Raw genomic sequence first — 41232 nt, 5'->3', positions numbered from 1 at the left:
TCTGCGTCAGCCCGCTCGCCTCGAACTCTTCTACCAACTGCTTCCACTCATCCGGATTGGGTCGTCGCATGCCGGAGTGAACCGGCGGGTCCACCCCAGTTCAGGACGTCGGCCGTCGGTCGCTTACGAGCAGCTTGTCACGCAGCGACATGGTCTTCTCTCCTGAAAGGCACTTGGCCATGAACGGACACCCGCCGTACTTGGTGCAGGCGGGGCCGAAGTTCGCGGGCACATCGGCAGCTCGGGCGGCTTGCGCGTGCGCCTTCATTGCTTCGACCTGGGGCTCGACCTTGGTCCGCCACTCGCGCGCGACGTGCCCGACAGGTACGGAGGCGACGACGGACACCGCAAGGTGCTGGCCCCGGGTCTGGTAGTAGAGGTGCTCCAGCTCCAGTTCGCGCAGGCCCGGGAATCGCTCGACCTGGCTGAGTGCCCACGCGGCATAGCCGACCATTTGCAGGCCGGGTTCCGTGTTGGCGTCGGCGAGCTGCTCGGGCGTCGCGGCGTTTCTCGCGACGTTGCTCGTGAACTTGTGGTCGGTGATTCGCAGGACGCCGTCGGAGGCGAGCTGTCGAGCATCCACGAGGTCGATGAAGCCGGTGAACGGGATGCCACCCGCCGTCAGTGGCGGGGCACCGTCGAGGGGCTGTTCGACGAGTAGGTCGGGGCCGGGCGTGGGCAGCAGGTGCGCCCCCGACTTCGCGAACACCCCGAGCACGTCTTCGCCCGTCGACAAGTAGTGCTCAAGCTGGGCGTGTCCTTCGGTGCCGACCTACTGCGCCCCCGTGGTGGGCTCGGGTAACCGCAACACCTTGGCGAAGTACCAAGCACGGGGGCACAGCTTGTGTCTCTTGAGCTGGGACACGCTCAGTCGCTGGATGACCCCGGCAATGACAGAGGGGCCACGAGGAGGGGTTTCAACGGTGAGATGCACCCCACGTAAATGAGTGCGCTTTCCGAAGAGAGTTCGCAGTCTGCAACGACACAGGTGGTATCGCCCACTGTTTTGAAATAGTGGAAACCACTTGCATTCACCCGAGCCAGGGCGAAACCCTGAAGCAGTGGATCTCTGGCCCCATTGCAAAGAATTGGGGCTGCGAAGCGGGGGCTGGGTTGTTTGCCGTGCCCCGGAAATATATGCTTTGCGCGAATTCCAAATTCCAAAAGGGGTGGAGACATGATGCACAGGTGGGTTACTGCCGTAGCGTTCGCAGTGATAGTCCTCTCGGGCTGTGGCGGGGTCGAACAAGACACGCCGCCGCAAGCCCCTCTCGACGACAAGAGCGCCAGTGAACTCTGCCTGCTATTCCGTGGTGTGGCGGAATCACGTGAGGCGGCATGCTCCTATGCAAAAAGGGATGCACAGGCATACTGCAGTCAATTCGGCACTGGTGCTACTCGCGTCAAAACCTGCAAAGTCGTCTGGCAGGATGAGTGGTCCTATACGGTTGACCTGTCTGCCTGTTGCCCGGGCGCCTTTCCCGGCGGGGAAGTCCAGAGCGAATAGGGATGTCTGGGGCACATCGAGTGAGAGGTAGCCAGGAGCAATCTCTTCAGATGTGCGACGCACCTGTGCTCGTCTGAATTGCTCGCGACAATTTGATGTTACCCACGACGCTCCCCATGCTTCTCGGTGGGGGCGTTCCGCAGTTCATCCGGCAGGTAGTAGACGAGTGGCCGTGTCCCGTCCCCCATCCGGCGCTGGCCTCGGGTGAAGTGCAACGCCTTGAGGGCGGCGCCGATTTCCCGGGAGATTCGCGGGTCGACCTGTGCGGGGTGGAGCGCGAAGGCTTCGACACCGACGTGGAGAATCGTCATGTCACCAGGGCGCTTGTCGGCGGGCATCTCCAGGAGCCACTTCAAGATGACTTCCTTCCGGCTGTCTCCGCAGTTCTCGGCACGGAGGGCGGCTTGCTGCTCGGCTCCCGCCGCTTCCTCGGACGTGAGCCACCACCCCCCTGTGTCAGGGAAGAAGTCGCCTCGGCTGAGATGCCGAGCTGACCACCCGAAGGGGGCGAGTGCAGGCGGTTGAAGTGCCGTACACAGACGCATTCAAGGCGCAGATGGTGAAGCGGATGGTGGGACCGAGCGCGGTGAATGCCTCGACACTGGCCCGGCAGGTGGGAGTGTCCCAACCGACGTTGTCGCAGTGGTTGCGCGCGGCGAATAGAGTAGCGGCCATGGCGGGCCTGTCGAGGAGCCACCAAAAGACTGCCTCTGGGAGTTTGGGAATTCAATGCCGCACGAGTCCTTCGGTTTTGCGGCAAGCGCCGAAGGGGCTCTTGGATGCCCATGTTGTTAGGAATGTTGTGTGATGCTATGGTTTCTGCGTGGTCGTGACTCGAAAGGAAGGAATCTCATGGCGCGTAATGGGATTGTTGCCGTGGGACTCTCAGCGATCATTCTGTTTGGGTGTGGCGGCATTGAACCGGGCGCATCGCCGCAAGATCCGGTCAGCGATGAGGGCGCCCTGGAGTCCTGTTTGCTGTATCGCGCTGAACGAGAATCATATGCGGCTGCGTGTGCTCAATCACTTCAGTACGGACGGGAAGACTGCGCGCGTCGCGGCAGTAGCGTCAAGAGCTATGGGAAATGCACCGTCGTCAGGGTGGACGAGGGGGGCGGCTACACCGTTGATAGGTCTGTTTGTTGCGTTGACTAGCTGTTCGTGCCCACGCAAAAGGAATGCTGCGGGACGCCCGCCGAAGGCGACCATTCCAAATGTGCGACTCGATTTCGCTCATCTGAGCTGGTCGCGGCCGCCTGAAGCTGCCCACGCCGCCCGCCCACTTCTCGGTGGGCGGGTTCCGACGTTCGTCCGGGAGGTGTCACTGAGTATGCTTCTGCGAGACGTCAAGCACGCTCAGTCATATGCGGCGTGCTGTTAGTTTGGACTCCAGCAGCGGTACTTGACCTGAACCACGTTCGACACGTAGGTGTTGGCGTCGAGGACACGGAACCGGATGTATTTGTCGTAGTATGTCCCGTAGGTGTAGAGCCCCCATTGGCAGTAGTCGCTATAGGTGGTCGAGTTGTTCCACCAGTGGTCGCCATACGGCCCATTCCCGAAGTCATCAATGATCGACCACTGGTAGGTATACGGCGCTACACCGTTACTGGCGCTGCCGGTGCAGGAGACCGCATAGGTTTGCGGGTTTCTTCCGCATCCCATGGTTGCCGTTGGAGGAGGGATGTCGAGGGCGGTGACGGTGTCTCCCGTGTCGATTCCCTCTTCCTCGGACGCAAGGGGCTCGCCACAGGCACCAAGCAAGACCCCTGCCGAAACTATCACCGCACCACGTAGAAAGTGCTTCACGATAGTCGGAACTGACATGAGGCGCTCCTGTGTGTTCAGGGTGGAAAGGCAGTCGTATATTAACTGACTTGCATGAGAGTCCTGGTTGCATGAGTGGCGAGTGTCCAGAATCGCTCAGATGAGGCTCCGTGCCCTCGGTGCCGACGCGATTTCGCGGGTCGCAACGCGAACAGGTCCATCCCTAGCCTTAGGGATGTTTGTTCGCGGGCCGTCGGGGTATGTGAATGGGCAGTTGGGCGTGCCCAATGACGTGATTGGAGGATACGCAATGAAGCGCAATGGCCTATTTCGACGGGGGTTCCTGCTGGCGGCCGCATTGGCGTCAACAGGGTGCAGTGATTCTCTGGATGATGGTCAAACGCCGATCAACCTCGCCCCTCCATCACTGGCTGAGGCGCAACTGTCACTCCAGCGCATCGACCAACTCTACGAATCCGACCCGGCGGCCGCATTGGACGCCACGCAGAAGCTGCGGCCGAAGCTCGATGAACTCAACAACCTGGTTGCCCGTGTCGAGATGGCACCCGCGCACTTCGTTGAATTCTACGATGTGCAGCCCGGTGGCCTCCTCGTCGTGGAGCGCGGGCCCGTTGAGGATGGGCGTTTCCTGCGCGACCAGGAGGGGGCCGACCGCTCCGCCGTCGCGCTCTATCGCCGGCTTACGGGAGGCGCCACGCCGCCGGACGCATTGGTCAGGGCCGAATCGCGCCGGGAGGCGCCCGAGGACTTCCATCTGCCTGCGTGGGATGCGGCCGTCCCGAGCCTGGACTTCTCCGAGGGATTTGCTCCGGATCCTGGTGCGCAGACGGGAGACTCTGTCACCCAGTCATGGACGAGTGACCAGGGGCCACTTTGGCGAGATTCTGCCTGCTACAAGTGGGGAGAGTTTTTCGACTGTCTGCCCAATAGAACCGGCAATGGTGCGGCCTCCCGTAACGCGAAGACGGCCTTCATCCAGGCCGCACCCTATCGGGGGAGTTTGAGGTTGCAGCTCTCCTACGACAATGTCGCGAGAGGGGCCTGGGCCGTTTTCGCAGGGGAGATGGCGTCGTACTGGTGGCATTCCGCCAGCTATTGGGCCTGCCCTGGTGGCCAAGCCTGCGGCGTGCAGGAGTACTACATCCGAAACCATCGGTGGGATGTCTTGGACGCGGACGGTGATGGATATCACCTGACCTGGGCGTTCAGGTCGAACTGCAACTGGATCTCTTGCGACACGCCTCCCTTCTGACAAATCCCTGCCGTCCGAGAAGGCTCGGCCCTGTCGCTACCGAGCCTTCTTCTTCGCTTTCGTGGACACCTCGTCGTGATATCCCGCCACGCGCATGCCGAGTGTCTTGGCCAGATTGACCACGGAGTCCAGCGGCACACGGGTGTCCTTCAGCCGGTTGTGCGCCGGGTCCAGGAACGCTCCCTGGGTCTCCGAGAAGTCCGTCCGTGTCAGCGTACAGCCCCGGAAGTTGCTTCCGGAGAGGTCCGTCCCCTTGAAGTCCGAGTCGGTCAGGTCCAGGTCGTAGAAGTTCACCTCGCGGGCCACGCAGCGCAGGAACTCCATCTTCCTCATGCTGAGCCCGACGAATGAGCAGTAGGACAGGCCTGAATCCACGAACGAGAACTCCGGGTTCGAGGCGATGTTGCTCCAGTCGATGCCGATCAGCTTGGAGCCCTCGAACCGGACCTCCCTGAGCGCGATCCGGCCGAATTGCGCGCGCGTGACGTTGCATCCCCGGACGACGCACGCTTCGAGGATGCTGTCCTTCCACCGGCTCTCCTGGAGCTGACAGTTCTCGAAGGTGCAGCGATAGAACTCCTTGTCGGCCAGTTCGGCGTTCTGGAGATCGAGGTTCGTGAAGGTCTCGTTCTCGAAGTACGTCTCTCGCAGCAGGCGCTGCGTTCCCTCGGCCCCGGCTCCGTCGGTCTCGCTCACGGTCCCAGTATCGCCTGTTCCCGCTGACTCAACGGCGACGATGAATGGGGCGATGCCTCACCGCTTCTGGCGAGAATCAGGAGTTCGAAGTTGCATCGCACGGCCCGAGTGTGCGCAACCCGAGCCCTCCTCGATGTCGCACTGCGGACGACATTCTCCTCGACATCAGGGTTGTCGGCGCCCCCGCTCATGGGGAAGTCTCCTCTCCATGGAGAAACTCATCCCCGGCCTTCATCACTTCCAGACGGAGGTCTTTCGCTCCAAGCAGGAGCTGTACTCCCGGCTCGCCGAGGCGCAGAGCCCCGAGGTGCTCTTCATCACCTGCTCGGATTCGCGAGTCCTCCCCAACGAGCTGACCGGCGCGGGGCCGGGCGAGCTCTTCATCATCCGCAACGCGGGCAACCTCGTCCCGCCACACGGCACCCCCAACAACGGCGAGGCGGCCACCATCGAGTACGCCGTGGCGGCCCTGGAAGTGCGCCACATCATCGTCTGCGGCCACACCCGCTGCGGCGCCATGCAGGGCCTTCTCCATCCCGAGCAGTTGGCCCGCCTCCCGGAGATGCGCGACTGGCTCCGCCACGCCGAGCCCACCCGCCGCATCCTCCAGGAGAGCTACAGCCACCTGACCGGCCCCTCCTTGCAGACCGCGGCCGTGATGGAGAACGTCCTCGTCCAGGTCGAGCACCTGCGCTCGCTGCCCGTCGTCGCCGAAGGGCTCGCACGCCGCCAGCTCAACCTCTATGCCTGGGTGTACCAGCTCGAGTCCGGCTCGGTTCATGCCTATGACCCGGAACTTGGGCAGTACGCCCCCGTGGTCGCCGTGGACGGCGACTCCGCGCGCGCCCGCGGTCGCTTCGGGCTCCGTCAGGTGTTCTGAGCGGGCCCTTTCTCCCGGGTGCGAATCCCCGGGTCTGATGGTTGTTCGACACGGCTGGATTGACGTTGGAGAGGCAGGGGGCTTTCGTTGCGCCAACTCTTGAGCTGGGCCGTGATGTCCGGCCTTTGTCTGGCAATGACGGCGTCGGCGTCCGAGCGGCAGCGGGAGGTGCTCGGCCGCGCGCTGTTCTTCGATACCTCCTTGAGCGCCGATGGCCGGGTCGCCTGCATGTCTTGCCATCTGCCGGAGCGCGTCTTCTCCGACAGGGATGCTCGCTCTCTCGGCGCGCATCACCGCGTGGGCACGCGAAATGCTCCCAGCCTGCTCGATGTGGCGGATGCTCGGACGTTGTTCTGGGATGGGCGGAGGACCTCCCTGGAAGCGCTCATCCTCGACCCGCTCCTGCATCCTCAAGAGCACGCGCTGAGTTCTCCCGAGGACCTGGTGGCTCGTGTCCGTCAGCGCCATGCCGCGGCCCACGCCCTGGCTTTTCCCAACGAGGAGGTCTCCACCGGGACCATCACCCGGTCCATCGCGGCCTATGTGCGCACGCTCAAGTCCGGCCCTTCTCCGTTTGAGCGCTTCCACTTCGGCAAGGATTCCGCCGCGCTCGACGAGTCCCAGCGCCGGGGCCTCAAGCTGTTCCTGGGTCGCGCCGAGTGCGGTCGCTGCCACACCGTGGGCCCCCAGGCGGCCACCTTCACGGATGGGCGCTTCCACGCGGGCGAGCCGCGCGAGGACCTCAAGTCGCGGCTGCCCACGGTGGCTCGCGAAGTGACCCGAATGTCCGAGACCGAGCGCTTCTCCGCCGTGGCCACACGAGAGGACGTGGCCGCGCTGGGGCGCTTCGTCGTGACACTTCGCCCGGAGGACATGGGGCGCTTCCGGACTCCCAGCCTGCGCAATGCCGCCCTCACGGCCCCCTACATGCACGACGGTGGTGTTCCCTCGCTGCGCGAGGCCGTGGAGCGCGAGCTGGATTCCCGCGTCGGCCGAGGCGCCCGACGACCCCCGTTCACCCCTCAAGAGCGGGCGGACCTGGTGGCTTTTGTCGAGGCGCTCACCAGCACCTCGTTCTCCGAACTCACGCACTCCGAGGTGATCCCGAACCCCAGGAGTGAGCGCGCCCTCTCTGGGGAGAGGGTGACACCCTGAAGCTTCGCCCACCGATTTCGAGGCACGTTGTCAGGCGACGTGACATGACGGCCCGTCAGGACGGTGCTCCCGTCGAATGCTCGGGCTGCCTTGGCCCTGGTCAGTCCATTCCCGGCGAGTGACCTTGTCAGGAGAACCCATGTCGCGGCACGCAGAGACCACGTTCCTGAATGTCGACCTGGACCTCAAGAGTCAGTTCGGCCTGTCCAGGTTGCTGAGCGCGCTAGGCGACTCGGTCGCCCCGGTTCACGCAGAGGACGGGTTCGCGTGCCTGGAGCTCGACGAGCAACCCGAGTCGCCCGAGGAGGCGGTGATGCGTCTGGCGACCCTCATCACCCACCTCCCCAAGGACGCGCGGGAGGAGTGGGACCGGTGCTCGGAGCGGACACTGGATATCGGCATCCAAGCTGGCGCCACGCCGCATCAGGTGCGCTACCAGCTCCCCGTGGCGGCACTCGCCCTCGCGGTGAGCATCAACGCGGAGGTCGTCATCACGGTCTACGCGTGCCCCGAGCCGTCGCCCTGACCGCCATCACCCCGGGAGCGCCGTGCGTCGCCGGTGACGCACGGCCACGAGGAGCATGCTGGCGAACGTCACCACCAGCACGGCCAGTTCCTCCAGGCTGTCGAGCGGCGCCTCGTTCTCGTTGATGAGCGCCAGGCTCAACAGGCACAGCACCAGGTGGACACTGAAGACGGGAAGCGACGCGCTCCCCAGCAGCACCAGCACCCGCGGCTTCAGCCAGTGATAGACGCGCGGTGAGCCCCGGTCCGCGAGCACCGCCAGCGCCAGGAAGTTCACCAGCCGCAGCGGCGCCAGCGTCCACTTGTCCAGGAGCACGGGCAGGCTCGTGAGCAACACGAAGGGCTCCACCTCGTACCGCGCCAGCAGGAACAGCAGGCACACCACCCACGCGCTCCCCAGCAGCACCGAGGATGGGCGTCCCAGGGACACCTTCGTCCTGGCCCGCTGGCTTCCCGTCCACACGCCCAGCACCCAGAGAAACTGCCAGGCGAACAAGTCGAACGCCCCGGACTGGTCAATCTTGACGGGCAGCCACGTGAGGTCTCCCAGCCACGTGTACAGCGTGCGCTTCAACCCGAGCTGCGCCCAGAGCCACACGAGTCCACTCAGGCACAGCACTCTCGCCCAGCCCGCCTCGCGCGCCGCGAGCAGCACGAACGGCGTCAGGAACAGCAGCACGACATACAGCGGCAGGATGTCGAGCAGTGGCGGGCAGTACAGCAGGACGAGGCTGCTCAGCAGCGCCGTGAGCGGCTCCTGGTGGTAGAAGTCGAGCAGGTTGCGGATGGCGGGCCGGTTCGCCAGCCACCCCATCGTGCCGATGACGGTGAAGGCGAAGAGCAACAGCCCGACATGGTGCGCGTAGACCTTCAGCGCGCGTCTTCGCAGGCTCGCCCACAGGCGCACGGGTGTGTCCCAGCTCTTCGCGTGCGAGCCCCCCACGAGGAAAGCCGACAGGAACACGAACCCCTCGGCCGCCGACACGAAGCCGAACGGCTGGCTGCTGTACGCGTTCAGCCGCGTGGGCAGGTGCGTCAGCGTCATCAAGACGAGAAGCAGTCCGCGCAGGGCATCCAGCTCGGGTCGGCGTGGCATGGAGACGTCGAGCGTCCGGGCGCGGAAGGGCGGGCGCCCTCGGCCCGTTACGGCGCGCCCAGCTCCTGCTCCAGGAACCCGCGCAGCGCGGCCGGTCGCCGCAGCGCGGTGTCTCGCATGAACTGGACGTCCTCACGCCAGCGCTCCATCGAGGTCGGGTACCGCCACCGCCCGATGTGCTCGGGCAGCTCGGGCTCGAGTCGCGCCGCCGCCGCGTCGAGAAACGCGACGACTCGCTCCGGCGCGAAGGTGTTCTCCAGGTGCCAGCGGAAGCGGGCGATGAATAGCCCCTTGAAGTCGGGCGACTTCAGCAGGCTCCGCAGCAGCACCACGAAGGGCTCGCCGAGGCGCTCGTCATGCAGGAGCCGTCCCAGCGAGTTGAACTCCGGCCCCGCGAAGAACGAGGCGTCCAGGTCGTACAGCAGCCAGCGCCAGCGACCGTCCCCGGCTCCCGTCGCGCCGTTCCCCGCGCGATTGCGCCAGAACTTGACGTTGTTGTCCGGCCAGTCCTCGTTGCCGAAATAGAGCTGCGCGACGTGGTAGTCGATGAAGTCCTCCACATCCATGCGCTCCACGACGTGTGCATAGTGCTCGGGGACGGAGAGGTCGTGCTCCCGCACGTACGTCAGCAGCTCCGTGTACGGGAGGCTGTCCTCCGGCTCCCCCGTGTCGAGGTCGCCGGCATTCTCCAGGATGACGAGGTCCTTCCGGTTCAGCCCATGGTGGCTCGCCAGGTAATACTCGTCATAGCGCTCGCGCAGCTCATGCAGCCCCCAGTACTCGCCATTGAGGAACACCACCGTGGGCCGACAGGCCTGGAGGGCCAGCGTCGTGTCGCGCAGCAGGCCCTGGAAGACGCAGTCCTTGAGCTTGGTGTATTGCTGGTCCTGTCCCGAGGTGCGGACCATCAGGCGCTTGAAGTCGCGCAGCGGATGGCCCGGGAAGATGTCGGCGTGGAACAGCTCGGGGCCATAGTCTTCCTTGGCATACAGCCGCAGGCTCTTCTGCGGCAGCGCCGCGCTCCCCGAGCCGTGGATGCGCACCCCCGCGTTCTGGGCAATCACAGGTGTGCCCGCTTCCTCGAACCACTCGACGTGGACCGGGCGCTCCCAATCCTTGCCATCCTGCATGTAATTGCCGGTGCCCCACCCCTCGAACCCACCAGGCGTCTCCTCGTAGACGCGGCCCGGGACATAGATTCCGCGGACGGCGTCGAAGAAGTTCTCCGCGTCCGTCACCAGTGACAGGACGGGCAGCGTGTAGGGCCGCTGGCCAATGAGATACGTGCGCGCCTGCCCCGTCTCCACCGGCGTCTCACCCGCGAACCGCTGCACTCGCACCACCGTGCCGAGCGTCACGGGCAGGGTGGGTGGCTTCCAGCGCCAATCCTCGGGCGAAACCTCGGGGTTGGTCCGGATGAGGCTGAGCGGCGCGGGCTGCCCGCTCCGATTCAACAGCGCCAGGGGGGCTGTGTAGACGGGAGAGGAGGGCCCCGGAGTCGAACCATCCAGGGTGTAGCGCGTCGTCGTGTCAGGTGACGTGGGCAGCGTGAGGAGCGCCTCGGATGCATACAGGCTCTCCGGCGACGTGAAGCTCAAGCGCTGGAAGTCGAGCCGGGTGCGGTTCTCCGTCCCGGTGTCGTGATAGGCGATGACCTCCAGGGCCTCGCTCGCGTGACTCGGCTGCCAGGGGATGCTCCACCGACCCTCTCCCTCCAGCACCGCCTCACCGAGGAGCATCGAACCCTCGTAGACCTCTACCCGGACGACGCCCGCATCGACCCGGAAGCCGCCGCGCAGGACGTGCTGCTCGTTGTCCATGGCGTCGATGGTGAGGCCGACCGGATGGGGCGCCTCCTCCACCTGCTCACCGGGCTCGTCCTCACGAGGCGTGTCCCGACAGGCACCGAGCGACAGCATGAGCAGGGCGAGCGCCCCGGAGAGCGTCCGTCTCCCGGGTGGGGTCAGGCTGCGCGGGCGCGCCAGGGCACGGCGCCCCGGGACTTCGGGAGAAAACGACTCATTCATGTTCGGGGCACGGTGGTGGGGGGCCAGGGGCGACAAGCACCACGCGGCCACTCAGCAATACTCGTGCCTCAAACTATCTCCCTGAATTCACGGAGTGGTGTCGGGAGGGCGTGGCAGTGTGCCACGCTGGGGATGGCGGATTGCCATGGCTGCTGCTCACTCGAGCGAGGGTGGGACTTGCGATGACGGAGTCGAGACCCCGGCACTGTGCGACGTGTGGGCGCGCGCTGAGCCCCCGCGAGGTGTACTACCGCTTCAACCTGGTGCTGGAGGGTGAGCAGGACCTGCTCGACTCCGGTGACGAGCCCGGAGACGGGGAGCGGGACGCCCTCGCGGAGCTGGTCCAACGGCTGGAGGAAGGGCCCGAGGACGCCCGCGAGTTGGAAGACCAGGTCCACTGGGAGCGCGCGGGCGTGGTGTGCGGAGCGTGTCGCATCGTGGTGGTGCGCATGCTCGATGCGGGCCCGGGGACGCCTCGACCGCACTGACGACGTCCCGGGCCCTACGACGAGACTTCACAAGCGTGCTTCAGCGGCCCCGGCGCGCCACGGAGAAGGCGAGGTCGTCGTGGTCCAACCACATCCCGGGCTCGCAACTGGCGTGGGAGGGATTGGTTCCGAGCACGCCCCGAATCGCCTGGAGTCCTCCGTCGGGCAGGGTGAAGGTGGTGGACAGCTCGTGTTCACCGGGGACCTCGACCTGGAGCCTCGCGACGTGTGTCCATTGAGGGGTGCGTGCGTCGGGGGCGTGAAAGAGATTCACCTCCTCCAGGAACGGCACGAAGCCAAAGACAGTCGCCGTGAGCGTCACCTGCCTGCCCGCGGTGAGGGGGCCGCCATCCTGGCTGGTGATGCGCAGGCCCTCTAGCGTCGCGGTGACGAGATAGGTGCCCTCTTCTCCATCCGGGCAGCTGCCGCCGAGCGTGTTGGGCGCATGGGGTTCCGGACCGACGCCTCCCATTCCCCGGACGAGCTGCCCGGTGTCGCACGAGGCCGTGAGCGCGGTGCATCGGGGGGCGAGGAGCGTCGAGTCGTAGTCGGCGATGCCAGGGTTGCGCACCGTCACCGTCACGGGCGCGGCCCGGTGGGCCTTGAGCGCCGTGTCGTAGGCGCGGACCTCCAGGGTGGTGGGGCCATTGAGTTCCTGTCGCGTGTCCCAGGCGAAGTCGAAGGGGCGGGTGTCGTCGCTGGCGAGGAGCACTCCGTTGACCCAGAGGTCCACGCGGCGGATGGCGACGTCATCCCAGGCCAGCACATGCACGCGCGGCGTGTCTCGGACCGTGGTTCCCGGCAGCGGGGTCAGCAGGTGCGCCCAGGGGCGGTGGTCATCGCCAGGGGAGGGCGCGAAGCGGGCCTGGAGCAGCAGGTTGGGTGAGCGCGGCCCGGCCTCCTTCACCCGTCCCGGAATGGCGGCGCCCGCGAGTGCTTCCATCACCTGCGTCGGCGTGGCGGTGGGGTGAGCCTCCAGATAGAGCGCGGCGGCGCCCGCGACGTGCGGTGTGGCCATCGACGTACCGGAGAGCACCTCGGTCGCGCTGTCGTCGGCGATGCCCGCGGAGATGATTTCGTCACCCGGCGCGAACAGGTCGATGCAGGCGCCGTAGTTGGAGAACCACGCCTTCCTGTCCGCGAGGTTGGTGGCGCCCACGGTGAGGGCTTCCGGCGTACGGGCCGGTGATCCACCGCATGCGTCGCCGCTGCGATTGCCCGCCGCCACCACCGTGGTGATGCCCGCGGCCACGGCATTGCGGACCGCGAGGTCCAGCGCCTCCGAGGGCTCCATTCCCAGACTGAGGTTTACGACAGCGGGAGACTCATGGTGGGCGGTGACCCAGTCGATGCCCTCGATGATTCCAGAGACGGTGCCCTCTCCGCCGCAGTCCAGGACGCGCACGGGATGCAGCGTCACCGCCCTGGCCACGCCCCACGTCGAACCGCCGAGCGTTCCCGCGACATGGGTGCCATGGCCGTCACAGTCCTCCGCGCCGCCGTTGGGGTCCACTCCGTCGAAGCCCGCTCCCAGGCGCCCCAGGAACTGCGTGTGCGTCGAGCGGATGCCCGTGTCGATGACATAGGCGTGGACGCCCGCGCCGCCGTGCGTGGGCTGGTAGAGGCCATCGAGGGGGAGGTCTTCCTGGTCCACGCGGTCCAGGCCCCAGGAGTCCGTCCTCGGCTCCGCGTGCAGACGCACCCAGGCGTCCTGTTCGACGAGCGCGACGCGTGCATCCGCGCGCAGTGCCGCCACGCTCGCTTCATCGAGCTCGGCCGCGAAGCCCTGGAGCGCATGGGCATACGTGCGGCTCACCTTCGCCGCGTGGGCACTGGCGACGCTCAGTACGTGCTCGCGCGCCTTCTGGGGCAGGAGCATGCCTTGGGTCGCGGGTGGCTTGAGCACGACGATGTAGTGGTGAGGGACGCGCCGTGGCCCGGTGCGCTGGGATGTGGCGGCCTGGGGCGAGAGGTCGGTCGGGTTCGTGCAGCCGCCGAGGACAAACGCTGACAGGACAAGAGACAGGGGTGTGGTGGAACGGAACTTCATGGGTGTGGGCCTGAGAGTGGGCCGACCCCTCTTCCGGGCACAGGGGGGCCCGGAGCGAGGTGGCGTCATGGTGAGCCCGCTTGGACGCCGAAGGACTTCGGGTTGATCAATCCCCGCCTCAGGTTTCTGAGCAGGCTGGGGGAAATCAGGGTGTGCTTGTCAGCGTTCCGGATTGCGCGCCGAGTGACAGCTCGCTGGCACCATCATTGCTGTTGAAAGAGGCTCACTCGATGGGAGCCTTCATGGACTCGAATCAACTGCGCCAGCTCTTCGCGAAGGCCCTGCGAGCTTCGCTGGCCTCTCCCCTGTTGCTGGCCGGTTGCGGCGGCCTGGACCTGAAGGGCTACTCGCCTCCCGTGTGTGAGGACGATTGGAAGCTCGCGATGAGTGGCCTGTCTCCGGCGACCCAGCCGGACCTGGTGCAGCTCCGCCGGAGCCAGGACACCGGGGACGGGAGCAGCAACCCGCGCCTCCATACGGTGCTGTCGTCTTCGGGCACGGCTTGCGCGACGGCGTCCCAGCCCGCGACGTGTCAGGCGGAGCTCGCCGCCCTGGCTCCTCAGGAGGGCTTTCGCTCCGTCTGCAACTTGTTCTGCGAGTCGTACTACCTGGCGACCACGGAAGGCGACACGGTGGCGGCCAAGACTTCGTTGGAGGCACTCATCGGCTTCCTGGGCGCCATCGACACGCCCCAGGAAGCCCTGCTGCGTGTCTTCGCTGACGGTTACACCCTGAGCTGCACCACCCTGGAGCGGGGGGCGGTGAAGGCGAACGGCGATGGCAGCTTCAACGTCGTCGCGACCCAGGGCTTCGCCTGCGGAGAGGGGACCCAGGAGACGCAGTTCGTCCTGGGGGTGTCGGCTTCGGGCGAGGTGGTCGAGAAGGAACGCGACGTCCTGAAGCGTGGCGACAAGGGCTGTTCAGTGGGACGTCGGCCCGCGGGACTCCAGTCGGAAGGCTTCGTCGAGTGCGCGGATGCCGTGGGGCGGCACCTGGCCCTCATCGCGCACCTGGAGGCGGCCTCCATCCAGGCGTTCCTGCGCCTGCGCGCGGAGCTGGCGCTGCACGGCGCGGACCTCGCGCTCCAGGACGCGGCGCTGCGCAGCGCGATGGACGAGGTGATGCACACGGAGGTCTGCGGGCGTCTGGCCCGGAAGTACGGTGCGACGCCGGAGCGGCCCCAGGTGGCGTCGCTTCCGCCCAGGCCGCTCGCGGAGGTGATGCTCGACAACGCGGTGGAGGGCTGCGTGCGCGAGACGTACGGCGCGCTGGTCGCCCACCATCAGGCCCTGCACGCGGAGGACTCCGAGGTGCGCGAGGCCATGGCGCGCATCGCCGAAGACGAGACGCGGCACGCCGACCTGTCGTGGGCCATTGACCGCTGGGCGAGCACGCGTCTTCTCACGGTCGAGCTGGAGGCCGTGCGCGAGGCTCGGCTGCGCGCCATCGAGTCCCTGCGCGCGGAGGTGGCCGAACCGACGGATTCCGCCCTCATTCGCGAACTCGGCCTGCCCGCGCCCGAGGTCGCCGTGGCCCTGGTGGACACGCTCACTCGCGAGCTCTGGAACTGAGACCTTCTTTGCGTCAGGAACAATGCTCCATGAATTCGAATCGATTGCGCGAAATCTTCACGCGGGCGCTGCGTGCCTCGCTGGCCTCCCCCCTGGTGCTGGCGGGCTGTGGCGGCCTGGACCTTGATGGATATTCGCCACCCGATTGCATCAACGGAAAGCTCTCGGTCAGGGACCTGTCACCCTCGGTGCCGACGGACTTCATCGAACTGCGCCGTGTCTACTCGACCATGATGCGGCCGCCCTTCACCGAGTCCGCCCTTTCGTCCTCGGGCGTTCGCTGCGTGACGGCCACGGATGGACCGAGCTGTCGCTCCGAGCTCAAGGCCCTGACCTCCACGACGGGTTTCGGCACGAGCTGTGGCGAGCGTTCCCTGAGCTGCGTGACGCACTATCTCGCGACCACGCAGGGGGACGTGGTGACAGCGCACAACTCGTTGGAGGCGCTCCTGAGCTTCCTGGGCACCATCGACACGCCGCAGGAAGCGGTGCTGCGCGTCGTCGCTGAGGGCGACCGTTCCTATCAGGTGAGTTGCTCCGAACTGGAGCACGGGGCCGTGAAGGCGAACGCCGACGGTACTTACAACGTGGTCGCCACCACGGGTACCATCTGCGCGGGGGGAGGGCCGTGGACGCAGCACGTGCTGCTGGTTTCGCCCGAGGGTGAGGTGCGCGAGACGCGCAGCGAGATTCTGGAGAAAGGCCCCAGCAGCTGCGACGGACGCAGGCCCGCGGGGCTTCGCTCCAATGGCGTGGTCGACTGCTCGGATGCCCTGGGACACCACTTCGCCATCATCGCCCACATGGAGGCGGCCTCCATCCAGGCGTTCCTGCGGCTGCGCGAGGAGCTGGCGTTGCACGGCGCGGGCGTCGAACTCCAGGACGCGGCGCTGCGCAGCGCGATGGAGGAGGTGGCGCACGCGGAGGTCTGCGGCCGTCTGGCCCGGAAGCACGGCGCGACGCCGAGCCCCGCCGTGGTGGCCGCGCTTCCTCCGAGGCCGCTCGCGGAGGTGGTGCTCGACAATGCGGTGGAGGGGTGCGTGCGCGAGACGTACGGCGCCCTCGTGGCGTACCACCAGGCCCTGCATGCGGAGGACGCCGAGGTGCGCGAGGCCATGGCGCGCATCGCCGAGGATGAGACGCGGCACGCCGACCTGTCGTGGGCCATTGACCGCTGGGCGAGCACGCGTCTTCCCGAAAGCGAGCGGACGGCCGTGCGCGAGGCTCAGGTGCGCGCCGTGGAGGCCCTGCGCGCGCAGGTGGCCGAGCCGACCGATGCCGCGCTCATTCGCGAGCTCGGCCTGCCCTCGCCGGAGGTCGCCGTGGCGCTGGTGGACACGCTCGCGCGCGAGCTCTGGAACTGAGGCACGACGCTCGATGACTGCAGGCCGACAAGGGGCTCCGCGCGGGCCCTTGTCGTGCGAGGGGCTCGCGCGGGCGAACCCCGACGCTCTCGCAAAGGCCCGCTTCGCGTCAGTCGGATGACGGGGGGCTCGCGAGCACCTCTCGCAAGCGCTCCTCCAGGAAGCGCCGCTCGGGCTCGGTGCGCACCAGCGCGAGTGCCCGTCGGTAGGAAGCCTCGGCTTCCCGCCAGCGGCCCAGTCGGCGCAGCAGCTCCGCGCGGGCCGCCGGCAGCAGGTGGTACGCGGTGAGCCTGCCAGAGGACTCCAGGTCATCGACCAGCGCGAGCCCTTGCTCCGGGCCGCGCGCCATCGCTACCGCCGCCGCGCGATTGAGCTCCACCACCGGGCCGGGGGTCAGCTCGGTGAGCCGTCCATAGAGAGCGGCGATCTGCTCCCAGTCGGTCTCTTCCGGACGCTTCGCCCGTGCATGGAGCGCCGCGATGGCCGCCTGGACGGTGTAAGGCCCGTGCGCGCCCAACGCCATCGCCGCATCGAGCTGCTTCAACCCCTCTTCAATCTCCTCGGCCTCCCACAAACTCCGGTCCTGCCGGTCCAACAGCACCAGCCCTCCGTCCTCGGCCACGCGCGCGCGGCGACGCGAGTGATGAAGCAGCATCAACGCCAGCAGCGAGGCCACCTCGGGATGGTGAGGAAGCAGCGAGCGCGCCAGCCTCGCCAGCCGCAGCGCCTCCGCGCACAGGTCCGTGCGCAATAGCTCCGTGCCCTCCGTCGCGGCATGTCCCTCCGAGAAGAGCAGGTAGATGGCGTGCAGCACGCCCCGGGTGCGCTCGGCCAGCGCGTCCGCCTCCGGAATGACGTAGGGGATGCGCGCGTCGCGAATCTTGCGCTGCGCCCGCACCAGTCGCTGCGCCATCGTCGCCGCGGGCACCAGGAACGCGCGGGCCACTTCCTCCGTCGTCAGGCCGCACAGCGTGCGCAGCGCCAGGGCCACCTGGATGTCCTCCGCCAGCGCGGGGTGGCAGCAGGTGAACAGCAGCCGGAGCGAGTCATCTGGATGGTCCTGCCAGTCCCTCCCATCCAGCGGCGAGGCGAGCTCCTGCTCCAGTCGCGCGATGACCTCCAGCGCATCCACGCGCGCGCCGAGCCGGGCCCCCCTGCGCACCCGGTCCACCGCCTTGTTCTTCGCCGCGCGCAGGAGCCACGCCCGAGGCTCCTGCGGCACACCCTCGCGCGGCCACTGGAGGAGCGCCGCCTCGAAGGCCTCCTGCACCACCTCCTCGGCCGAGCCGAAGTCTCCGCCCATGACCCGGATGACCGTGGCCACGATGCGGCCATAGTCGGCGCGCCAGGTCTGTTCGAGCAGCGACGGCAGGTCCGTCATGAAGACTCCACCCAGGCCCCGAGACACCGCCCCGGGGCCCGAGCAGCGGGCCTCAGCCCGCGGACTCGGAGAGTTCCCACACCGGGCGGATCTCGATGCAGCCCAGCCGCGCACTGGGAATGCGCGAGGCGAGGGCGATGGCCTCGTCGAGGTCCTTGGCCTCCACCAGATAGAAGCCTCCGAGCTGCTCCCGCGTCTCCGCGAAAGGCCCGTCCGTCGTCAGCCGCTTGCCGTCGCGCACGCGCACCGTCGTCGCTGTCTGCGTCGGTTGCAGCGCCTCGCCCGCGATGAGGTTGCCGCTCTTCTGGACCGAGTCCGTGTAGGCGAAGTACTCACCCAGGAGTTGCTCGGACTCCTCCTTGGACTTCGACTCCCAGGCCTTCTCGTTCTCGTAAATCATCAGCAGGTACTTCATGGGTCGGTCCTCACGGTGTTGGGGGAGCAGACGCTCCCGCCCAGGAATCGAACGGGAGGGAGGCGAATCGACAGCCTATTTCCGGAGGATTTCCGGACCGCGTCAGGAGGGTGTCTCCAGAGGGGAGAAGTGACTGAAGGGGCCATGGCCCCGTCCCAGGGCAAGGGGGTGCTCCAGGGCGGCGGTGACGTGGGCCTTGGCGCGCCGGGTGGCCTCGCGGGCGTCCTGCCCCAGCGCGAGCCAGGCGGCGATGGCGGCGGACAGCGTGCAGCCGGTGCCGTGGGTGTTGTGCGTCTTCACCGCGCGCAGGAACAGCGTCTCCATTCGCTCGCCGTCGAACCAGACGTCCAGGCCGCGCAGCTCCCCGGACATGCCTCCGCCCTTGATGAGCACCGCGCGCGGCCCGAGCCCGTGGATTCGCCGCGCGGCCTCCTTCATGTCGTCCAGCGTGTTCAGCGCCATCCCCGCGAGCAGCTCCGCCTCATGGCGATTGGGGGTGACGACGTCGGCGAGGGGAAGCAGGTGCTCCTTCAAGGCGCCGACGGCCGAGTCGTCGATGAGGCGTGCTCCGGCGCGGGACACCATGACGGGGTCCACCACGAGCGGGCCGGGCTTCAGGGCCTTCAGTCGCCAGGCGACGACGGAGATGATTTCGGCGTTGACGAGCATGCCCGTCTTCACCGCGCCCACGCCCAGGTCCTCGACGACGGCGTCCATCTGCGCGGCCACGGCGGCGGCGGGCAGGACGTCCACGCGGGTGACGCCCCGGGTGTTCTGCGCGGTGATGGCCGTGAGCGCGGTGGTGCCGTGGACACGGTGGAATGAGAAGGTGTTCAGGTCCGCCTGGATGCCGGCGCCACCACCGCTGTCGGAGCCGGCGATGGTGAGAGCCGTCGGCACGGGCTTGGGAGTCTCCATGGGCCGCATGCTGCGGCACCCGGAGCGTGGGAGCCACCCCAAACTCCGGGCACGGGCCCGCCTGGTCGCGAGCCCGCACCCGGAGTCATCCCGGCATCAGATGACGCTGCCTAGCGTCAGGAAGACGACCTCCGCCGCGCGCACCTCACCCAGGTTGGTGAAGCTCGTCGTGTCGATGAGCAGGGTCCACTCACCCAGGAGGCTCCGGTCATAGAAGGAGTTGGTGGCCGGGGTGGAACCGCCCAGGGCGATGCTGCACGAGTCCGTGAACGAGGCCGACTGGAAGGGCGTGGTGCAGGTCGCGTTGGCGAGGTCGCACGCCGGAGGGCCGGAAGCGCAGGCGGAGAAGGGCACGTAGTGCAGCACCTGCCGGTTGCCTCCGGAGGTGTAGTCGTCCTTGCTCAGCAGCTCGAACTCGGCGAAGTGGTTGCCGAGCTTGAAGCCATCCATCGTGTCGCGCACCAGCACGGCCGACACGTTGGCCGTCGCGCCGCTGGTGGTCACCACGTTGACGCGCACGTTGCGCACGCGGTGGCCCTTGCGCAGGGCCAGGTCCGGTGAGGCCGCCAGGTCCGTCGCCGTCACCTGGAAGCGCGCGCCCCGGTACGTCGTCGTCCCGTTGACCAGCTCGCCCAGGGGCTTGAGCCGCTCCAACTCGTTGACAGACAGCGCATGGAACGCGCTAGCGGGCAGGCGCCGGTAGTACTGCGCCGGACTCTGCACGGTGTGCGAGGCCAGGCTGTCCAGGCCCTCCACCAGCCGCGTCTTCATGTCCGGGTAGTTGCCCAGATGGAAGTCGATGTTGTCGCGGAAGGAGACGGGAATGGCGCTTTCACCGGTGCTCGGGTCGAAGGGCAGGTACTGGTACTCCGCCACGCGGATGAGCTCCCAGTAGCGCATCGTGAGCTGGTCCAACGTCCGCAGCGCCCGTGCGTACACCTGCTGGCCGATGAGGAGTTGGTCGAACTTCCGCAGCTCCGTGCCGCTGCCGAAGTGGAGGATGTCGTTGAGCGCGTCGCGCGCCGCCACCGCGTTGCGCTGGCGCAGGAGCGTCGTGTCGCGCTCCATCAGCGCCAGCTTGTAGTCCGCCTGGGCCTTGATGAGCTGGGCCTGAAGGTCCAGCAGGTCCAGGGTTATCTCCACCTGGGACTGGGCCAGGATTTCCTTCTTCACCTCGTCCGAGATGACGCTGCGCGCCGGGTTCTTCTGGTTGCCGTTGATGATGTCCCAGAGCAGTGTGCCGCCCGTCTTCAGCGTGTCCTTGAAGGGCTTGCTCTTGGCCGCCTCGGCGCCGCTGGTCTTCAGGGCCTCCCACACCTGGGAGTGGAAGGACGTGCTCGCGCTGCTCGTCGACCCCGCGCCGGGCACGGGCGTGGCGCTGGCCTCCGACTTGAAACTCTTCTTCATTTCACTCCACATGCTCTCCGCGCCATTCCCAACCAGGTCGGCGGCGAATTGTCCCCCGTACGAGGCGGCCACCTTGCCGATGACATCCAGGACGAAGTCCGCGAAGTCCTTGTTGTTGGCGTTGTAGTGGTTGGTGATGCGGGTGTCCGTCGCCTGGATGCTCTCGGTGAGCTGGGTGATGGCGGCCTTGCGGTTGTTCATGGACGTCTGCAGGGCGGTCAGCGCCGCGTTCGCCGCGGTGATGCGCTGGCTGTCCGCGGCCTCCTGGGCCTCCAGCGCGATGACTTCGGCGTTCATCGCGACCTGGTTCTGCGTCATCCAGGCGGACAACTGCATGCCATTGGAGAGCGCGAGCCACTGGTTCACGGAGCTGTCCAGCACGTCGTAGAGCGAGTCGAACTCCGCGCGGAGTTGCTCGTAGCGCAGGTGCGAGTTGAAGGGGGTCTCCCTGGCCAGACCGTAGAAGTTGCGCTGGCCCTGGAGGTAGCTCAGGCGGGTGACGTCGTGGGCCATCAGCGGGCACAGCGCGCCGTACAGGTACGCGGATGAGAAGGGCGCCTGCGCGTCGAGCGGCTCGTCACACACGAGGCCCGCCTGGGCGAGGATGCCCCCCATCTCCATGATGTTCTGCGTGTAGACGAAGGCGGCCCGCTCCAGCTCGCCGCGCTTGAAGAGGGTGTTGCCGTTCGCCTGGTTCACCCGCCATGACTGGGGAGCGAGCAGCGCGCGGAGCATGTCCACGTCCCGGCGCGCCGAGCGGAGGATGCGCTGCGTCCCGGCGATGCCCGCGGTGCCCGCGACGCCCGCGGTGGACTTGGTGCCCAGGAAGCAGGTGCGCTGCTCTTCCCGGGGAATGCACAGGTAGGTCTCCCAGTGCTCACAGGTGCCCGGAGGGGACTCGAGCACCGTCACCGTCACCGTCTTGGAGGGGCGGTTGCCGCCCAGACCCTTCTTGCCGCCGCCGGGCGCCACGGTGACGAGCTCCGCGCGCGTGTCCACGTAGCGCCCGTTGTAGGACTCCGACAGGGACACGTCGTGGAAGGTCTGCACCTTGTTCTTGCAGGCCAGGTCGCCGATGAAGGGGCTGTTGCGGCAGGTTTCGTCGGCGCAGTCCTTGAACCCGTCGTTGTCGTTGTCCAGCCCGTCCGTGCACTGCGCATAGGTGTTCTCCTGCGCGCCGCAGACGCTTCCCGTCAGGGGGCTGTTGCTGCACTGGAAGTCATAGCAGTCCGTCCAGTTGTCCCCGTCGTTGTCCACGCCGTCGCTGCACGTGACAGCGGTGGCTTCCTGGAGGAAGGGGTAGTCGTCCGGCTCGCATACCTTCGCGTACGGATTGCTCGCGCAGTTCGAGTCCTGGCAGTCCGTCTTGCCGTCGCCGTCGTTGTCCAGGCCGTCCGAGCAGGCCTGAGGGGTGCGCTCGGTGCCGCAGGCGGAGAGCACGCGCGGGTTGAAGCGGCACTCGTAGTCCGCGCAGTCCTTGTGGCCGTCCAAGTCATTGTCGAGGCCGTCCGCGCACGCCGCGTCGCTAGCTTCTTCCAGTCCGCTGGTGAGGACCAGCGCGGGGCCCAGGCCGCAGTAGGGATTGCCGAGGCAGCCCGGGTCCGAGCAGTCACCCAGCCCGTCGCCGTCATTGTCGAGCAGGTCGCGGCACTCCTCGTCGCCGCCCTCGCCCTGCGCTCCACACGTCGTCGAGTGGTTCAGGCACGAGTAGTCCGCGCAGTCGACGTACCCGTCGCCGTCGTTGTCCAGCGTGTCGCCGCAGGCGTCTTCGGAGAACTCGCTGTTGGACGGACGCGACTGCTGACAGAAGCCGCGCAGGCGGCACTTGGTGTCCGCGCAGTCCACGGCGCCATCTCCGTCGTTGTCCTTGGCGTCGCTGCAGGCCTCGGCGGAGGACTCCTTCTGGATGGGGCCCCAGGAAGCGTCAGCGCACACCGTGACGTGGGGGTTCTTGGAGCAGGCGTAGTCCTGGCAGTCCGCGAAGCCGTTGTGGTCATTGTCGATGCCGTCGCCGCACTGGGCGTTGTCCGCCTCGGTCAGCAAATCACACAGGGCGATGGCGGGGTTCCACCGACAGCGCAGGCTCTGGCAGTGCAGCGCCTCGTCCATGAAGCACTGCTCGGGCGTCACCGGAGAGGCCTTGTTCGGCTCGTTGACCAGGCCGGGGCCGCGCAGGGACGTGTAGCGGATGACGACGTCGCCGGAGCGTCCGCCGTTGCCGCCGTTGCTGCCGTTCTGCGGCGGCTTGACGATGGTGCCGGTGCAGTTGAGCTTGGGGTCGGGACCGTTGTTGCCGGTGACAGTGTGGGAGATGGTGGTCGGCGGGCCATCCGCGCCCAGCCAGCCGTCCTCGCCCCGCTCGCCCGTGGTGTTGACGCGCACGCCGTCGAGGACGTTGGTGTAGAGCACGAAGCTGCCGCTGTTCTGCCCGTTGCGTCCGGGGGGGACAATCGCGTCGGTCGGGTCCGGGTCAGCCTGCGCGGTGCGCACCACGGGAAGGGTCCGCAGCGGGAAGCCTCGGGACGTGTAGGCGCCAGAGGCGATGACGAGCGTCGCGCCGCCCGTGTCCACCGGACCCGCCAGCTCGACGACGGGGGCCACCACGACGACGGCCGCGTACTTGCGCTGGGTCGGGTCCTGCTCGGAGACCTCAAACAGGTTGGCGCACGCATGGCTGAATGAACAGGCGTTGCCGGGCAATGTCTGCCAGTTGACGACAGGGTTCTGCAGGGCGACGACACCGTCCGCGTGGGGCAGCAGGGCCTGATTGCCCTTGAGGAACACGGGATAGTCGCGGGCATAGGACGTCAGCACGCGCACCTTGTCGGTGGGCACGTGGCGCCCGGAGAGCACGCCGCGCAGGTCGTCGAAGCGGGGGCTGGGGAGCACCGCGAGCAGCTCGCCCACCGTGGTGTCCATTGTCGCGGGCGCCGCGGGCAGGCCGCGCAGCTCCGAGAACTCCATGGGCGAGGAGAAGGCCAGCGGCTGCGCGGTGGTGTCCGTCTCCAGCTCCGAGGATGTCCCATCGTCTCCCGGCGGCGTGCTGTCTCCACAGGCGCCCAGCACCAGCGCACAGGCCATTCCCCAGACTCGCCGCCGGCTCCGGCGGATGCTTCCCAAGAAGTTCATCGTGGTTGCTCCTTTGCTGGCGAGCTGAACGGGGTCCCTGGGATTCCTTCTCCGAGAATTCGTGGCACGCCGGAAATGGGAGCTGAAAGGAGTTACCATCCACGCCCCATGGCCCCTCGCTTCCGCCCCACTCGCGGCGTCCTGCTGTTGTTGTGTGCGTTCGTGCTGTGTCCGGCCCTGGCCGCCGAGGCCCGGACCGCCCTGCTGCGGGTGGACGGGCAATGGCAGCTCCAGGTGGATGGACGCCCCTATGTCGCCAAGGGTGTCACCTTCAGCGGCAGTGGCAGCTCCGCCGCGTATGAGCAGGACTGCGCGAAGCTGGCGGCCCTGGGCGTCAACACGCTGCGCACCTGGGGCGTGGGCGCGGAGACGCCGCTGCTCCTGGACGCCGCGCACAAGCACGGCCTCAAGGTCCTCGTCGGGCTGTGGATGCGGCACGGCCAGCCCGGCGCGGAGGATGACGACTCCTTCGACTACCTCACCGACACGGCGGGCATGAAGAAGCAGCGCGCGGACACGCTGGAGAGCGTGCGGCGCTTCAAGGACCACCCGGCGGTGCTGGCCTGGGGCGTGGGCAACGAGGTCATCCTCAACAGCCCCAGCGACGCGGCGAAGGAGGCCTACGCGCGCTTCCTGGAGGGCGTGGTCCAGGACATCAAGAAGTCGGACGCGAACCACCCGGTCATCTCCGTGGACGCGTGGGTGCTCGCGGTGAAGTGGTGGGAGAAGTTCGTCCCGTCGCTCGACGCGTATGGGCTCAACGTCTACGGCCGGGGCATCCATGCGCTGCCGGAGGCGCTGAAGAAGGAGGGCGGTACCAAACCCTGGCTCATCACCGAGTTCGGCGCGCAGGGCGAGTGGGAGGCTCCCAAGGACGTCCACGGCATTGCCCGCGAGCCGGATGACCAGGAGAAGTACGCCGTCATCGTCGACGCGTGGAACAACGCGCTGGCGCCCCACGTGAAGGCGGGCAACTGCCTGGGCCTGTTCGTCTTCAACTTCAGCTCGACGTTCGACCACACCAGCCTCTGGCTCGGCATGTTGTCGGGCAAGTCGACGCGGCCCGCGTGGCACGCGGTGCGCGAGGCGTACTCCGGTCAGAAGCCGGCGACGCCCCTGCCCGAAATCAAGGGCCTCACCGTGGAGGGCGTGAAGAAGGAGCCCACGGGGACCTGGGCGGACGTGCGCCTCGAGGCGAAGCCGGCCGACGACAAGCCGCTGGAGATCTCCTTCGCCTACAACTTCCGGGGCGCGGCCACCCGGTTCGAGCGCGGCGAGGTCATCCGCCTGCGCTCCACGCCCGGCGCCACACCGGGCTCGTGGCGCGTGAAGGTCCCCTCGGTGAAGGGCCCCATCAAGCTGTACGCGCTCGCCAAGGACGCCTCCGGCAACCTGCTGATGGCGACCAGCTCCCTGGTGCCACCCTCGGCCCCGTGAGCCGGCTCACCTGTCTCAAACACACACTCCGGGCGTTGGCGACAGGACTGCCCGTTTGTTGGATTGGGACGGATTTTTCCGATTTTTAAGAAATTAAAAGGAAGGCGAGGAGTCCGGTAGTAGGGTCGGCGGGGCATGAGTCCCGAATCGTCTTCGCGTCCCACACCCCCGGACGGGCCTTCGCGTTTCAATCGTCGCCGAGCCATCGCCTTGCTGGGCGGTGGGCTCCTGTTGTTGGCCGTGGGGCTCGTCGCCCGACGTGGCGGCGACGGCGTCGCCCCGGTCGAGTCGGTGGAGCCAGGCTCCGCCTCCGGTGTCGCCCCTTCACGCCGTGGGCCGGTCAAGGCGGGCGCTGCTCCAGGCGCTGAAGCAGGGGAGGAGGCCGCCGCGGGAGCGCCCCGGTACGACGCCACCACCTGCTGGAAGGACCTGGAGCGCTTCAACGAGGGCGTGAGTCTCGACACGTTCCGCGAGTGGGCCGCGCCGCTGCTCTCCTCCAGGGACCCGCTGGTCCGCATGTACTTGAAGGAGCGCCTGACGGAGCTCATCGGCAACGACGCGGGTCGGGCGAATGAGGTGCTGGGGTGGACGCGCGAGGCGGGGCCGAAGGAGTTCAAGGTCTTCGCGATGGCGCTGAAGGACTCGGAGGCCGTCCATCTGCCGGAGGTCTCCCGGAAGATTGTCGAGCTGGGGCTGGACGCGACGCTGGAGCCGGAGCGGCGTGCCGGGGTGCTGTCGTCGCTGGATACGCAGAAGCAGCTGTCGCCCGAGGTACTCACGCGCCTGACGGACTTCGCCAAGGACCCGGCGTCGGGCGAGGCGGGCTGGGCGGCGGCGCGGACCATCGCCCGGGTGATGAAGAACGACCATGAGCGGACCGCGAACGCGGCGCCATACCTGGACAAGCTGTTGAACATCGGCACGCAGTCGCTCGACGAGCACGTTCGGTACATGGCGCTGTCGACGCCCATGGAGACCGCGCCGGTGCTGGACGCGAGCGCCACCGACGGCTACGCGAAGGTCCTCACCACCGAGGGCAGTCCCGACGGACGCGGCGCGGCCGCGCACAACCTGTCGCTGTCCGAGGACCGGGCGAAGGTGTTGGAGACCTTCGCGAGCGCCTTCGAGCCGGAGAAGGACGTGTGCGTGCGCTGGGCGCTGTTCCGCTTCTCCGCGCGCGCCGCCGGAAAGGACGCGCTGCCCGTCATGGCGAACATGGCGCTCGTCGACCCGCGCTTCCAGGCGACGTACCAGGACTTCGAGCGCATCTACGCCAGTGGCGTCGTCGACTTCGAGCGCGTGTGGCTCGCGCTCGCGGACCAGGACCCCTACGGCTGCCTCCACCGCGACTGAGCTCTCCATGACGCGCACCTTCCTGCTGGCCCGGGCGCTCTGCCTGCTGACGTCGTTGTCCCTCCTGGCTCCCTCCCCGTCCCTCGCCCAGGCGACGGGGACTCCGCTCCCTCCACCCGCGCTCCAGCCGGAGACATGCTCCGTCGAGGGCTTGATGGACTCCATCCGGCGCGGGCTCCAGTCGAAGTCTCCGGCCTACCGCCGCTATCTGCGCGAGCTGCTGAAGGAGTCCGCCGTCACGCTGCCAGAGGAGCAGCTTCGCGCGGCCTTCGAGCGCGAGACGGAACCCCTCATGGTGGAGCACCTGGCGGCGGCGCTGGCCGCGAAGACGGACCGGGGCGAGAGCGTGGCCACCCTCCAACTCGTGGGGAAGCGGGCCTCGCAAGACGCGGACCCCGCCGTGCGCGCCGCCGCCACGCGGGCCCTTCGCCGCACGAGCGCGGAGGAGCACACCGGGGATTTGTACTCGCGGCTGGTGCGCGATGCCTCGCCCGAGGTGCGGATGGAGGCCGCGACGAATCTCATCGAGGACAACCAGTTCGTCTACGCGGGGTTCCACGGGCCGGCATCCGACACGGCGGTGGCGGCGGCTGCTGCTTCGAGCGATGCGAAGGTGACGGCGCGAATCCTGGGCAACATCTCCACGGCGGCCATCAGCAAGGAGTCGGCCGAGCAGCTTCACACGCTCTTGCGCGGCGATGACGCGGAGGTGCGCGCGGCGGCGGCGAAGGCGCTGGGGGGCGTGCCCGCGCCGGAGATGTCCCGCGCGCGCCAGACGTTGGTGGCGCTGTACCGCGACGAGTCGGACGTGGGCGTGCGCACGTCCATCCTCCAGAGCCTCGCCCGGCTGGGCTTCGCCAGCGCGGTGCCGGAGCTGCGGGGCTTGCGCAACGTCGACCCGCGCCTCGTGCCGGAGGTCGACGCGTGGATTCGAGCATTGAGTACGGGTCTTCAGGAGTGGAGCCTGATCCTGAGGGAGAAGCAGCGGTTGCAGCAGGCTCGATGAGCAGCAGTCCTTCTGGGGGCCGCATGGGCGGCCCGAAAGGAACAACGATGCGTAGCCCCAAGTCGCGCCTCGCGGCGCTGACGGCCCTGGTAGCCCTCCCCACCGCCGCACTCGCCTACACCGCCGTCGCGCCGTACCCCAGCACGGTGACGGCCACCACGTACTACTCCAGCGGCACGTACCACGGTGCCGTGGACGTCGCGAACTCGCGCTGCAACTACTGGGGCGCCGAGACGGGCGTCTCCGCCACCGTCTATTGGAACGTGACGGTCCGCACCTCCGGCGTCGTCTGCAATGGCAATGGCAGCGGCAACCAGAACGAGGCGCTGCTCAACCTCGGCAGTGGTTGGTCCTTCCGCCAGTGGCATTGGATCAAGACCAGCGACTCCTATGACCGCACCTGCAACCGCTGCCAGGTCGGCAACCTGGGCGGCACCGGCAACGCCACCGGTGCGCACTCGCACTTCCAGAAGGACCAGTACGGGACGAAGAACACGTCCTGGTACTCGTCCTACACCTCGAAGGGCGAGGCCTTGGACCGTGGTGAGCTGATGGGCTACATCTGACAGCCCGTGGTCGTCTGACGACTCTCCACTGAGCGTCGTCGGGCCCGCACCGGCCAGGGAAGCAGGGGCCCCGTGTCCCGCCTCCCTGGTCCGGTGTACGCGCGGCCCTGCGTCAACTTGACGCGCTCGCGAGGAGGGGACTCCCGAGGTAAGAAGAGGCGTGTTCCGCCCGCCCACCGACTCGCAGGCGGCCCCGCGCGGCCCCTTGTGGTCGAGACATCCCTCGCCGCGCTCCGCCTTTCATCGCTCCGCCCAGGACGTGGTGGACCTCTTGTCGTCCAGCGCGATTGCCCTGGGCTGGCTGGTGCGCCTGCGCTGGCACGCCGTCGGGGGCACCGCGCTGACGGTGTTCGTGGCCGTGCGAGTGCTGGGGCTGGACCTCCCCGTGGTGCCGTTGCTCGCGGTGGTGGCGACGACAGGCGTATCCAACCTGCTCCTCGCGCTGTGGCTCCGCCGCGCGCCGGTGGTGAAGTCTCATCACCTGGGAGGAGTGCTCGCGTTCGACATCATGCTGCTGACGGCGCTGCTCGCGCTGTCCGGTGGCCCCGACAACCCGTTCGCCATGCTGTACCTGGTGCACGTGGCCCTGGCGGCGCTGGTGCTGGGGCCTCGCTGGACCTTCGGCCTGTCGCTCCTGTCCATCCTGGGGCCCGCGCTCCTGGTCAATTTCCATGTCCCGCTGCGGGAGCTGGCGCACGTCTCCGGTTCGATGCCGGCGAACTCGCGACATGTGTTGGGGATGTGGGTCGCCTTCACGCTGACGGTGATGCTCATCGCGCTGATGGTGGCGCGGGTGTCCGCCGCGCTGCGAGACAGGCAGGAGGCCCTGGTCCGCGCCCAGTTGCTCACGGTGCGCGCGGAGAAGCTGGCGTCCCTGAGCACGCTGGCCGCGGGCGCGGCGCACGAGCTGGGGACGCCGCTGGGGACCATCGCCATCGCGGCCAACGAGCTGGAGGCCCTCATCCTGGAGGAGCCGCACGAGGCGCTCGAGGACGCGCGCCTCATCCGGGACCAGGTGGAGCGGTGTCGCGACATCCTGGAGCGGATGAGCGCGCGGGCGGGGCAGACCTATGGCGAGGTGCCGGAGCCAACGACGACCAGCGTCGTGCTGGAGCGCCTTCGCGAGCAGCTGTCCGCGGGGGAGCTTGCGCGCCTGCGCTTCGCGGAGGGCCCGGACCTGTCGCTGTGTTTCCCCATGCGCGGACTGGTCCAGGTGCTGGCCAACCTCGTGCGCAATGGCCTGCACGCGAGCGACGCCTCCCAGTCACCTGTCACGGTGAGCGTGCGCGGCGACGCGGGGCGGACGACCTTCGTGGTGGAGGACCAGGGCACGGGCATTCCGCGTGACGTGCTGGCGCGCCTGGGCGAGCCGTTCTTCACCACCAAGCCCGCGGGGCAGGGCATGGGGTTGGGTTTGTTCCTGGGGCAGACCTTCGCGGAGCTGTGCGGCGGACGGTTGGAGCTGTCGTCGGAAGAGGGCAAGGGAACGCGCGCCACGCTCGACCTGCCGTGCCGGAGGGAGCCTGTCCATGCCGCGGCCTGAGGTGTCCCCCGTGGTGCTCGTCATCGACGACGACGAGCCCTATCGCGAGCGACTGGTGAAGGCCTTCGGCCGCAAGGGCTTCGCGGCGCATGGCGCGGGCAGCGCGAAGGAGGCGCTCGAGTGTGCGCCCGTGCTGCGCCCCGGCTACGCCGTCATCGACCTGCGTCTGCCGGACGGCTCCGGGTTGGACCTGGTCCGTGAACTGAAGGCGCTGGATGCGCGCACGACGATGGTGGTCCTCACCGGCTACGGGAGCATCGCCACCGCGGTGGAGGCCGTGCGGCGGGGTGCCACGCACTACCTCTCCAAGCCCGTGGACGTGGACGACATCCTGCTCGCCTTCGCGGGGGCCACACTGCCGGCGGGCGAGGCCGTGGCGTTGGAGCATCAGGTGCCGTCCCTGGCGCGCGCGGAGTGGGAGCACATCCAGCGCGTGCTCGCGGATTGCGGTGGCAACATCTCCCAGGCGGCTCGGCTGCTGCGCATCCAACGCAGGAGCCTTCAGCGAAAGCTATCCAAGCACCCCGTGCGGCAGTGATTGACGCGGGGTGCGTCACCAAGACGCACGAGGCGGCGCGCGCGGTCCAGTAGGGTGACAGGCGTCGGAGGCTCGATGTCCCTGCCGCGCGCCGTCTCGCTCCCGCGCTTCTTCATTCGGCGACGAGGCCACGAGCGCCGGTCCTCGTCGGAGGCGGAGCGGTGAGTGCGATGGCGTACCCGGTGGTGCTCTTCATCCATTCGTGGCTGCGCTGGGCGGTGGTGCTGCTCGTCCTGCTCGCGCTGGGCAAGGCCCTGCGGGGCTGGTTCGGCGGCGGGGCCTGGACTCCCTCGGACCGGCGGCTCCAGGTGCTCGCGGTCTCCGCCTTCGATACCCAGATGTTGCTGGGGATGATTCTCTACTTCGGCCTGAGTCCCTTCACGCCCCCCGCGCTGGAGGGCGGGCTGCGCGCGAGCCTGTCCGTTCCCTCGCTCCGGTTCTTCAGTGTCGAGCATCCGACGTTGATGCTGCTGGCGCTCGCCACCGTGCACGTGGCGTCCGCGCTGAGTCAGCGCGCGGAAGCCCCCGTGTCGCGTCACCGCCTGTGGGCCCTGGGCCTCCTGCTCGCGATGCTCCTGGTCTCATTCGCGATTCCCTGGGCTGGACTGTCCCACGGCCGTCCCCTGTTCCGAGGCTTCTGAGGTCCGCGTCCATGTATGACTTCCTCTGGCTGCTGATGATGGCTCCTCTCGCGCCGAGCAAGCCTCGCGTGGGGAGGACTCCCGTGTCCTATCTGTCCGAGGTGCCTCGGCAGAGCCCTCGCATCGCTCCGCCCGCGCCGCCCGTGCGTCGCTCCCGCCGCACGCGGGCGAACTCGCGGCGTCCGCGAGACCCGGCCTCACGGTGAGGCGCGAAACAGGGGCGTGACTCCCACCTGCGTTGAGTGGCGCGCGCCCCGGAACATTCGGCTTGTGGTGCCGGGCGACATGCCGGAACCTTGTCGCGATGATGCGTGCTCTTCCGGTCATGGCCTCGGTGGTCTTCCTCGCGAGTGCCGGAGGATGTCGGCGTCAGCCCGACTCCGAGGCGGCGCGATGGGAGTCGTTACCTCCGGTGGACGCGCGCGAGCTGCGTTCGCTGGACATGTTCCAGCGCATCGAGGACCCGGCGCAGCGCTCACGCGCGCTGTTCCTGGAGACCAGTCGTGTCTACCTCCATCCGCGCTGCTCGAACTGTCACCCCGACGGCGACAGCCCCTATCAAGACTCCGGTGAGATGCTCCACAACCCTCCGGTGACGCGAGGCCCCGAGGACAAGGGGGTCGTGGGCATGGAGTGCACGGGGTGTCACCAGGAGAGGAACCTGGAGCTCGCGAGGGTGCCGGGGGCGCCGAACTGGCACCTGGCTCCGCGCTCCATGTCCTGGGTGGGCAAGAGCCCCCGCCAGCTGTGTGAGCAGCTCAAGGACCCCGCGCGGAACGGAGGCAAGACGTTGGAGCAACTGGTCGAGCACAACGCTCATGACAAGCTGGTGGCGTGGGGATGGGCTCCGGGCTCGGGCAGGCAGCCCGCGCCGGGGACCCAGGCGAGGTTCGGGGAGCTGGTCGCGGCCTGGGTGGCCACGGGCGCGCAGTGCCCCAGCGAGGAGGTACGGCCATGAGCATCCGGGTGCGAGTCAACGGAGTCGAGCAGGAGCTGGACGTCGACCCGGAGATGCCGTTGCTGTGGGCTCTGCGCGACGTGCTCGGCCTCACCGGGACGAAGTACGGCTGCGGTCAGGCGCTGTGTGGCGCGTGCAGCGTGCACCTGGATGGACAGGTGGTGCGCGCGTGCGTGACGCCCATCCGTCGCGCGGACGGGCGCGAGGTCACCACCATCGAGGGGCTGTCTCCCGATGGGGGCCATCCGCTCCAGCGCGCGTGGGTGGAGCTGGGCGTGCCGCAGTGTGGGTTCTGCCAGTCCGGGCAGCTCATGTGCGCGGCGGCGCTGCTGGCGAAGAAGCCACAGCCCACGGACGCGGACATCGACCAGTCGCTCGCGGGCAACCTCTGCCGCTGTGGGACGTACACGCGCATCCGCGCGGCCGTGAAGAAGGCCGCGGGCGTGCCTGACTCGAAGTAGCGAGGATGCGATGAGCCAGCAGCCCGTGGTGTTCACCCGGCGTTCCTTTCTCGAAGGACTCAACCTCTCCGTTGGCGGGCTGGCCCTGGGCCTGGTGCCCACGGTGTCGGCCGAGGCGGCGGCTCCGGGCGTGGGCGCGAAGTCGGCGCCGGAATTGCGGCCCAACGTCTTCGTGCACGTCGCGGCGGATGGCCTCGTCACCATCGTCTGTCACCGCTCGGAGATGGGGCAGGGCATCCGCAGCTCGATGCCGGTGGTCATCGCGGACGAGCTGGGCGCGGACATGGCCCGGGTGAAGGTCGTCCAGGCGGTGGGAGACGCCGTCTACGGGGACCAGAACACCGACGGCTCCAGCAGCATCCGAGGCGTCTTCCAGGCGCTGCGCCGCACGGGCGCCACGGCGCGCACCATGCTGGTGGCCGCGGCGGCGAAGCGCTGGAAGGTGAAGCCGGAGCAGTGCGAGGCGCGTGACCACGCCGTGTACCTCCGGGGGTCGGAACGCTCGCTGGGCTTTGGTGAGCTGGTGGCGGACGCGGTGAAGCTGCCCGTTCCCAAGCCGGAGGCCGTCCAGCTCCGGCCGCTCTCGGAGCTGCGCCGGGTAGGTACGGAACTGCCGCTGCTCGACGGGCCCGCGTACGTCACGGGCAAGGCCGTGTACGGCGCGGACGTGAAGTTGCCGGGGATGCTCATCGCGGTGGTGGCCCGTCCGCCCGTGGTGGGCGGAAAGGTGACCCGCTTCGACGCGACGCGGGCGCTCGCGATTCCCGGGGTGAAGCAGGTGCTGGAGCTGCCCACGCCTCAGCGGCCCTATCTGTTCCAGGGCTGGGGCGGCGTGGCGGTGCTGGCGGAGAACACCTGGGCGGCGATGCGCGGTCGCGAGGCGCTGGACATCACGTGGGAGAACGGTCCCAACGTGTCCTACGACTCGGAGAAGTACCGCGAGGCGCTGCTGGAGTCGGTCCGAGCGCCGGGCAAGCCGGCCCGGTCCGTGGGCGACGTGGACAAGGCGTTGGCCAGTGCGGCGCGCGTGGTGGAGGCCGAGTACTACGCGCCTCACCTGTCCCATGCGCCCATGGAGCCGCCGGTGGCGCTGGCCCGTGTGGAAGGGGGCGTGTGCGAGGTGTGGGCGCCCACGCAGCACCCGCAGGCGGCGCGCTCCGAGGCGGCGAAGATGGCGGGGCTGCCGGAGGACAAGGTGACGGTGAATGTCACGCTCCTCGGTGGCGGCTTCGGGCGCAAGTCAAAGGCGGACTTCGTCGCGGAGGCGGTGTTCCTCGCGAAGGCGGCCGGGGTGCCGGTGCGCGTGCAGTGGACGCGCGAGGACGACATCCGTCACGACTACTACCATTCGGCCAGTGCGCAGCGGTTGAGCGCGGGATTGGATGCGAAGGGCAAGCCGACGGCGTGGCTGCATCGCACGGCCTTTCCGGCCATCCGCTCGACGTTCTCCGAGGACGTGACGGGGCCGGTGGCCAGGGACTTGAACCAGGGTGTGTTGGACCTGGCGCTCGACATTCCCAATGTCCGGGCGGAGATGGGCGAGGCGCTGGCGAAGGTGCGCATTGGCTGGCTGCGGTCCGTGAACAACATCTTCCACGGGTTCGCGGTGGGCTCGTTCATGGACGAGCTGGCGCATGCGCGAGGCGTGGACCCACGTGACAACCTGCTGGAGGTGATTGGGCCCGCGCGTCACGTGTCGGTGGCTGAGCTGGGCGTCACGGCGCTGCCGAACTACGGCGCGCCGGTGGAGAACCATCCAGTCGACGCGGGGCGTCTGCGAGGGGTCATCGAGCGCGTCACGGAGCTGTCGGGCTGGAGCGAGCGCGAGAAGAACGGGCGCACGCTGGGGCTCGCCGCGCACCGCAGCTTCCTGAGCTATGTGGGCGTGGTGGTGTCGGTGAAGAAGGACGCGGTGGGCAAGGCGCGGGTGGACGAGGCCTGGGTGGTGGTGGACGCGGGGCTCGTCGTCAATCCGGACCGGGTCCGCTCGCAGATGGAGGGCTCGATCATCTTCGGGATGAGTCTGGCGATGTATGGCTCCATCACCATGAAGGACGGAGCGACGGAGCAGTCGAACTTCCGGGACTACCGGCTGGTGCGCATCGTCGATGCGCCTCGGGCCATCCACGTCGACATCGTGCGCAGCGAAGCGGCGCCCGGTGGAGTGGGGGAGCCCGGCGTGCCGCCCGTGGCTCCCGCCATCGTCAATGCCATCTTCGCGCTCACGGGGACTCGTGTCCGTGAGCTGCCCATCATCCGGACGGTGCCTGTGTAGAATTGGGGTGGCGCTGGCCGTGCTGTGTGGGAATGGGCGCGCGGCTGGCCGCGTCAATGTGTGGATTTGCCAGGGGGAATGGCGTCCCGTCAGTGGCAATGCTATCCGAGCTGAGCGCCTTCCTGGTGCCTGCGGTTGGATGTGCCTCGAAGTGATGTTCCCGCTTTGAAGTCTGTCTCGCATTGCATGACGCGGAGCCATGGGACCATGAAGAAGACAAGCAGGCTGACGCTGTCCATGTTGGGGACGGGGGTGGCGATTGTCGCCCTGGGTGGAGTGGGCTGGCCTCACGCGGAGGCCGCCGAGTCCACCTTCGTCGACCCCACGCTGGCGCCCGCGCCGTTCTCGTGTCCCTCCGTGCGCGCCACCGGTGACCGCGCGGATGGCACCACGGACTACAAGGTGAAGATCCTCTATGTGGTGCCCTCGGATGGGGTGGACCGCGCGCTCGACACGAGCGGGGCTCTTTGCCGGTCCGTCCAGGCTCAGTATTCGTGGTTCACCTCCCAGACGACGAACGGAGCGGCGCTCCGCTACGACGTCTCGGGCTCCGTGTTGGACATCCAGTTCGTCCGTCTGTCGAAGACGGACGCGGTGATGAAGGGCACGGCGAACACTGGCAATGTGAACACGGGTTACGCCTATGTCCGTGATCGCATCGAACTCGAGTTGGCCGCGATGGGCTTGCTCAGCGACACGCGGAAGCTGTACGCGGTCTACTATGACGGCACCAGTGAGTGGTCTTGTGGTGGCGCCCCGTGGCCTCCGACGCTGATGGGCAGGGTCACCGCCCTCTACCTCAAGGGATTGCCGAGCGGCCCGGTGCCTTGCGCCTCGAATCCCATCGGTGGGTCGAGCACGCTGCCGGGGTACATCGAGTTCGCCATGCTGCATGAGACGCTGCACGGGCTGGGCATCGTCCCCGCAGCCGCGCCCAATCAACACGCCTCGGGCCATGTCTTCGATTCGGCGAGAGACTTGATGTACGCCGCGAGGCCCGGGACGTCGGACCCCGGTTGGGACATCTACTCCGGAGCGGTGGTGCTCGATTCGGGTCGAGACCAGTACTACGGCCACTCGGGCAGTCAGCTCGACCTGGACCAGAGCGCTTTTCTCTCTCCGCTCCCTCCAGGCGCGCTGGCGCCGCCGGGGTGGTGAGCCGCCGTCGCTAGGGTCGTCGTTCGATGTGCAGGGGACCCTGGAAGGACGCGGGCGGGGTCAACTCCCGCTCGGTTTCGAGTGGGAAGCCTTCCCATTCCCGGACCGGGGGGCGCCCCTGGAACCCATCGCAGGAGCCATCGTCTCGCCATGCGGAGCGGAACGAGTGCGTGGACCACGTCGAGTCATCCGAGCGCACCCGGTACTTGCCCAGCACGGGGAACGGCATGCGCGGGAAGATGGGGAACGTCATGAACGCCGTTCCCGTGCAATCCGCCGTCTCGAAATGGACCAGGGCCGCCAGGTCAGAGAGGGGCGTGGAATGCCATGGGAGGGAGGCCTCGTGCGTGGGCTGGCCCGACTCGAAGTCGAACCTCCAGGTAAACCCTTGCGAATCGATGAGGTACGGCGCGCAGACAGGGAAGGCCACGGTTCCCTTCGCATCCACGAAATACAAACCATCACACGTCTGGGTCTCCCCAGGGACACCCTGTTCTCCGGAGGGGCCAGGCTCTCCCTGGGGCCCCGGGGGTCCTTCCATTCCCTCACCACACCCCGCCATCGCGAACATCACTGCGCACAGCCCTCCACGCATCATCACGGTTCCACTCATGCTGGGTTCTCGAGGATGACCTTCGGTGTCGAACTCACGGGCCCCGGGTCGCTCGTCATGGAGCAACGCGGAGGCGCCGTGCCGGCCGCCGTGGCTTGAGTGCAAGCGCCGTGCTGCCACGTGTCGCGGGTGAAGAGCGAAGCCACGAGGGCCATTCTGTGCGCCGGGCGATGCACGATGTGCAGCCGCGTGCTCGACTCCCGCTCCCACCGCCCGTCAGTGAATGGACGGCGGCGAGGACGGCTCCGGCCCCGTGAGCGGCAATTCGACGACGAACGTGGCGCCATGCCCGCGCTGGCTCTCCGCGCGGATGGTGCCCTGGTGGGCCTCGACGATGCGACGACTGATGAAGAGCCCCAGCCCCAACCCGCCATAGTTTCGCGCCGACACGGCGCGTCCGAACTTCTCGAAGATGCGGCTCAGGTCCTCGGGGGCGATGCCGATGCCCTCGTCCCGCACGGTGAGTCGCCCGCGTCCCTCGCGCTCCTCCACCCGGATTCGCACGGGCCTGCCGGACCCATACTTGATGGCATTGGACACGAGCCCCCGCACCACCTGCTCCAGCCTGCGCGCGTCCCACCGGCCCATCACCGGCACGGGCGCCTGGACGTCGAGCGCGCAGTCCGCCTGTGCCGCCTGCGCTCGAAGCTGATCCGCCACTTCTCGAGCGACGGCCGACAGGTCCACCCGGCCCAACTCCAGGGGCAGCGGCGCGCCCGTGAGCTGGGTGACGTCCAGCAAGTCGTTGATGAGCGCGGCGAGCTTGCGCACCTGGAGCGAGGTGCTCTCCGAGGCCCGCAGCACGCTCTCTCGCAGGTGCTCCTCGGACGTGGACGTCGCGGCCTCGCGCGCGAGCCCCTGGAGCTTGATTTGAAGCGGCGTGAGCGGCGTCTTGAGCTCGTGGGAGGCCACGGTGAGGAACTCGTCGCGCAGCCGCACCGCTTCGTGGAGCCGCACCTCGATATCCTTCAGCTGCGTCACGTCCTGGAGCGCCAGGACAATCGTCGCCGGATGCCCGTACATGGAGGGCAACTGCTCTGAATCCACCAGGAACTCCCGCGGAATCCCCGGGCCGAGCTGCCACGTCAGCGGTGTCCGTCTCAGGGTCTCCCCCCGCGCTGCCCGCGCACCCGGAGTCTGTTCATTGGGGATGACCCCGCCCTGGGGGTCGAGGACGCGGTAGACGGTGTCGTAGCGCTGCACGGGGACACCCAACGGGAACTGGCCTCCGGTGAGGTTGCGGGCCGATTGATTGGCGAAGAGCACCTTGCCGGTGTGAGGCTCCATCAACAGCAGGGCGATGGGGCTGAGGTCCAGCACCGACTCCATCCACTTCTGCTGACTGCCCAGGTGCGCGGCCAGCTCCTCGGCCTGATGCCGGGCACGGACCTGCTCCGTCACATCCAGCGCGAAGGACATCACCGAGTCCACCTGCCCGCGCGCGTCCCGCAGGGGCTGATAGGTGATGTTGAAGTAGCGCTGCTCCAGGCCCTTGCCGTGGAGGTTCAGCAGCAGCGGCATCTCGGTGGTCTTCACCTGCTGGCCTGTCTCGTAGACCTTCGCCAGCGTCTGGGAATACTCCCGGCCCTTCTCGTTCCTCTCCGCGAGCTCACGCAGCGACTGCCCCACCAGCTCCGCGTCATTCGACATCCCCTTGAAGATGGGATTGACGAGGGTGAAGAGCTGCTCGTGTCCGGAGATGATGGCGATGGAGGCAGGCGCGCTCATCAGGATGTCGTAGAGCCGCGCGCGCTGGCTCTCCACCTCGGCCTCTGTGCGCTTGCGGTCGGTGATGTCGTTGACCAGGACGACACAGCCCTGGATGCGGCCCTGGGCGTCCGCGCTCGGCACGTACGTCGACTGGACATGGAGCGTCCGGCCGTCGCGCAGCGCGAGCGCCGTCTCGTACGTGACATGCTCGCCCGCCAGGGCCTTGCGCACCCAGTCCTTGAAGAGGGGATAGAGCGTCTCTCCACCCACCTCTCGAATCGTCCGTCCCACCACGTCGCTGGGGCGCAGGCCGAACCAGGTCTCGAAGGCGCGGTTGCAGAAGAGGTAGCGCTCGTCCTGGTCCAGGTAGCCCACCAGGGCGGGGAGCGCGTCGGTGATGGTGCGCAGCTGGTGCTCCCGTTGCCTCGCCTGCTCCCGGCTCTGCTCCAGCGCCTCCTTCGCCAGGGCCTGCTCCGTCATGTCCCGCTGCGTCCCCCACACCCGCACGAGCCATCCGTCCTCGACGACACCGAAGAGATTGGCCAGGCGCACCCGCATGACGCCGTCCCGGTCCGGCAGCCGCGTCTCCAGGTCCTGCACGCGGAAGCCGCCGCGGACGAAGCCGCGGATGGAGGCACCCTGGGTGTCCCCGACGCGGGTGACGAGCTGACGCAGGGTGCAGCCCACCATGGCGCGAGCCGATTCGAAGCCGCTCATGCGCGCCATGACCTCGTTGGTCTCCGCGATGCGCCCCGTGCTGGCCATGGCCTCGACGAGCGCGTCCTCCGTCAGGCGCGTGTCGAGCGGCGGCTCCATCTCCAGGCGCCAGATGCCCTCCGTGCTCTGGGCGACGAAGGTCCGGTAGCGCTCGTCGCTCGCCGCGAGCGCCAGGGTCGTCTGACGCAGCTCCTGCTCCGCCTGCTTTCGCTCGCTGACGTCCTCCGCGGTGGACATCCACTCGCGCACCAGGCCGTCCTCATCGAACACCGGCACGCCCCGGACGATGACGTCGCGCCAGGTGCCGTCGTGGAACTGCAGCCGCAGCTCACCCCGGTAGGGCTCCCGGGTCTCCAGCGCGCGGACCCACTCCTTCATGAAGCGGCCACGGTCCCCGGGGTGGATGGCGTCGAGCCAGCCGAGTCCCAGGTGCGCGCCCAGGGCCTGGCCGGTGAAGGCCATCCAGCGTGGCGCGGGCTCATTCAGCGCGCCCCGGGCATCGGTGGTCCAGACCGTCTGCGCGGTGGCCTCCACGAGCGAGCGATAGCGCTGCTCGTTCATCCGGATGGCCTGATTCGCCCGTTTCTGCTCGGTCGTCTCCACCACGGTGATGCCCACGCCTTGCAGCGCGCCGCCCGCGTCCCGCACCGGGAAGTAGTTGATGACGAAGTTGCGGGGGACTCCGGCCTCCTTGGCCGTGCTCCCGACAATCTCCAGATTTCGCACCGCCAGCCCGTGCTCGATGACCTGCCGGTAGTGTGGCTCGATGGTGGGCCACAGGTCGGGGACGACGTCGCGAACCTTGCGGCCCAGATGGGCCTCGCGTGGCAGGCCGTTCATCTCCGCCAGCGCGTCGTTGATGTGGATGAAGCGCAGCTCCAGGTCCACGAAGGCCAGGCCCACGGGGGCGCCGGCGACCATCGTCTCGAGGAAGAAGCGCGACTGCTCCGGGGAGACGCCCTCGATGCTCTCCTTCTCCGTCTCGCTGGCGCCTGGTCCCCGCACGGTGCCCCCGGCCGTTTCACCCTGGACGAGCTGGCAGGGTGACGGTGCCTGCTCGCTGTTCCGGGAGCACGACACCTCCACCGGAAGCTGTGCATCCACGGCGGCTCGGGGGAGCCACGAGCTCCCCATGAAGCGAGCTGGCCGCCGCCCGGAGACGCGCGGGAGGCGGAGGGCTGGCGCTCGACGGGCCGCCAGCCCGGGCCCTCAGATTTCGTGGGCCGTCTGCTCGTACACGAGGACCTTGTACGACTGAGGGAAGAGGATGACGTAGAGGCTGCGCCAGTTGTCCCCGTTGGGGCCCGTGGAGAACGTGCGGTAGTAGCGCTTCACCTGCACCGTCTCCACGCCGTTGCCGTACGTCTCCAGCATGACGGGCAGCAGCGGCCGGAACTGCGAGTACATGGCGTCGTTCAACTCCGGCAGGCTCAGCACGAGCGGCGCCGGGTCGCTGCGGTAGCCGATGTAGCGGCCCTGGGCGAGCACGGCCGCGGCGGCCTGCGTGAGCGTGGCCTCGCCCGAGTACGGCCACTGGTAGTCGAGCCGACGCAGGTACGACGTCGCGTCCTCGCGCACCTGATTGGCGGTGTCGAGCGTGTACTGGAGGCGCTCGGTGAGCGGATTTTCCACGTACGTGAGCACGGCCCCCGCGGGCGCCGGCTGCGGGTTGGGCAGGCACGTGCCGCCCACACACGCCGCCTGGAGGCGGAACTGCTTGTCCACTCCGTTCACGAAGCCCACCACCACCAGGTACTCGCCCGTCTTCGGCACCGTCACCAGCCCCACCTTGCTCAACGTGCCGTAGCCGGAGTCGTCATCCTGCGCGTGCAGCGTGGCGCCGTAGCTGCCGCTCGCGTCCTTGGGGCCATAGAGGAGCAGGCCGGTGTCCAGGTACATGGAGCTGCCCAGGTGCGTCACCTCCAACGCGAGCTGCGCGCCCGCGTTCGCCTGGAGCGTGTAGCCGAAGTACCCCGGCAAGGTGCTCGGGTAGCCCGCCACCGCGCCGCCGATGGCCAGGGGACCCTTGAGGGTGGTGCTGTCCGCGATGTTGCCGCTGGCGGGAAGCGTCGGCGCGGAGATGAGCGCCTGCGTGCCTTCCTCCAGCGTCCCGTCTTCCAGCGCGGCCTCGGGCGCACCACCACAGGCGCCCAGGAAGGCCACCGGCAACATCCACAGCCAGGCTTGCTTCAGGTTTCCACGCATCGTCTCGGCCCCGTGTCAGTGAGGACGGAGGCGCGGGTTTCGCTCTCCGGCGACCGCCCTGGGTGTTCGGGCCCGTCTGCCATTCCTCAACCTGAAACTCAAGCAACCGAATTGAAACTTCATTTGCGCTTGTAGTCCGATGTGCCGAGAAGACCTTGGCACCTCGCGCCTTGAATGAAACCCATGAGGCTGGGAATGCTGGCGCCATGTTCCCATCCCGCATGTCCTGGCGCTGGAGCGCCGCGTTGCTGTCGCTGGTCCTCGTTTCATCCGTGCGAGGGGAGGCCCAGGAGGCCGCCGCGCCCGGGGGGCGGGAGCGCGAGGTGATGTTGCTGACGGGGGCCCTGTTGGGCCCGACGCCGATGGTGGAGGACCTGCGCTCGCTGGTGGACGAGGTGGGTG

General features: G+C 68.1%; 34 protein-coding genes and 1 pseudogene. 21 read left to right on the top strand and 14 right to left on the bottom strand.

The window, feature by feature from the left end; all coding sequences use genetic code 11:
- Positions 1–100 precede the first annotated feature (100 nt).
- Positions 101–736: a PD-(D/E)XK nuclease family protein gene (locus HR086_RS12065; protein ID WP_254624240.1), complete on the bottom strand. Its 636-nt coding sequence runs from the start codon at positions 734–736 to the stop codon at positions 101–103.
- Between the two features lie 869 nt (positions 737–1605).
- Positions 1606–1863 carry a hypothetical protein gene (locus HR086_RS12060; RefSeq protein WP_174458786.1) on the bottom strand — a complete coding sequence of 86 codons (258 nt, stop codon included), beginning with the start codon at positions 1861–1863 and terminating at the stop codon, positions 1606–1608.
- 155 nt (positions 1864–2018) lie between these two features.
- On the opposite strand from HR086_RS12060, the gene HR086_RS49755 reads away from it, so the two are divergent.
- Positions 2019–2315 (top strand): transposase, encoded by a 297-nt coding sequence (locus HR086_RS49755; protein ID WP_174458845.1) that lies wholly within the window; start codon positions 2019–2021, stop codon positions 2313–2315.
- A 569-nt stretch (positions 2316–2884) separates the two neighbouring features.
- Here the strand turns inward: HR086_RS49755 and HR086_RS12050 are convergent.
- A complete protein-coding gene (locus HR086_RS12050; protein ID WP_174463796.1) occupies positions 2885–3334 on the bottom strand; it encodes a hypothetical protein in 450 nt (149 codons plus the stop codon).
- A 250-nt stretch (positions 3335–3584) separates the two neighbouring features.
- On the opposite strand from HR086_RS12050, the gene HR086_RS12045 reads away from it, so the two are divergent.
- Positions 3585–4547, top strand: a complete 963-nt coding sequence (locus HR086_RS12045; RefSeq protein WP_174465678.1) for a hypothetical protein — start codon at positions 3585–3587, stop codon at positions 4545–4547.
- Positions 4548–4583: 36 nt separating this feature from the next.
- Here HR086_RS12045 and HR086_RS12040 read toward each other — a convergent pair whose 3' ends face one another.
- The gene (locus HR086_RS12040) at positions 4584–5243 is read right to left on the bottom strand and encodes a pentapeptide repeat-containing protein (protein ID WP_174463794.1); all 660 of its coding nucleotides are present in this window, start codon (positions 5241–5243) and stop codon (positions 4584–4586) included.
- A gap of 208 nt (positions 5244–5451) precedes the next feature.
- On the opposite strand from HR086_RS12040, the gene HR086_RS12035 reads away from it, so the two are divergent.
- From HR086_RS12035 to HR086_RS12025, 3 genes are all read left to right on the top strand, one after another.
- Positions 5452–6123, top strand: coding sequence for a carbonic anhydrase (locus HR086_RS12035; RefSeq protein ID WP_141642377.1), 672 nt, complete (start codon positions 5452–5454; stop codon positions 6121–6123).
- Between the two features lie 114 nt (positions 6124–6237).
- On the top strand, positions 6238–7278 hold the full coding sequence (locus HR086_RS12030; RefSeq protein ID WP_174465677.1) for a cytochrome-c peroxidase: 1041 nt from the start codon (positions 6238–6240) through the stop codon (positions 7276–7278).
- Between the two features lie 139 nt (positions 7279–7417).
- On the top strand, positions 7418–7804 hold the full coding sequence (locus tag HR086_RS12025) for a hypothetical protein (protein ID WP_174463792.1): 387 nt from the start codon (positions 7418–7420) through the stop codon (positions 7802–7804).
- A 6-nt stretch (positions 7805–7810) separates the two neighbouring features.
- Here the strand turns inward: HR086_RS12025 and opgC are convergent, their stop codons facing one another.
- Positions 7811–8899, bottom strand: a complete 1089-nt coding sequence (opgC, locus tag HR086_RS12020) for an OpgC domain-containing protein (RefSeq protein WP_174465676.1) — start codon at positions 8897–8899, stop codon at positions 7811–7813.
- Between the two features lie 47 nt (positions 8900–8946).
- Entirely contained in the window at positions 8947–10926 is a 1980-nt protein-coding gene (locus HR086_RS12015; RefSeq protein WP_174465675.1) for a CotH kinase family protein, read from the bottom strand.
- Between the two features lie 182 nt (positions 10927–11108).
- Here HR086_RS12015 and HR086_RS12010 point away from each other — a divergent pair, with 182 nt between their 5' ends.
- Complete coding sequence (locus HR086_RS12010; protein WP_174463789.1) at positions 11109–11414, top strand: hypothetical protein; 306 nt, start codon at positions 11109–11111, stop codon at positions 11412–11414.
- A 40-nt stretch (positions 11415–11454) separates the two neighbouring features.
- On the opposite strand, the gene HR086_RS12005 is transcribed toward HR086_RS12010, so the two are convergent.
- The gene (locus tag HR086_RS12005; protein ID WP_174465674.1) at positions 11455–13464 is read right to left on the bottom strand and encodes a S8 family serine peptidase; all 2010 of its coding nucleotides are present in this window, start codon (positions 13462–13464) and stop codon (positions 11455–11457) included.
- A gap of 242 nt (positions 13465–13706) precedes the next feature.
- On the opposite strand from HR086_RS12005, the gene HR086_RS12000 reads away from it, so the two are divergent.
- Positions 13707–15035: a ferritin-like domain-containing protein gene (locus HR086_RS12000; protein WP_174465673.1), complete on the top strand. Its 1329-nt coding sequence runs from the start codon at positions 13707–13709 to the stop codon at positions 15033–15035.
- A 29-nt stretch (positions 15036–15064) separates the two neighbouring features.
- Positions 15065–16399 (top strand): ferritin-like domain-containing protein, encoded by a 1335-nt coding sequence (locus HR086_RS11995; RefSeq protein WP_174465672.1) that lies wholly within the window; start codon positions 15065–15067, stop codon positions 16397–16399.
- A 109-nt stretch (positions 16400–16508) separates the two neighbouring features.
- Here HR086_RS11995 and HR086_RS11990 read toward each other — a convergent pair whose 3' ends face one another.
- The 4 genes from HR086_RS11990 to HR086_RS11975 all read right to left on the bottom strand — a co-directional run bounded on the left by HR086_RS11990 (position 16509) and on the right by HR086_RS11975 (position 23649).
- Complete coding sequence (locus HR086_RS11990; protein ID WP_174463785.1) at positions 16509–17780, bottom strand: RNA polymerase sigma factor; 1272 nt, start codon at positions 17778–17780, stop codon at positions 16509–16511.
- A gap of 52 nt (positions 17781–17832) precedes the next feature.
- Positions 17833–18195 (bottom strand): YciI family protein, encoded by a 363-nt coding sequence (locus HR086_RS11985; protein ID WP_174458833.1) that lies wholly within the window; start codon positions 18193–18195, stop codon positions 17833–17835.
- Between the two features lie 102 nt (positions 18196–18297).
- On the bottom strand, positions 18298–19122 hold the full coding sequence (thiD, locus tag HR086_RS11980; protein WP_174465671.1) for a bifunctional hydroxymethylpyrimidine kinase/phosphomethylpyrimidine kinase: 825 nt from the start codon (positions 19120–19122) through the stop codon (positions 18298–18300).
- 87 nt (positions 19123–19209) lie between these two features.
- Positions 19210–23649 carry a hypothetical protein gene (locus HR086_RS11975; RefSeq protein ID WP_174465670.1) on the bottom strand — a complete coding sequence of 1480 codons (4440 nt, stop codon included), beginning with the start codon at positions 23647–23649 and terminating at the stop codon, positions 19210–19212.
- Between the two features lie 108 nt (positions 23650–23757).
- Between HR086_RS11975 and HR086_RS11970 the strand changes: the two genes are divergently transcribed.
- From HR086_RS11970 to HR086_RS11915, 12 genes are all read left to right on the top strand, one after another.
- On the top strand, positions 23758–25086 hold the full coding sequence (locus tag HR086_RS11970; RefSeq protein ID WP_174465669.1) for a glycoside hydrolase family 2 TIM barrel-domain containing protein: 1329 nt from the start codon (positions 23758–23760) through the stop codon (positions 25084–25086).
- Positions 25087–25221: 135 nt separating this feature from the next.
- Positions 25222–26439 (top strand): hypothetical protein, encoded by a 1218-nt coding sequence (locus HR086_RS11965; RefSeq protein WP_174465668.1) that lies wholly within the window; start codon positions 25222–25224, stop codon positions 26437–26439.
- Positions 26440–26446: 7 nt separating this feature from the next.
- Positions 26447–27445 carry a HEAT repeat domain-containing protein gene (locus tag HR086_RS11960; RefSeq protein WP_174465667.1) on the top strand — a complete coding sequence of 333 codons (999 nt, stop codon included), beginning with the start codon at positions 26447–26449 and terminating at the stop codon, positions 27443–27445.
- A gap of 47 nt (positions 27446–27492) precedes the next feature.
- Positions 27493–28011 carry a hypothetical protein gene (locus tag HR086_RS11955; RefSeq protein WP_141642361.1) on the top strand — a complete coding sequence of 173 codons (519 nt, stop codon included), beginning with the start codon at positions 27493–27495 and terminating at the stop codon, positions 28009–28011.
- 160 nt (positions 28012–28171) lie between these two features.
- On the top strand, positions 28172–29554 hold the full coding sequence (locus HR086_RS11950; RefSeq protein WP_174465666.1) for an ATP-binding protein: 1383 nt from the start codon (positions 28172–28174) through the stop codon (positions 29552–29554).
- Complete coding sequence (locus HR086_RS11945; RefSeq protein ID WP_141642359.1) at positions 29541–30092, top strand: response regulator transcription factor; 552 nt, start codon at positions 29541–29543, stop codon at positions 30090–30092. The genes HR086_RS11950 and HR086_RS11945 overlap by 14 nt, the downstream gene beginning before the upstream one ends.
- Positions 30093–30262: 170 nt before the next feature.
- Positions 30263–30733, top strand: coding sequence for a hypothetical protein (locus HR086_RS11940; RefSeq protein WP_174463802.1), 471 nt, complete (start codon positions 30263–30265; stop codon positions 30731–30733).
- A gap of 11 nt (positions 30734–30744) precedes the next feature.
- Positions 30745–30939 carry a hypothetical protein gene (locus tag HR086_RS11935; RefSeq protein ID WP_174458827.1) on the top strand — a complete coding sequence of 65 codons (195 nt, stop codon included), beginning with the start codon at positions 30745–30747 and terminating at the stop codon, positions 30937–30939.
- 98 nt (positions 30940–31037) lie between these two features.
- Positions 31038–31691 (top strand): Isoquinoline 1-oxidoreductase subunit, encoded by a 654-nt coding sequence (locus HR086_RS11930; RefSeq protein ID WP_141642357.1) that lies wholly within the window; start codon positions 31038–31040, stop codon positions 31689–31691.
- The gene (locus tag HR086_RS11925; protein ID WP_141642356.1) at positions 31688–32152 is read left to right on the top strand and encodes a (2Fe-2S)-binding protein; all 465 of its coding nucleotides are present in this window, start codon (positions 31688–31690) and stop codon (positions 32150–32152) included. Before HR086_RS11930 ends, HR086_RS11925 begins: the two co-directional genes overlap by 4 nt.
- 10 nt (positions 32153–32162) lie before the next feature.
- The gene (locus tag HR086_RS11920) at positions 32163–34427 is read left to right on the top strand and encodes a molybdopterin cofactor-binding domain-containing protein (protein ID WP_174465665.1); all 2265 of its coding nucleotides are present in this window, start codon (positions 32163–32165) and stop codon (positions 34425–34427) included.
- A 207-nt stretch (positions 34428–34634) separates the two neighbouring features.
- Complete coding sequence (locus tag HR086_RS11915) at positions 34635–35585, top strand: hypothetical protein (RefSeq protein ID WP_174465664.1); 951 nt, start codon at positions 34635–34637, stop codon at positions 35583–35585.
- Between the two features lie 10 nt (positions 35586–35595).
- On the opposite strand, the gene HR086_RS11910 is transcribed toward HR086_RS11915, so the two are convergent.
- The 3 genes from HR086_RS11910 to HR086_RS11900 form a co-directional block, all read right to left on the bottom strand.
- Positions 35596–36198 (bottom strand): hypothetical protein, encoded by a 603-nt coding sequence (locus tag HR086_RS11910; protein ID WP_174465663.1) that lies wholly within the window; start codon positions 36196–36198, stop codon positions 35596–35598.
- A gap of 216 nt (positions 36199–36414) precedes the next feature.
- Entirely contained in the window at positions 36415–39729 is a 3315-nt protein-coding gene (locus HR086_RS11905) for a PAS domain-containing protein (RefSeq protein WP_174465662.1), read from the bottom strand.
- A 105-nt stretch (positions 39730–39834) separates the two neighbouring features.
- Positions 39835–40830, bottom strand: coding sequence for a hypothetical protein (locus HR086_RS11900; protein ID WP_174465661.1), 996 nt, complete (start codon positions 40828–40830; stop codon positions 39835–39837).
- A gap of 206 nt (positions 40831–41036) precedes the next feature.
- Here HR086_RS11900 and HR086_RS11895 point away from each other — a divergent pair.
- A pseudogene (locus HR086_RS11895) lies at positions 41037–41232 on the top strand (peptidase M28); the annotation flags it as partial.

The organism is Myxococcus sp. CA039A (assembly GCF_013336645.1).
In the GTDB taxonomy this organism is placed as follows: domain Bacteria; phylum Myxococcota; class Myxococcia; order Myxococcales; family Myxococcaceae; genus Myxococcus; species Myxococcus llanfairpwllgwyngyllgogerychwyrndrobwllllantysiliogogogochensis.
This window is presented reverse-complemented; position numbering and strand designations above follow the sequence as displayed.

Excerpts from the sequence above, each read along its gene's own strand:
- HR086_RS12050 (WP_174463796.1), bottom strand. The coding sequence starts at position 3,334 with ATGTCAGTTCCGACTATCGTGAAGCACTTTCTACGTGGTGCGGTGATA.
- HR086_RS12045 (WP_174465678.1), top strand. The coding sequence starts at position 3,585 with ATGAAGCGCAATGGCCTATTTCGACGGGGGTTCCTGCTGGCGGCCGCA.
- HR086_RS12035 (WP_141642377.1), top strand. The coding sequence starts at position 5,452 with ATGGAGAAACTCATCCCCGGCCTTCATCACTTCCAGACGGAGGTCTTT.
- HR086_RS12030 (WP_174465677.1), top strand. The coding sequence starts at position 6,238 with ATGTCCGGCCTTTGTCTGGCAATGACGGCGTCGGCGTCCGAGCGGCAG.
- HR086_RS12025 (WP_174463792.1), top strand. The coding sequence starts at position 7,418 with ATGTCGCGGCACGCAGAGACCACGTTCCTGAATGTCGACCTGGACCTC.
- opgC (WP_174465676.1), bottom strand. The coding sequence starts at position 8,899 with ATGCCACGCCGACCCGAGCTGGATGCCCTGCGCGGACTGCTTCTCGTC.
- HR086_RS12015 (WP_174465675.1), bottom strand. The coding sequence starts at position 10,926 with ATGAATGAGTCGTTTTCTCCCGAAGTCCCGGGGCGCCGTGCCCTGGCG.
- HR086_RS12010 (WP_174463789.1), top strand. The coding sequence starts at position 11,109 with ATGACGGAGTCGAGACCCCGGCACTGTGCGACGTGTGGGCGCGCGCTG.
- HR086_RS12005 (WP_174465674.1), bottom strand. The coding sequence starts at position 13,464 with ATGAAGTTCCGTTCCACCACACCCCTGTCTCTTGTCCTGTCAGCGTTT.
- HR086_RS12000 (WP_174465673.1), top strand. The coding sequence starts at position 13,707 with ATGGACTCGAATCAACTGCGCCAGCTCTTCGCGAAGGCCCTGCGAGCT.
- HR086_RS11995 (WP_174465672.1), top strand. The coding sequence starts at position 15,065 with ATGAATTCGAATCGATTGCGCGAAATCTTCACGCGGGCGCTGCGTGCC.
- HR086_RS11990 (WP_174463785.1), bottom strand. The coding sequence starts at position 17,780 with ATGACGGACCTGCCGTCGCTGCTCGAACAGACCTGGCGCGCCGACTAT.
- HR086_RS11985 (WP_174458833.1), bottom strand. The coding sequence starts at position 18,195 with ATGAAGTACCTGCTGATGATTTACGAGAACGAGAAGGCCTGGGAGTCG.
- thiD (WP_174465671.1), bottom strand. The coding sequence starts at position 19,122 with ATGCGGCCCATGGAGACTCCCAAGCCCGTGCCGACGGCTCTCACCATC.
- HR086_RS11975 (WP_174465670.1), bottom strand. The coding sequence starts at position 23,649 with ATGAACTTCTTGGGAAGCATCCGCCGGAGCCGGCGGCGAGTCTGGGGA.
- HR086_RS11970 (WP_174465669.1), top strand. The coding sequence starts at position 23,758 with ATGGCCCCTCGCTTCCGCCCCACTCGCGGCGTCCTGCTGTTGTTGTGT.
- HR086_RS11965 (WP_174465668.1), top strand. The coding sequence starts at position 25,222 with ATGAGTCCCGAATCGTCTTCGCGTCCCACACCCCCGGACGGGCCTTCG.
- HR086_RS11960 (WP_174465667.1), top strand. The coding sequence starts at position 26,447 with ATGACGCGCACCTTCCTGCTGGCCCGGGCGCTCTGCCTGCTGACGTCG.
- HR086_RS11955 (WP_141642361.1), top strand. The coding sequence starts at position 27,493 with ATGCGTAGCCCCAAGTCGCGCCTCGCGGCGCTGACGGCCCTGGTAGCC.
- HR086_RS11945 (WP_141642359.1), top strand. The coding sequence starts at position 29,541 with ATGCCGCGGCCTGAGGTGTCCCCCGTGGTGCTCGTCATCGACGACGAC.
- HR086_RS11940 (WP_174463802.1), top strand. The coding sequence starts at position 30,263 with ATGGCGTACCCGGTGGTGCTCTTCATCCATTCGTGGCTGCGCTGGGCG.
- HR086_RS11935 (WP_174458827.1), top strand. The coding sequence starts at position 30,745 with ATGTATGACTTCCTCTGGCTGCTGATGATGGCTCCTCTCGCGCCGAGC.
- HR086_RS11930 (WP_141642357.1), top strand. The coding sequence starts at position 31,038 with ATGATGCGTGCTCTTCCGGTCATGGCCTCGGTGGTCTTCCTCGCGAGT.
- HR086_RS11925 (WP_141642356.1), top strand. The coding sequence starts at position 31,688 with ATGAGCATCCGGGTGCGAGTCAACGGAGTCGAGCAGGAGCTGGACGTC.
- HR086_RS11920 (WP_174465665.1), top strand. The coding sequence starts at position 32,163 with ATGAGCCAGCAGCCCGTGGTGTTCACCCGGCGTTCCTTTCTCGAAGGA.
- HR086_RS11915 (WP_174465664.1), top strand. The coding sequence starts at position 34,635 with ATGAAGAAGACAAGCAGGCTGACGCTGTCCATGTTGGGGACGGGGGTG.
- HR086_RS11910 (WP_174465663.1), bottom strand. The coding sequence starts at position 36,198 with ATGAGTGGAACCGTGATGATGCGTGGAGGGCTGTGCGCAGTGATGTTC.
- HR086_RS11900 (WP_174465661.1), bottom strand. The coding sequence starts at position 40,830 with ATGCGTGGAAACCTGAAGCAAGCCTGGCTGTGGATGTTGCCGGTGGCC.